The sequence below is a fragment of the Streptomyces sp. H39-S7 genome, assembly GCF_027158205.1.
Taxonomy (GTDB): Bacteria; Actinomycetota; Actinomycetes; order Streptomycetales; family Streptomycetaceae; genus Actinacidiphila.
Genome location: NZ_JAPVLU010000050.1, coordinates 1 through 57,671 on the forward strand (window position 1 = coordinate 1; position 57,671 = coordinate 57,671).

General features: G+C 72.8%; 45 protein-coding genes and 1 pseudogene (1 of these 46 running past the window's edge). 21 read left to right on the top strand and 25 right to left on the bottom strand.

What is annotated here, in order from left to right:
• Window positions 1–112: 112 nt before the first annotated feature.
• The 3 genes from O3X23_RS34985 to O3X23_RS34995 form a co-directional block, all read right to left on the bottom strand.
• Window positions 113–388, bottom strand: a complete 276-nt coding sequence (locus O3X23_RS34985) for a hypothetical protein (RefSeq protein WP_269276603.1) — start codon at window positions 386–388, stop codon at window positions 113–115.
• Between the two features lie 207 nt (window positions 389–595).
• Complete coding sequence (locus tag O3X23_RS34990) at window positions 596–1,417, bottom strand: putative protein N(5)-glutamine methyltransferase (protein WP_443048071.1); 822 nt, start codon at window positions 1,415–1,417, stop codon at window positions 596–598.
• A gap of 237 nt (window positions 1,418–1,654) precedes the next feature.
• Window positions 1,655–1,849 carry a hypothetical protein gene (locus tag O3X23_RS34995; protein WP_269276691.1) on the bottom strand — a complete coding sequence of 65 codons (195 nt, stop codon included), beginning with the start codon at window positions 1,847–1,849 and terminating at the stop codon, window positions 1,655–1,657.
• Window positions 1,850–1,896: 47 nt separating this feature from the next.
• On the opposite strand from O3X23_RS34995, the gene O3X23_RS35000 reads away from it, so the two are divergent.
• The 3 genes from O3X23_RS35000 (at window position 1,897) to O3X23_RS35010 (ending at window position 8,047) form a co-directional block, all read left to right on the top strand.
• Window positions 1,897–2,214, top strand: coding sequence for a hypothetical protein (locus tag O3X23_RS35000; protein ID WP_269276606.1), 318 nt, complete (start codon window positions 1,897–1,899; stop codon window positions 2,212–2,214).
• Between the two features lie 73 nt (window positions 2,215–2,287).
• Window positions 2,288–7,153, top strand: a complete 4,866-nt coding sequence (locus tag O3X23_RS35005) for a HEAT repeat domain-containing protein (protein WP_269276607.1) — start codon at window positions 2,288–2,290, stop codon at window positions 7,151–7,153.
• A gap of 111 nt (window positions 7,154–7,264) precedes the next feature.
• The gene (locus O3X23_RS35010) at window positions 7,265–8,047 is read left to right on the top strand and encodes a glucosamine-6-phosphate deaminase (RefSeq protein ID WP_269276609.1); all 783 of its coding nucleotides are present in this window, start codon (window positions 7,265–7,267) and stop codon (window positions 8,045–8,047) included.
• An 84-nt stretch (window positions 8,048–8,131) separates the two neighbouring features.
• On the opposite strand, the gene O3X23_RS35015 is transcribed toward O3X23_RS35010, so the two are convergent.
• Together O3X23_RS35015 and O3X23_RS35020 are read right to left on the bottom strand one after the other, a co-directional pair.
• Window positions 8,132–8,542, bottom strand: coding sequence for a VOC family protein (locus tag O3X23_RS35015; protein WP_269276612.1), 411 nt, complete (start codon window positions 8,540–8,542; stop codon window positions 8,132–8,134).
• Between the two features lie 97 nt (window positions 8,543–8,639).
• Entirely contained in the window at window positions 8,640–9,032 is a 393-nt protein-coding gene (locus tag O3X23_RS35020; protein WP_269276614.1) for a helix-turn-helix domain-containing protein, read from the bottom strand.
• A gap of 138 nt (window positions 9,033–9,170) precedes the next feature.
• On the opposite strand from O3X23_RS35020, the gene O3X23_RS35025 reads away from it, so the two are divergent.
• A complete protein-coding gene (locus O3X23_RS35025; protein WP_269276615.1) occupies window positions 9,171–9,767 on the top strand; it encodes a DNA-3-methyladenine glycosylase I in 597 nt (198 codons plus the stop codon).
• On the opposite strand, the gene O3X23_RS35030 is transcribed toward O3X23_RS35025, so the two are convergent.
• Window positions 9,764–9,907: a hypothetical protein gene (locus tag O3X23_RS35030; protein ID WP_269276616.1), complete on the bottom strand. Its 144-nt coding sequence runs from the start codon at window positions 9,905–9,907 to the stop codon at window positions 9,764–9,766. The two genes, O3X23_RS35025 and O3X23_RS35030, sit on opposite strands and share 4 nt — an antisense overlap.
• A gap of 212 nt (window positions 9,908–10,119) precedes the next feature.
• Between O3X23_RS35030 and O3X23_RS35035 the strand changes: the two genes are divergently transcribed.
• The gene (locus O3X23_RS35035; protein ID WP_269276617.1) at window positions 10,120–10,509 is read left to right on the top strand and encodes an STAS domain-containing protein; all 390 of its coding nucleotides are present in this window, start codon (window positions 10,120–10,122) and stop codon (window positions 10,507–10,509) included.
• On the opposite strand, the gene O3X23_RS35040 is transcribed toward O3X23_RS35035, so the two are convergent.
• Window positions 10,484–11,713, bottom strand: a complete 1,230-nt coding sequence (locus O3X23_RS35040) for a phospholipase D-like domain-containing protein (RefSeq protein WP_269276619.1) — start codon at window positions 11,711–11,713, stop codon at window positions 10,484–10,486. The genes O3X23_RS35035 and O3X23_RS35040 overlap by 26 nt on opposite strands.
• A gap of 231 nt (window positions 11,714–11,944) precedes the next feature.
• Here O3X23_RS35040 and O3X23_RS35045 point away from each other — a divergent pair, with 231 nt between their 5' ends.
• Window positions 11,945–12,604: a hypothetical protein gene (locus O3X23_RS35045; RefSeq protein ID WP_269276620.1), complete on the top strand. Its 660-nt coding sequence runs from the start codon at window positions 11,945–11,947 to the stop codon at window positions 12,602–12,604.
• Between the two features lie 27 nt (window positions 12,605–12,631).
• Here the strand turns inward: O3X23_RS35045 and O3X23_RS35050 are convergent, their stop codons facing one another.
• The 4 genes from O3X23_RS35050 to O3X23_RS35065 form a co-directional block, all read right to left on the bottom strand.
• The gene (locus O3X23_RS35050) at window positions 12,632–13,465 is read right to left on the bottom strand and encodes an NmrA family NAD(P)-binding protein (RefSeq protein WP_269276622.1); all 834 of its coding nucleotides are present in this window, start codon (window positions 13,463–13,465) and stop codon (window positions 12,632–12,634) included.
• An 86-nt stretch (window positions 13,466–13,551) separates the two neighbouring features.
• Window positions 13,552–14,085, bottom strand: coding sequence for a GNAT family N-acetyltransferase (locus tag O3X23_RS35055; RefSeq protein ID WP_269276623.1), 534 nt, complete (start codon window positions 14,083–14,085; stop codon window positions 13,552–13,554).
• A gap of 124 nt (window positions 14,086–14,209) precedes the next feature.
• The gene (locus O3X23_RS35060; protein ID WP_269276625.1) at window positions 14,210–15,196 is read right to left on the bottom strand and encodes an aldo/keto reductase; all 987 of its coding nucleotides are present in this window, start codon (window positions 15,194–15,196) and stop codon (window positions 14,210–14,212) included.
• Between the two features lie 115 nt (window positions 15,197–15,311).
• Window positions 15,312–15,539 (bottom strand): maltose acetyltransferase domain-containing protein, encoded by a 228-nt coding sequence (locus tag O3X23_RS35065; RefSeq protein ID WP_269276627.1) that lies wholly within the window; start codon window positions 15,537–15,539, stop codon window positions 15,312–15,314.
• A gap of 216 nt (window positions 15,540–15,755) precedes the next feature.
• Here O3X23_RS35065 and O3X23_RS35070 point away from each other — a divergent pair, with 216 nt between their 5' ends.
• Window positions 15,756–17,732, top strand: a complete 1,977-nt coding sequence (locus O3X23_RS35070) for a protein kinase domain-containing protein (protein ID WP_269276629.1) — start codon at window positions 15,756–15,758, stop codon at window positions 17,730–17,732.
• Window positions 17,733–17,767: 35 nt separating this feature from the next.
• Here O3X23_RS35070 and O3X23_RS35075 read toward each other — a convergent pair whose 3' ends face one another.
• Window positions 17,768–18,190, bottom strand: a complete 423-nt coding sequence (locus O3X23_RS35075) for an anti-sigma factor antagonist (protein ID WP_269276632.1) — start codon at window positions 18,188–18,190, stop codon at window positions 17,768–17,770.
• 274 nt (window positions 18,191–18,464) lie between these two features.
• Entirely contained in the window at window positions 18,465–21,038 is a 2,574-nt protein-coding gene (gene valS / locus O3X23_RS35080) for a valine--tRNA ligase (protein WP_269276634.1), read from the bottom strand.
• A 207-nt stretch (window positions 21,039–21,245) separates the two neighbouring features.
• Here valS and O3X23_RS35085 point away from each other — a divergent pair, with 207 nt between their 5' ends.
• The 7 genes from O3X23_RS35085 (at window position 21,246) to O3X23_RS35115 (ending at window position 31,819) form a co-directional block, all read left to right on the top strand.
• A complete protein-coding gene (locus O3X23_RS35085) occupies window positions 21,246–21,920 on the top strand; it encodes a chaplin (protein ID WP_269276636.1) in 675 nt (224 codons plus the stop codon).
• Window positions 21,921–22,053: 133 nt separating this feature from the next.
• Window positions 22,054–26,082, top strand: coding sequence for a Pls/PosA family non-ribosomal peptide synthetase (locus O3X23_RS35090; protein ID WP_443048069.1), 4,029 nt, complete (start codon window positions 22,054–22,056; stop codon window positions 26,080–26,082).
• 124 nt (window positions 26,083–26,206) lie between these two features.
• Window positions 26,207–27,121 carry a CAP domain-containing protein gene (locus O3X23_RS35095; protein WP_269276638.1) on the top strand — a complete coding sequence of 305 codons (915 nt, stop codon included), beginning with the start codon at window positions 26,207–26,209 and terminating at the stop codon, window positions 27,119–27,121.
• A 59-nt stretch (window positions 27,122–27,180) separates the two neighbouring features.
• The gene (locus tag O3X23_RS35100) at window positions 27,181–28,653 is read left to right on the top strand and encodes a sigma-70 family RNA polymerase sigma factor (RefSeq protein ID WP_269276640.1); all 1,473 of its coding nucleotides are present in this window, start codon (window positions 27,181–27,183) and stop codon (window positions 28,651–28,653) included.
• Between the two features lie 351 nt (window positions 28,654–29,004).
• A complete protein-coding gene (locus O3X23_RS35105; RefSeq protein ID WP_269276642.1) occupies window positions 29,005–29,736 on the top strand; it encodes an ATP-binding cassette domain-containing protein in 732 nt (243 codons plus the stop codon).
• Entirely contained in the window at window positions 29,733–31,412 is a 1,680-nt protein-coding gene (locus O3X23_RS35110) for a hypothetical protein (RefSeq protein WP_269276644.1), read from the top strand. The genes O3X23_RS35105 and O3X23_RS35110 overlap by 4 nt, the downstream gene beginning before the upstream one ends.
• Window positions 31,409–31,819 carry a hypothetical protein gene (locus tag O3X23_RS35115; protein ID WP_269276646.1) on the top strand — a complete coding sequence of 137 codons (411 nt, stop codon included), beginning with the start codon at window positions 31,409–31,411 and terminating at the stop codon, window positions 31,817–31,819. Before O3X23_RS35110 ends, O3X23_RS35115 begins: the two co-directional genes overlap by 4 nt.
• A 10-nt stretch (window positions 31,820–31,829) precedes the next feature.
• Here O3X23_RS35115 and O3X23_RS35120 read toward each other — a convergent pair whose 3' ends face one another.
• The 5 genes from O3X23_RS35120 to O3X23_RS35140 form a co-directional block, all read right to left on the bottom strand.
• Window positions 31,830–32,837, bottom strand: coding sequence for a sugar phosphate isomerase/epimerase family protein (locus O3X23_RS35120; protein WP_269276647.1), 1,008 nt, complete (start codon window positions 32,835–32,837; stop codon window positions 31,830–31,832).
• Window positions 32,838–32,957: 120 nt separating this feature from the next.
• The gene (locus O3X23_RS35125) at window positions 32,958–34,139 is read right to left on the bottom strand and encodes a Gfo/Idh/MocA family protein (RefSeq protein ID WP_269276650.1); all 1,182 of its coding nucleotides are present in this window, start codon (window positions 34,137–34,139) and stop codon (window positions 32,958–32,960) included.
• A 57-nt stretch (window positions 34,140–34,196) separates the two neighbouring features.
• A complete protein-coding gene (locus O3X23_RS35130; RefSeq protein ID WP_269276652.1) occupies window positions 34,197–35,249 on the bottom strand; it encodes a substrate-binding domain-containing protein in 1,053 nt (350 codons plus the stop codon).
• 13 nt (window positions 35,250–35,262) lie between these two features.
• Window positions 35,263–36,372: an ABC transporter permease gene (locus tag O3X23_RS35135; RefSeq protein ID WP_269276654.1), complete on the bottom strand. Its 1,110-nt coding sequence runs from the start codon at window positions 36,370–36,372 to the stop codon at window positions 35,263–35,265.
• Entirely contained in the window at window positions 36,369–37,859 is a 1,491-nt protein-coding gene (locus O3X23_RS35140) for a sugar ABC transporter ATP-binding protein (protein ID WP_269276684.1), read from the bottom strand. The genes O3X23_RS35135 and O3X23_RS35140 overlap by 4 nt, the downstream gene beginning before the upstream one ends.
• Before the next feature lie 345 nt (window positions 37,860–38,204).
• Here O3X23_RS35140 and O3X23_RS35145 point away from each other — a divergent pair, with 345 nt between their 5' ends.
• The 6 genes and pseudogenes from O3X23_RS35145 (at window position 38,205) to O3X23_RS35170 (ending at window position 46,721) form a co-directional block, all read left to right on the top strand.
• Window positions 38,205–39,455 carry an ROK family transcriptional regulator gene (locus O3X23_RS35145; protein WP_269276657.1) on the top strand — a complete coding sequence of 417 codons (1,251 nt, stop codon included), beginning with the start codon at window positions 38,205–38,207 and terminating at the stop codon, window positions 39,453–39,455.
• Between the two features lie 234 nt (window positions 39,456–39,689).
• Window positions 39,690–42,914 (top strand): carbohydrate-binding protein, encoded by a 3,225-nt coding sequence (locus O3X23_RS35150; protein WP_443048072.1) that lies wholly within the window; start codon window positions 39,690–39,692, stop codon window positions 42,912–42,914.
• 51 nt (window positions 42,915–42,965) lie between these two features.
• Window positions 42,966–44,567 (top strand): ThuA domain-containing protein, encoded by a 1,602-nt coding sequence (locus tag O3X23_RS35155; protein ID WP_269276658.1) that lies wholly within the window; start codon window positions 42,966–42,968, stop codon window positions 44,565–44,567.
• Between the two features lie 113 nt (window positions 44,568–44,680).
• Window positions 44,681–44,815, top strand: a pseudogene (locus O3X23_RS35160) (GNAT family N-acetyltransferase); the annotation flags it as partial.
• A gap of 143 nt (window positions 44,816–44,958) precedes the next feature.
• Entirely contained in the window at window positions 44,959–46,056 is a 1,098-nt protein-coding gene (locus O3X23_RS35165; protein WP_443048070.1) for a glycoside hydrolase domain-containing protein, read from the top strand.
• Window positions 46,057–46,256: 200 nt separating this feature from the next.
• The gene (locus tag O3X23_RS35170; protein ID WP_269276660.1) at window positions 46,257–46,721 is read left to right on the top strand and encodes a hypothetical protein; all 465 of its coding nucleotides are present in this window, start codon (window positions 46,257–46,259) and stop codon (window positions 46,719–46,721) included.
• Window positions 46,722–46,741: 20 nt separating this feature from the next.
• On the opposite strand, the gene O3X23_RS35175 is transcribed toward O3X23_RS35170, so the two are convergent.
• Entirely contained in the window at window positions 46,742–48,040 is a 1,299-nt protein-coding gene (locus O3X23_RS35175) for an amidohydrolase (RefSeq protein WP_269276663.1), read from the bottom strand.
• Between the two features lie 188 nt (window positions 48,041–48,228).
• On the opposite strand from O3X23_RS35175, the gene O3X23_RS35180 reads away from it, so the two are divergent.
• The gene (locus O3X23_RS35180) at window positions 48,229–48,402 is read left to right on the top strand and encodes a thiazolylpeptide-type bacteriocin (protein WP_250979328.1); all 174 of its coding nucleotides are present in this window, start codon (window positions 48,229–48,231) and stop codon (window positions 48,400–48,402) included.
• Between the two features lie 68 nt (window positions 48,403–48,470).
• On the opposite strand, the gene O3X23_RS35185 is transcribed toward O3X23_RS35180, so the two are convergent.
• From O3X23_RS35185 to O3X23_RS35210, 6 genes are all read right to left on the bottom strand, one after another.
• On the bottom strand, window positions 48,471–50,426 hold the full coding sequence (locus O3X23_RS35185; RefSeq protein ID WP_269276666.1) for a TOMM precursor leader peptide-binding protein: 1,956 nt from the start codon (window positions 50,424–50,426) through the stop codon (window positions 48,471–48,473).
• Window positions 50,423–51,178: an ABC transporter permease gene (locus O3X23_RS35190; protein WP_269276669.1), complete on the bottom strand. Its 756-nt coding sequence runs from the start codon at window positions 51,176–51,178 to the stop codon at window positions 50,423–50,425. The genes O3X23_RS35185 and O3X23_RS35190 overlap by 4 nt, the downstream gene beginning before the upstream one ends.
• A complete protein-coding gene (locus tag O3X23_RS35195) occupies window positions 51,175–52,098 on the bottom strand; it encodes an ABC transporter ATP-binding protein (RefSeq protein WP_269276690.1) in 924 nt (307 codons plus the stop codon). Before O3X23_RS35195 ends, O3X23_RS35190 begins: the two co-directional genes overlap by 4 nt.
• Before the next feature lie 1,337 nt (window positions 52,099–53,435).
• Window positions 53,436–54,521: a lantibiotic dehydratase C-terminal domain-containing protein gene (locus O3X23_RS35200; protein WP_269276671.1), complete on the bottom strand. Its 1,086-nt coding sequence runs from the start codon at window positions 54,519–54,521 to the stop codon at window positions 53,436–53,438.
• Window positions 54,518–57,334, bottom strand: a complete 2,817-nt coding sequence (locus O3X23_RS35205) for a lantibiotic dehydratase (protein ID WP_269276673.1) — start codon at window positions 57,332–57,334, stop codon at window positions 54,518–54,520. Before O3X23_RS35205 ends, O3X23_RS35200 begins: the two co-directional genes overlap by 4 nt.
• Window positions 57,331–57,671 carry the 3' end of a nitroreductase family protein gene (locus O3X23_RS35210; protein ID WP_269276675.1) on the bottom strand. It continues 1,306 nt past the right edge of the window, so 341 of the gene's 1,647 nt are visible here — the last part of the coding sequence; its start codon lies off the right edge, out of view — the gene reads right to left on this strand; its stop codon occupies window positions 57,331–57,333. The genes O3X23_RS35205 and O3X23_RS35210 overlap by 4 nt, the downstream gene beginning before the upstream one ends.

A 57,671-nucleotide genomic window follows, 5' to 3' on the forward strand; every position in this document is an offset into this window, starting at 1 on the left:
CCCGCGCCGGCCCTCGCGGTGACGCGTCCTCCTGCTGTCGCCGACAGCGTTACCCGGTCGCCGGCCGGCAGAAACCGGAGGGCCGGGAGACGGCGACCGAATCGCGGGTGGCTCAGCCGACCAGCTCGTGGCCGGCCTTCATCGCGTCCTTGCCCGCCTTCACCGCGTCCTTGCCCGCCTTGACGGTGTCCTTGACCGCGCCCACCTTCTTGTCCAGCTTGTTTCCGACGACGCCCTGCGCCGCGGTCTTGGCCTTCTGGCCGGTGGTCGCGGCGGCCTGCGCCGTGCCACTCAGGGTTCCTCCGAAGTCGGCCTGGGCACAGGGGGCGGCGGCGGCAAGAAGCGCGGAACTTGCGGCGGCGGCGAAGAGAAATCGACGAACGTTCATGATCCATACAACGCGCGGGAAGGCCGGAGGGCACGCAAAACACCCACAACCCACCCTCCGGGGCGCAGAAAAGCGCGGGGACGGGGCGACCGGTTCCCCCGCGGCGGCCGGTGGCGACGCGCGGTCACCCCGCCCACCGCGCGGTCACCCGGCCCGCCCGCGTGGTGTCCCCCCGCCCGCCCGCGCGCTGTCACCCGGGCCCCCGGATCACCCCGACGGCCTGGTTCCGATGACGACGGTCGCGTACAGCTCCTCCGAGTCGGCCACCCGGGGGACCAGTCCGTCGCGGGCCACGATGGCGACGGCCTCCGGTACCTGCCGCTCGCTGGTCTCGAACAGCAGGTGGCCGCCCGGGGCCAGCCATCGGCCCGCTTCCGCCGTCACCCGCCGCAGGACGTCCAGCCCGTCCGTACCCCCGTCGAGTGCGACCCGGGCCTCGTGGACGCGGGCCTCCGTGGGAAGCAGGTCGATCTCCTCGGTCGGTACGTACGGCACGTTCGCGAGCAGCACCCCGACGCGGCCCCGCAGGGTGCCGGGCAGCGGCTCGTAGAGGTCCCCCTCGTACACCCGGCCGCCGACGAAGTCGACATTGCGCCGGGCGCAGCGCACGGCGGCGGGGTCGATGTCGGCGGCGTACAGCTCCACGGGGCGGTGCCCGGCACCAGGGCCCCGGTTCCGGTCGGCCACCAGCGCGGCGCCGAGGGCGCCCGAGCCGCAGCACAGGTCGACGACCACGGAGCCGGGTCGGAGAAGGGCCGCCGCCTGATCGACGAGGAACTCGGTACGGCGGCGGGGCACGAAGACCCCGGGGTCGACATCGAAGCGGCGGCCGTGGAACTCCGCCCAGCCGAGGACGTGTTCGAGGGGCAGGCCGACGACGCGGCGTTCCACCATGGCGACGAGTTCGGTGGGGGTCCGTGCGGTGGAGATGAGCAACTCCGCCTCGTCCTCGGCGAATACACAGCCGGCGGCGCGAAGTCTGGTGACGATGGCGGAGAGCGGAAGTACTGCGGGTGAAGCCTGCACGATGAGCCTTTCGGAACGCCTCTGGGCGCTCCCGCGGTCACCTATGCCTGATGGTGAGCCGCACGGCCGCGAAGGGGGAGCACCCGACCTGTTACAGCGGTGATGGGTCCCACCTCCTCAGTTGATCATTGGTAACGACGGCAACACTGTACCCGACCCGGGCCGGGCGTCCGGCGTATCCCGGCGGACGCGTGGGCCCCGTTCCGGACACGAGCGGAGCGGGGCCCTGGGAGCCGTCGTTCAGGCCGCCATGGCGACCTCCAGCCGGGTGGGCTTTCCGCCGGGCAGTTTGGCGGCGAACACCCGGGTGAGCAGGGTGCCGAGGAGCGCGGCGCCGAGCGCGCTGCCGAGCGTCTGGAAGAAGCGGATGCCGGTGAGACGGCCGACGTGCGGGTGTCGCGACGGCGCCGTCACGGCGTCGTGCGGGGGCGTCACCTGAACCGGTCTGGTGGGAAACCCCCGGCAGCGGGTAGTCGACGCTCATGAGCAATTTCGTCGTTTCCCTGCCAGGCACCCTGAAAGCGCCGCTCACCCCCGAGACCAGGGGGAAGATCCTCGCCGCTCTCCAGGGCACCGATCCCCATGAAGTCGCGGAGGGCGAGGCCGCGGACCTCGACGCGCTGAGTTTGGACCCGGACACCTCCACGTTCACCCTGCGTCTGGAAGTGGAGGCCGAGAACAGCGGCCAAGCACGTGAAGAGGCCCGTGCCCTCGCCGAGGGCGCGTTGCGCGGAGCCGGTCTGGACGAGCAGACCGCGCCGCTGGGCAACCCCGTCATCACCGCGATCGACGTGGACTGATTCCCGTCCCCGGGAAGGACCGCCACTGAAAACCCGCTGGTGGAGCCGGATTGGCCGCGGCTAGCATCCGCTGATGACGACTCCGGCAGACCAGGATTTCCGTGAGGCGCTGCACCGGGCCGACATCGGTCGGTTGGCGGACTGGTTGGACGCGCGGGCCTGTTCGGTCGACGTCTTCGGACGCCTCGTCCAGCACGCGGACCCTCGCATCCGGTACCTGGGGCTGACGCTGCTGACGGAGCGGATCACGTCGGACCGCGCACCCGGCGACGCCGAGTCGGCCGGGTTCGCCGCGCTGCTGCCGAGATCCCTGGCCGGACCGCCTGAGGCGGTGCTCGCGCTGGCAGGGCTCTACGAGCGGCTGGGGCAGCACCTCGACGGGCGCCCGTGGCCGGCCTGGCGTGCGGCGCGGCTCCCGGTACGGGTGCGGATCGCCTGGCTGCGGGCCGAACTGCTCAACGACGCGGCCGTGCTCCGTACGGAACCGCCGGGAGAGCTGCTCTACCAGGCCATGCGGGGAGTGTCCGTTGCCGGCGCGCACCGGCCGGGACAGCTCGTGGACGAGCTGGTGCGCGCCGGCGACCCGGTACTGGCGGCCGCGGCACTGCGCCTGGCCCGGCAGGGCCTGCACGCCGGGCTGCTGGCCCCGGCACTGGTCCGCGACCACGTGGTGCGGTTGCTCGACGCTCCTGGCGCGGAGGTCACCGCCGACGCGCTCAGGGAGCTCGCCGAACCGTGGGCGGTGCTGGATCCGTTGCCTGCCGGGCGCCTGTCCCCGTTCCTCGGCTCCGCCGCGGCGAACGCGGGTGGTGAGGCGGCGCAGGCCGCCCTCACGGCCGCGGCCCGGCACGGGCACCGCCACCTGCTGCTGCGCGTCGTGGACGATCCCGACCTGCCGCCGGCTCTGCGGCGGCGCGCGATGGAACTCCTCGGCGGGCAGGCCGACCGTGGTGACGTCTCCCGGTTGACGGCGAGCGCCGCGGCGGACCCGCTGCTGCTCGCCGCACCGGCGGTGACGTGCCTGCGCGATCTGCACCGGCGCGGGCACTTCCCCACGGAGGCGGACGTCCCGGCCATCATCGGGCTGGCGCTGGCCGATCACTCGGTTCCGCCCGGTGAGGTCGCGACGATCCTCTTCACCTGCCGTCGGGCCGTGCTCCGCGTGCTGCTGGATCAGGAGACCGCCGCCGGCCCCGATCCCGACCGGTCGCGAAGGTTGGACCTGCTCGTCGCTCTCGCCGGGCAAGGAGCCGAGAGCGGGGAGGAACGGGCCGGGAAGGAGCGGGCCGGGGAGAAGCAGGACGGGGAGAAGCAGGACGGGGAGAATCAGGTTCGGGAGGGCCGGAGCGACGAGGGCCGTACCGACGAGCCGCGCATCGGGGAGGCCATCACGCGCCTGCTCGCGTCCGCTCCCGCCGAGCCCGGAGCGGTGCTCGACGCGATCCGCAGGCTGCGGTACACCGGCGCGGAAGACGCGGTGCTCGCGCTCCTGCCGACGGCGCCCGCGGCGGCGCTCGACACGCTGGAGGCCATCGGCGGCCCCCGCACCGTGACGGCGCTGCGGGAAGGGCTCGGTCTCACCGAGGGGCAGCACGCGGGAACCATCGCACCCCACCTGCGCGTCGTCCGCGACCGCGCCCTCGAACTGCTGTGGCTGCTGACCACCGATCCTGAGCAGCGGCGTACCCTGCTCGACCGGCTCGACGCCGCCGATCTCCCCCGCCGTATCGCGGCCGACCTCGGCGGCCCGGACGAACGGGAGTTGGCCCTCCTGAGCTCCCATCTGGATCCGGACGAGCCGGTCGCTTCGCTGTGCAGGCTGGCCGCCCACGGCGGTCCCGGCACACTGCCGGCCCTCGCCGATCTCCTCCTGCGCGTCGTGGCCGGGCTCGCGGCCGAGGAGGCGAGCGGCGCGGCCCGACCCGTGCAGGCCGGGCCCTGCGTCAACGAGCCCGAGGTGCCCCACGAAGTCCTGAACGCCCTGTCCGCTCTGGGCAGCCGCCTCCACGCACGCGGCAGGATCCGGCCGGCCTGTCTGCTGGACGCCGCGACGGCGCGGGAAGCGGGTCACGCGCTCGTCGCGAGCCTTGTGCTCGACCTGCTGGACCGCCCGGGAGTGACGGACGGCGAGCGGACGATCCTGCTCGAACTGCTGCTCCGCGCGCCGTACCCGCACACCCGCCGACGGGTGCACCGACTCCTGCGGAATCGCGACCCGCAGGTGCGCAAACACGTGATCGCGCTGCTCGCCCGCGACACCGCGGGCGACGACGCCCAGGCGCTGTCGGCGTCCCTGATCGCACTGATCACCACCCGGAACGTGCAGGACGTCCAGACCGTACGGCAGGCGCTGCGGGCCCTGGGCCATGCGCGGGCCCGTTGGGCCGCCGCGGCGATCACCGGGTGTCTCGACCATCCGAGCATGAACATCAAGAAGACCGCTGCCGGGGTCCTGGCCCGCGCGGGCACACCGGCCGCAGTGCCCAAGCTGCTGTTCTGGCTCGGTCACCACGACAATCCGGGGCTGCGCGAAGCGCTGATCGCGGCGCTGCGCGCCATCCTCGGCCACGCGTACGCGGCGACCGTTCTCGCCGCGGCCGAGCGGACCACCGGGCACGCTTCCGGCGAGGAAGCCCGCGCCCGCGAACTGCTGCTCTCCGGCCTCGACGGCGAGCTGTCCGCCCGCTCCGTTCTCGCGCTCGACCACCAGGCCTCCCCGGTGGTACCGGTCCTGCTCTCCCTGGTGGCGGCCGGCCGGATCCGCCTCGCGGCCGGAGCGGTCGAGGAACTGGCATCGGCCATGGCCCGGCACGAAGTCGCCGTGAGCCCCGGCGGCCGCCCGGCACAGGACGCCCAGCACGACGCCGACGTCCGGTCGTTGACGACCCGGGGTTGGGACCCCGCGGTCGCCGTACGGATCGCCGAGCGCCCGGAGCCGCCGGGTGACGAGCAGTTGGCGGCACTGCGTCCGCTCCTCGCGGACTGGCTCCGGCTGGCCGCCGCGGACCCCGCCACCCGGGGTGCTGTCCTGCGGCTCACCGGGTGTCTGTGCCCGGCGCCGTGGACGGCCGAGGAACTGACGGTCCTGTCCCGCCACACCGAGGTCGTGCTCGGGGAACTCGCCGACCAGCCCTCCGGCCCGGCGCCCGCCGACCGCGACGTCTTGCTCGCCGTCCTCGAAGCAGCCGCACCGAAGCTGTCCCCCGTCGGGGTGGCGGCGCTCGCCGAAGCCGTGCGCGCACTGCCGCCCGCCCCTGCGGGCGACCGCTCCACTCTGACGCTGCTGCGGCGGTGCGACGCGGTGCTGGTACGCGCCGATCTCGACCAGGCGCTCGCCGCGGCCCGGCTCGGCGCCGACCCCTGGCAGGCCGAGTCCGCGATCCTGCGGGAAGCGTTCACCGCGCAGGGCGACGCGCACTCCCCCGCTCGTGCCGACGGCAGCGCGGCCGGAACAGGGACCGCCCCTGAGGCCGCGGCCTGGCAGGACGCGTTGGACGCCGCCGTGCGTGGTGCGAGCACCACGGCGCTGGAGGCGCTGCGCCGCGGGACCGACGACGTTCCGGGCTCCCGGCAGCGACTGGCCGCGCTGATCGACGCGTACCCCTCCGCCGGCCCCGAGGCGCGCGGTGTGCTCCTGGACTGGATGACGGAGCTCCAACCGCTCGACGCACCGGCCTGGACCCTCGCCGAGACCGCCCGCGAACCCGTCCCCGCCCCCGCACCTCGCGCCGTACGCGTCGACGACCTGGACCAGCCGCGTTCGACCGCCCTGCGGGAGCGCCTGGTGAGCCTGCTGGAATCCGCCGATCGCGACCGCGGGGACGCCGCCGCGCTCGCGCTCCTGTCGTGGCCCGAGCCCGCGACCCGGCTGCTCGTGCTCCAGGCGTTCCTCCGTGGCCGTGTCACCGTGCGGGTCGGCGCGGAGGCGGCCCGCCTGCTGACCCGCGTCGGCCCGACCGGGTTGCGGGGCCCGGAGATCCTGCCCGACCGGGCCGCACTCGTGGCCGGACAGCTCGACGAACGGGAGCTGGTTCCGCTCATCCCGCTGATCCTGGAGTGGTGGGAGCACGGCCCTCCCACCTGTCGGCCGATCGCCCGGAACCTGCTCCGCCGGGCTCCAGGCGACGCGCTCGCGGACCACCTGACCGACCGCCTGGCCGGCGGTGGCTGGGGACTGCTCGACCTGCTCACCGGCCGGCCGCTGCTGCGCACCCCCGCGCTGGAGCGGATCTGCCAACGGCTGCGCGCCGAGGGGCGCGACGATCTGGCCGACGGGCTCCTTCTCGTGGACGGCCCGCTGCGCGGCCCGGACGCCGGGGAGCAGGACGCCGCCGCCCTGGCGGCGCTCCGCGCCCGTCCCCAGGAAGCGCCGGGAGGAGCCGCACCCGGTCCGTCCCGCGACGAGCTGATGGCCCTGGCCCGGACCGGCGCTCCCGAGCAGATCCGCCGGGCGCTCACCCGGCTGGCCCGGTCCCACAGCGGGCATTCCGGACGGACAGAGCTGACGGATCTCACCGAGCTGACGGAACTGATCGTCGAACTGCTGCGCCACCCCAGGCCGGCGGTCCGCCTGCACGCCCACCGGACCTCACGGTCCCTCTTCGACCGGCGGACGTACCTGCTGCACACCTCGGTCCTGCTGGACGACCCGGAACCGAACGTCGTCCGCACGGCGGTGCTGGCCCTGAGCCACGCGCGCTGGGAGCCCGCGATCCCCGCCATCGCCGGGCTGCTGGAGCACTCCCACCCCGTCGTCCGGAAGACCGCCGCCGCGGGACTGGCCGGCATGGGCGCGCCGGCGGTCCCCGCTCTCCGGTACGCGGCCGGCCACGCCCGTCCGGACAGACGGGCCCGCTACACCGACGTCCTGGAACAGATCCAGCAACGGATCCAGGAACGGACCGAGGCGGCGGGCGGACCAGGGGTGTCCTGGTCGTGAACCTTTGCCGTACCGCGGGATCCGAGTGCTGGACCGCCGACCCGTCCGGCGCCCACCTCCGGTAAATTGGTCTACACCACGATGTGTATGCCTCAGAACGGTGGAATCAGCATGGAAGTAGTGATCGTTCCGGACGCCGAAGCGGGCGGCGAACTCATCGCCTCCGCCATCGCCGGCCTGCTCGCCCGCAAGCCCGACGCCCTGCTCGGCGTAGCCACCGGATCGACGCCGCTGCCGATCTACCAAGCGCTGGCCGCCCGGGTCCGCGCTTCCACGCTCGATGCCTCACGCGCACGCATCTGCCAGCTCGACGAGTACGTGGGCCTGCCCAAGGGGCACCCCGAGTCCTACCGCTCGGTGGTACTGCGCGAGGTAGTCGAGCCGCTCGGTCTGACCGAAGCCTCCTTCATCGGCCCCGACGGAACCGCCGAGGACGTCGCCGCCGCCAGCGCCGACTACGACCGCGCGCTGGCCGCCGCGGGCGGCGTCGACCTGCAACTGCTCGGCATCGGCACGGACGGGCACATCGGGTTCAACGAGCCCTGCTCCTCGCTCGCCTCCCGCACCCGCATCAAGACGCTCACCGAGCAGACCCGCGTTGACAACGCCCGGTTCTTCGACTCGCTGGACCAGGTGCCCCACCACGTCATCACCCAGGGCATCGGCACCATCCTGGAAGCGCGCCACCTGGTGCTGCTGGCGACCGGCGAGGCCAAGGCCGAGGCCGTGGCGCTCTCCGTGGAGGGCCCGCTGTCCGCGATGGTGCCGGCCTCGGCGCTGCAGCTGCACCCGCATGCCACCGTCGTCATCGACGAGGCGGCCGCGTCCGGCCTCAAGCTCGCGGACTACTTCCGCGCCACGTACGCGGCGAAGCCCGCCTGGCAGTTCCTCTGAGTCGTTCCCTGTGGCCGCTGCCGGCGGCGGGTACACCCGCCGCCGGCAGGGCCGCGTGTGCCGTCGCGGCCCACGCAGCAATGCTCAGGACTTCGGCTGGGTGAAGCGGATGCTGTTCCCGAAGGGGTCGCGCAGGCCGCAGTCGATGCCGTACGGCCGCTCGGTGGGCTCCTCGGTGAACTCCACGCCCCGGCCCAGCAGCGTCTCGTACGTCTTGCGGCAGTCGTCCGTGCTGAAGATGAGGTGGCCGCCCATCGCGCCCTTGGTCACCAGCTCGCGAACCTGCTGTGCCGTCTCCTCCGACATCGCCGGAGCGCCCGGCCTCTCCAGCAGGATCTGCCGATCGGGGTGACCGGGGACGTTGACGGTCAGCCAGCGCATGAAGCCCATGTCGATGTCGGCGTTGACCTCCAGGCCGAGCTTGCCGACGTAGAAGTCGAGGGCCTGGTCCTGGTCGAGGACGTAGATCTGTGAGTGCGTGATCGCTGTGAACATGTGCTTCACGCTACCGAGTGGACCGGCTGAAAACTTATCCGAAACTGCTCGGTCTCGTCGGGCCGTCGGGGCGCCGGCATGCTCGGGGCGCCGGCGGTCAGGCGCTCGGCCGCGTCCACGCCTTCGTGAAGCATGTCGGCACGTCCGCGGACACCGCTTCCTTCCGGTACGTCCTCGGTGAGCGGCCGACGATGTCGCGGAACGTACGACTGAAGGTCCCCGGGCTGCCGAAGCCGACCTGGAAGCAGATGTCCGTCACGCTGAGGCCGGTCTCCCGCAGCAGGAACATCGCCCGCTCGACCCGGCGGCGCTGCAGATAGCGGTGCGGGGTCTCGCCGAACGTGGCCCGGAAGGTGCGGGCGAAGTGGGCCTGCGACACATGGGCGACGCGGGCCAGGGCCGGGACGTCCAGCGGCTGCGCGTAGGCACGGTCCATCGCGTCCCGGGCCCGCAGCATGCGGCGGTTGGTCTCTTCTGCGGCGCTGCTCACGGCGCCATCACACCACGGTCCGCCCACAGTGTCGTGCGCGGTCGACTGTCGGTGCCGCGCAGTAACATCCGGACCACCGGCGGCCGGCCGGCATGCCCCGCCCCCCAGCACCTCCCCAGCACCCCCGAGGACAAGCCCGTGAGCGCAGCGACCGCCGTTACCGTCACCCGTTGTGCCTGGGCCGAGGGCGGCTCCGAGCTCATGACCGCCTACCACGACTCCGAGTGGGGCGTTCCGTCCCACAACGACGCCTACCTGTTCGAGCTGCTGCTCCTGGAAGGCGCGCAGGCAGGGCTGTCCTGGTCCACGGTGCTGAACAAGCGCGAGAACTACCGCAAGGCCCTCGACGGCTTCGACTACCGGAAGATCGTCCGGTACGAGCAGGCGAAGCTGGACGACCTGATGACCGACGCGGGGATCGTCCGCAACCGTCTCAAGGTCGCCTCCACGGTGAAGAACGCCCGTGCCTTCATCGCGACGCGCGAGGAGTTCGGCTCCTTCGACACCTACCTCTGGCAGTGGGTCGACGGAACGCCCGTGGTCAACCGTCCCCGACCGACGGATCCGCTGCCCGCGCGCACCGATCTCTCCGACCGGCTGAGCAAGGATCTGAAGCGGCGCGGCTTCACCTTCGTCGGCACCACCATCACCTACGCCTACCTGCAGGCCGTCGGCGTCGTGAACGACCACGCCACCACGTGCACGGCCCGGGCGCGGCCCCAGCGCCGGTCCTAGCCCTCGCCGTCCGCGTCGAGCGGGCAGGCCGTCGGCCGGCCGTCGTCGTCACCGTGGTAGAGACCCTGCTCGTCCGGGTCGGCGCCCGACCCGCTCAGGATGCCGATGTTGTCGCCGCAGTGGCACACGATGGTGATCATCGCTTCTCCTCGGAAGTGCTGGGAAACGCTTCAGGAGGACCCGGAAGGCCCCTGCCCACTCCAGCCCAGTTCTCGGCATCGGTCCTGTTTTGCTGGTCCGGTCGGGTTGGCCCGATACATGCGGGCACAAGTGTGCGAAGTGCCTGACCGGAGGCGGACCGCCCTGACAGAATGACCGCACGGGGCAGTCGATCTTCGAGTGGGAGCGCTCCATGACGCGCTTGCAGGCGCGACGAATTCATCGCCATGACGGCATCGCCGTCCTGGCGATCGTCGGTGAATTGGACCTGGACAGCGAAAAGGTGCTGGCCGATGCCGTCGCATCGGCCCTGGACACCGATCGGTCACAGCTGATCCTGGACTGCGGCGAACTCAGCTTCTGCGATTCACGGGGGCTGGGGCTACTGCTCTCCCTGCGGCAGACCCTGGACGACCGCGGCGGCTCCCTGGTCCTGGCCGCAGCGAGCCATCAGCTGCTGCGCACCCTGGAGCTCACCGGTGCCGACCAGGTCTTCGCCCTGGCCGGCAGCGTCGAGGAGGCGGCCGGCCTCCTACCGCCTCCCGGCACCACCGGCGTCACAGGAAGCGCCGGATCGGGATGACCGCCACTTCCTGAAGCCGCTGCATGGAGGAACGCCGGTTCCACGAGCCGGATTCGATCAGCTCGCTGACCGCCCGGTCCTCCTCGAAGTGCCCGTCGAGGGTCGCGGTGAAGGTCTCGTCGAGAACGGCCAGCATGACCTCTTCGTCATGGTCCAGCGAGCGGCGGTTGAAGTTCGTGGACCCGATGAGCGAGGCGACATGGTCGACGGTGATCACCTTGGCGTGCATCATCGTCGGCTGGTACTGCCAGATCTTCACTCCGGCCGCGATCAGTTCCTCGTAGAAGTTCTGGCCCGCCAGCTGGCACACCCGCTTGTCGGTGTGGGGCCCCGGCAGCAGGATCTCCACGTCGACCCCGCGCCGGGCCGCTTCGCACAGCAACTGGATGAAGAAGTCGTCGGGGGCGAAGTAGGCGGTGGCCAGGCGCAGGCGTTCCTGGGCCGACTCGATGACCACCCGGATCAGGGTCTGCATGTCCTGCCAGCCGAAACTGGCGGAGCCGCGCACCACCTGGACGATGGCGTCGCCCTGCGGGGCGTGCTCGACGAAGCGGTCGCGGTCGTCGAAGAGGTCGGCATGGCACTCGGCCCAGTTCTGGGCGAACGCCGCCGCGATCCCGTCCACCGCCGGGCCGCGCACCTGCACGTGGGTGTCGCGCCACTCCTTCTCGTTCGCGGCGTTGCCGCACCACTCCTCGGCGATGCCCACACCGCCGGTGTACCCGATCGTCTCGTCGACGACCAGGACCTTGCGGTGGCAGCGGTGGTTCTGCTTCAGCGGCGAGAGCCACAGCGGCTTGCGGAACCACGCGACCTGCACCCCCGCCTGCTCCATCTCGTCCAGCAACTCCTGCTCGATGAGCCGGCTGCCGAACCCGTCCAGCAGCAGCCGGACCCGCACGCCCTCGCGGGCCCGGCCGGCGAGCGCCGACGCGAACTCCCGGGCGATCGCCCCGCGCCAGTAGACGAAGGTCATCATGTCGACCGTGTAGCGCGCCGACCGGATGCTTTCCAGCATCGCCGCGAAGATCTCGTCACCGTTGCGCAGTGGCACCAGGGCGTTGTTCTCCGTCGCCGCGATACCGATCAGGCGCTCCAGCCGACGCCGTATCCGCTGCTTCCGGTCCGCGTACGACAGCCCGCCGGGTGCGGGTGGGGCCCCGGCCCCGGGCAGCGTCTGCTCGTGGTCCTCGACGGTCGTCATGCGAATTCTCCTGCGTAGAAGGCTGCTGAGGTGATTGCTGCCCCGTCGTACGGCACCGATGCCCGGGTTTCGGAGCGAAGTACGCCGTTTGGACTGGGCCAACGTACACACCTGCCGGTGCGGCCGCCGAAGGTGGCTGTGCCATGGCGCGTCCACGGCCCCGGAAACGGGAGCGGCGGGAGCGGGCGGCGCGGCGTTGGAGCGTTCGGGCCCGCGGGATACGGTCCTGCCATGTCTCTCGCATCAGAAGCCTCCCCGTCACCCTCCTCCGTCGCCGCGGACGATCTGGACCGAGCCGTCCAGCTCTCCGTCGCCGTCCTGCGCCGGGCGCCGGCAACGGCCTGGGACGGCAAGGCCGGTTCGCTGGAGTGGGACTGCTGGGAGACCGTCGAGCACCTGAGCGACGACCTGTTCGCCTACGCCGCCCAGCTGGGGCCGAGGCAACCGCCCCTGGAGGGCGAGGTTCCGTTCGTCTGGGAGAGCCGGCGCCCCGGTGGCCCCAAGAACGCCGTCCACGCGGACCGGGCGGCGGGGTCCGCCGGGCTGCTGCAGGTGCTGGAGGCGTGCGGCGCCCTGCTGATCGCGATGGTGCGCACGACGCCGTCGCACACCCGCGCCTACCACGGCTACGGGGTGTCGGACCCGGAGGGTTTCGCCGCGATGGGAATCGTCGAGACGCTGGTGCACACCCACGATCTGGCCGAGGGCCTCGGCCTCGACTGGACCGCCCCGCCCGCCGACATCTGCGCGCGGGTGCTCGCCCGGCTGTTCCCGGAGGCTCCGGGGTCCACCGACCCATGGCCCACGCTGCTGTGGGCCACGGGCCGCGCGGAGCTGCCCGGCCACCCCCGCGTCACGACCTGGCGCTGGTACGGCGAGCCCCGCCCGTAGGCGTTCCGGCCATCCCCGCGGGGCGGCCTACCGGAAGTCGTCCGCGTGGTCGTGCGCCCAGGAACGGAAGCTCCGCGCCGGCCGCCCGAGCAGGTGCTCCACGGTGTCGGTCACCCGCTCGGGCGTGTCCACGAACGACCGCCACGCCGCCAGCCTGGCCGCCACGAACGCCGGATTGCCCCAGGCCGCCGTCAGCTGCTCACGAGCCGTCTCCGGAGGCAGGTCCTCCCAGCGCACCTCGCGCCCGACCGCCTCGCCGATGATCCTGACCTGCTCGGCGTGGGTGATCGATTCCGGACCCGTCAGCACGTACTTGGCACCGTCGTGCCCGTCCGAGGTGAGCACGTGGGCGGCCACGTCGGCGATGTCGCGCTCGTGGATCAGGGACCGCGACGCCTGCCCGTACGGCCAGCGCACGACGCCCTGCCGGATCTGGTCGGCCCACCCGAGGGTGTTCGTGGCGAAGTCGATGGCCCGCAGGAACGTCCAGTCCCGCCCGGTCGCCCTGATCTGCCGTTCGATCTCCTGGTGGAACGAGGTGGCAGGCTCGCCGTCCGCGAGGTCGGCGATGTCGGTCGACAAATACACAATGTGCCGGGCATGCTCAGCGGCCACCTCGACCACCCGGGGATCCACCGCGATCCCGGGCCACATCAGATAGACGCGCTCCACATCGCGCAGCGCGGGCCGCAGCGTCTCCGGCGCCGTGAGATCTCCGCGCACGCCTTCCACGCCCTCGGGCAGCGAGGCCCGGTCCGGATCGCGCACCAGAGCGCGGACGTCGCGCCCTGCCCCTGCCAGTGACGAAACGAGGTGTCTGCCGATGGTGCCGGTCGCGCCGGTGACAAGAATCCTGGTCATGAAGAGGCCAACCCCGGCCGCGGCCGGACTATGCCGTCCGGCCGCTCACCCGCCGCTTGCCGGGCGCGGTCGGGCACGCCGTCGTGTCAGGCGTGGAACTCGGTGAGGTCGATGCTGTGCACGCGGAGCGGCCTGCCGGACCGAGGGTCCACGGTGTCGCGGTCCAGGACCATGCCGAGCTTGCGCATGACGTTCTCGGAGGCATCGTTGCCCACCTGGTGGATGCTGATGACGCGGTCCAGGCCGCGATCCTGCAGCGCGAACTCCAAGGTGGCGTGGGCAGCCTCGGACGCGTAGCCCTGGCCCCAGAACTGCCGGCCGAACCGCCAGCCGATCTCCACGGCGGGCAGCACCTCCGGCAGGAACTCGGGCACGGACAGCCCCGTGAAACCGGCCAGCTCACCGGAGGCGAGCAGCTCGACGGCGAAGATCCCGAAGCCCTCGTCGTCCCACTCCTCCTCCCAGCGCTCGATGGACTCGGCGGTGCGCTCAAGATCGCGGACCGAGCCGTCATCGATCCAGCGCATCACCTGCGGGTCGGCGTTGATCTCCGCCATGGGCGCGAGGTCGTCGTCGTGCCAGCGACGAAGGAGGAGGCGAGGGGTGCGGATCTCGGTCATACCCGCATCCTGCCGAAAGAGGAGCCCCAACGGTAATCGGCACGGCCCCGCCCACCTGGTCCATGGCCTCACTCCCCCGCCGCGCGCCGGAACGGACACGGCCCCTCGCGCCGTGGACGGCGTGTCAGTTCGCCGCGTCCAGCCGCCCGCGCTGGTCCGCCGTCAGCTCCAGATCGACCGCGGCCAGGCTCTCGTCCAGCTGCGCCACGGAGGAGGCGCCGACCAGGGGGATCACCGGCACCTCGGATCCGATCAGCCAGGACAGCACGACCTGGTTGAGGGTCGCGCCGGTCTCCTTCGCCACCTCGCGCAGCACGGCGAGCCGGACGGGCGTGCCCGGGTGGTCGAACTCGGGTCCCAGCGGCTTGTCCTCACGCCCGTAGGCACCGCCCAGCAGCGGCGAGTAGGCGACGAGCGCGAGCTCGGGGTGGGCGCGCAGGTAGCTGAGGTGGTCGCCGCTGAGCACGCCCTCCTGGCCGTCCGGGGAGCGCAGGCTCGGGAAGTCGGTGCGCCGCCGCAGATAGCTGTGGTGGAACTGCAGGACCTCGTATCCCGGCAGACCGGCCGCCGCGGACGCGTTGCGGGCCTCCTCCACCCGCCACGCCCAGTGGTTGCTCGCGCCGAGCAGGCCGACCGCGCCCTCGGTGACCAGTTCGGCGAAGCTCTCGACAATCTCCTGCGCCGGCGAACTCGTGATCTGGGTGTGCGCGTACAGCAGGTCCAGCTTCTCCACACCGAGCCGTTCCCGGCTGCGCTCCGAGGACTCCCTGATCGACTTGGCCGACAGCCCCTCGATGTCGAGGGCCAGGGTGTTGCTGGGCGCGAGCGGCCGTCCCCCGAGCTTGGTGGCGATGGTCAGCTCGTCACCGGCACCGCGGCTGCGGCGCCAGCGGCCGAGCAGTTCCTCGCTCTCGCCGCCCTGGGTGCCGTTGACCCAGTAGGCGTAGTTGTTGGACGTGTCGATGAACGTGCCGCCGGCCTCGACGAACCGGTCCAGGATCGCGAACGACGTCGCCTCGTCGGTGATCGTGCCGAACAGCATGGCCCCGAGACTCAGCACGCTCACCTCGCGGCGGGTCGCCGGGTCCTTGCCAATCGTGCGGTACCGCATGTGCGTTCCCCTCGTTGAACCCGTCCGTGCCGGGCTTTGCGCAGGAGTCTGCATGCTGGAGAGCGCTCTAAGTCAACCCGTCCGACCAGGGGCGGCGGTTGCGGCGAGCGGCTGCCTACGGCTCCAGCGAGCGGATGACCCGGGCCGGACTGCCCACCGCCAGCACACCGGCCGGCAGGTCCTTGGTGACCACCGCCAGCCGGCGCCGCTCGGCCGGCGTGGATCCCGCGCCCGCGTTGTAGGCCGCGCACAGCTCGGCACGCCGCTCGGAGTCCGCGCCCAGGTCGGCGTCGTCCGGGAGGTACCAGTCGCCGGCCAGCATGCGGTCCTTGTTCTCGCCCACCAAGGCCCCCCCTCTCGTCGGAATCAATCACCTTAACCAACGACGCGGGCGCGACGGCGGGCCCCACGCCCCGCCGGATCCGGGGGCCGGGCCGACTTGCGCGACACCGCCCACCGCGGGCCGGGCGGCTCTACTCTGATCGTGTGCCGGACGCGAAGCCCGGCGGGGGAGCTTGCGGCACCCGGCCGGTACGGGTTCCGGAGGGGGTGCGGCACGGTGGAGCAACTGGGTCCCGGAGATCCGCGTCAGGTGGCGCAGTACCGGATCAGCGCACGGCTCGGTGCGGGCGGCATGGGGCAGGTCTATCTGGCGCGCTCGCCGGGCGGCCGGTCCGTCGCGGTGAAGGTGGTCCGGGCCGATCTGGCGCAGGATCCGCAGTTCCGCGTCAGGTTCGCCCGGGAGGTCGAGGCCGCGAAACGGGTCAGCGGTGTCTTCACGGCGCCGGTCATCGACGCCGATCCGAACGCAGACCCCCCGTGGCTGGCCACGGGTTACGTCGCCGGGCCGTCCCTCACCAGCGCCGTGACGGAGTTCGGGCCGCTGCCCGAGAACAGCGTGCGCATGCTCGTCGCGGGGCTCGCCGAGGCCCTGGTCGCCATCCATCGCGCGGGGCTGGTCCACCGCGACCTCAAGCCGTCCAACGTGCTGCTCGCCCTGGACGGGCCCAAGGTCATCGACTTCGGGATCGCCAAAGCACTGGAGTCCGTCGGGCTGACGATGACCGGACTGACGATCGGCTCTCCGGGGTTCATGGCGCCCGAGCAGGTCACCGGTGGTGAGGTCACCTTCGCCACCGACATCTTCGCGCTGGGCGCGGTGCTGGTCTTCGCCGCGACCGGCCGGTCCCCCTTCGGCACCGGCCCCACGCCGGCGCTGCTGTACCGGGTGGTCAACGACGAGGTCGGCGTGGACGACCTGCCGGCCGGCCTGCGCCGGCTGGCGCAGAGCTGTCTGGCCAAGGACCCCGCGCAACGGCCCACCGCGGCGCGGATCCTGGACGGGCTGGACTCCCCCGACCTGGCACCCACCTCGACGTTCGACTCGGGCGGCCCCTGGCTGCCCGCGCCGCTGACCCGGGCGATCATGCGGCAGTCGGGACTGCTCGAGGAGGAGCCGACCGTACTGGACCCGGCACCGGCAGCCCCCGCCACCCCGGCGCCCCCGGCTACGGCCGGCTACGGATATCCCGGGCCTTCCGCGGGTGCGGCCGTACCCGCGGGGTTCGGCCCGCCGCCGTTCGTCCCGGCCGACGGCGGTACGGCGTACAGCGGACCCGGCGGTCACAGCGCGTACGCCACGATCCCGCGGGCACCTCAGCACCCCGGATCCCCCCGGTCACCGACGCGCCGCCGCGGGCGGATCCTCGCGGTGGCCGTCGCGGTGCTGCTGCTCGGGGGCGGCGGCGCGTTCGTGCTGAACCAGCTGGGGGGCAAGGACGATCCGAACGGAGCCCACGCGGGCTCGGGCTCGGGCTCGACCTCGCCGAGCACGGTGTCGCCCTCGCCGTCCGGCACGGCCGCCACGCTGGCCTGCGGCGGCATCAAGGACCCCTTCACCGCGACCGGGACCGCCGCGGGCTGGGTGCCGCACCGCAACGCGGACGAACCGATGGTGATCTCCGGGGGAAAGCTCGCCGTCACCGCCTCCGACGGCGCCGATCTGCGCGCCGACATCCCCTCGGTCGGAGCCAGGGCGCCCCTCTACTACCGCCCGGTGACCGGGAACTTCACGGCGGAGACCCTGGTGAGCGCGACGCCGCGCTACACCTACCAGGGAGCCGGGCTCTTCCTCGGCGCGGCCGGCTACGGATACATCCGGCTGGAGCGCGGCTACGGCGACACCGGTGGCATCACCTTCGAGTACTACCGGGACGACGGCAAGTACATCGCCGTGGACTACGCCTTCACCACCGCGGAGGCCAAGGGCAGGAAGCTCATCAGGACGGACGCCACCACCGTCCAGCTCCGGCTTCGGCGCGTCGGCGAGACCGTGACCGCGTCCTGGCGGGAGAGCGATGCGGCCGACTGGCAGCAGTTGGGGCAGGCCCCGACCCCGGGCTCCTCGGGGACCAAGGGGAAGCCGGAACTCAGGATCGGCCTCTCCGTGGTCAACCGCGCACAGTCACCGCAGGGAGATCCGCAGAAGCGGCCCTTCACGGCGTCCTTCGACTACGCCGACATCAGCTGCGACTGAGCCCGTCCGGGTCCGGCCCGCTGCACCGCGCACCCTCATTGCCGCCGTCCGCGAGGTGCGCGGGCGCAGGCCGCCTCCACCGACGCGACGGGGCGCAGGTTCCTCGTGAGGTCGGCGAGCCGCAGGACCCGCAGGTGCCAGGGGTGGGTGCAGACCAGTCCCATCCAGCCGTCGTGCTCCAACAGCCGGCGGCGGGTGCGGACGAGCAGGGTCAGTGCGGCGCAGTCGAAGAACTGGATGGGGCGCAGGTCCACGACCACCAGGGCGCCCGGCGACTCAGTGACGGCGGACACCCGCGCGCTGATCTCCTCGATCGTCGACACGTCGATTTCCCCGCGCAGCTCGACCACGGTGAACTCGCCCCGCACGTAACTGTGGACGAGCCGGCGCCGTTGCGGAACGACGTCCCGGCAAAGGGCGGCCGGACCGGTAGCGGTGGCCGGAGTGTCCTCATCCATGCGCGGTCCCCCGTCCAACAGCCCCGAACAGTCGGAAGCTCTCAGCCATACGGACTGCCACCGGGGTCCCGGGCGACATCCCGTAACTCTAGGGACAGCGCAGGATGCAGAAACGTGCAGGCGGCTTGCGGTTCAGCCGTCCGGGTGAAGGACATCGAGCATGCTGCCGGTCGTCATACTCCTGTACAGACCGGCTTGCCGGCCGGCGCCACCGCGGCTGCCCCCGGGGGCTGCCCCGGTTCTGGGGTCCGGGGCAGCCTTCGGGGCCTCGCCGTCACAGACTGACGCGCACCGCCAGGGGCCCGGCGTCCTCCCGCCGCTCCACGGCGCCGATCCGCCCGGCCGCCCGCACATCGGCGTCGACGAGGGTGTAGCGGTCGAGGACCTCGCGCGGCCCGGAGACGACGGCCGTGGCCACCTCGGCCCGCATGGACACCTTGGCCTCCGACTTGGCCTTGCGGACCGCCGAGATGACCTCCGCCGCCGTGGCCAGCAGCGCGCCGTCCCCGTCGGCGGCCCGGGCACGGATCTCCTGCGCCACGGGCCAGCTCGCGCGGTGGACCGAGCCCTCGGCGTGCCAGGACCACACCTCCTCGGTGACGAACGGCAGCACGGGGGCGAACAGCCGCAGCAGCGTGTCGAGGGCGGTGTTCAGAGCCGCGCGGGCGGAGTGCGTTCCGGTGACGTCCTGCTCCGCGTTGGAGCTGCCCTCGGCGCCGTAGGCACGGTCCTTGACGAGTTCGACGTAGTCGTCGCAGAAGCGCCAGAAGAACTTCTCGGTCCGTTCCAGGGCGCGCGCGTAATCGAAGTCCTCGAACGCGGCGGTGACCTCCTCGACAGCCGCCGCGAGTTCGGCGAGCATCGCACGGTCCAGGGGTTCGGTGACCGGCGTCCCCGCCGGCACCGCGCCGAATCCGCGGACGAACTTGCTGGCGTTGAGGATCTTCACCGCGAGCCGGCGCCCGATCTTCATCTGGCCGGCGTCGAAGGCCGTGTCGGTGCCGGGACGGCCGCCGGCGGCCCAGTAGCGAACGGCGTCGGAACCGTGCTGGACCAGGAGGTCGGCCGGGGTGACCACATTGCCCTTGGACTTCGACATCTTCTTGCGGTCCGGGTCGAGGATCCACCCGGAGATCGTGGCGTGTTTCCAGGGCAGGACGCCGTGCTCGGCGTGCGCGCGGACCACGGTGGAGAACAGCCAGGTGCGGATGATCTCGTGGGCCTGCGGGCGGAGGTCCATGGGGAAGACCCGCTCGAACAGGTCCGGGTCCTTCAGCCACCGGCCGGCGATCTGCGGGGTGAGCGACGAGGTGGCCCAGGTGTCCATGATGTCGGGGTCGCCGGCGAACCCGCCGGGCTCACCACGCTGTTGCTCGGTGTATCCCGCGGGCGCCTCGGCGCTGGGGTCCACCGGCAGGGCCGCCGGGTCCGGGACGATCGGCCGGTCGTACTCCGGGTTGCCCTCCTGGTCCAGCGGATACCAGACCGGGATCGGAACACCGAAGAACCGCTGCCGGCTGACGAGCCAGTCGCCGTTGAGTCCGCTGACCCAGTTCTCGTAGCGCACCCGCATGTGTTCGGGGTGCCACCGCAGTTCGGCGCCACGTTGCAGCAGTTCCTCGCGCAGCGGGACGTCCCGGCCGCCGTTGCGCAGGTACCACTGGCGGGTGGTGACGATCTCCAGGGGCTTGTCGCCCTTCTCGAAGAACTTCACCGTGTGGGTGACGGGCCGCGGGTCGCCCTCCATCTCACCGCTCGCCCGCAGCATCTCCACGACGCGCTCGCGGGCGGTGTACGCGGTGGCTCCGGCCAGCCGGCCGTAGGCGGCGCGCGCCTGTTCCGAGACGAGGCCGGCGGGCGGATCCGCGGTGAAGCGGCCGTCCCAGCCGATCACCGGGCGGGTGTCGAGCCGCAGTTCACGCCACCAGGTCACGTCCGTGGTGTCGCCGAAGGTGCACACCATGGCGATCCCGGAGCCCTTGGCGGGGTCGGCCAGCCGGTGCGCCAGCACGGGCACGGCGACATCGAAGAGCGGGGTGCGGACCGTCGTGCCGAACAGCTCCTGGTAGCGGGCGTCGTCGGGGTGCGCGACGAGCGCGACGCAGGCGGGCAGCAGCTCGGGACGGGTGGTGTCGATCAGGACGCGCCGGCCGTCGGCACCGTGGAAGGCCAGCCGGTGGTAGGCGGCCGGCTGTTCGCGGTCCTCCAGCTCGGCCTGGGCGACGGCGGTACGGAAGGTGACGTCCCACAGCGTCGGCGCCTCGGCCAGGTACGCCTCACCGCGCGCGAGGCCGTTGAGGAACGCCGCCTGCGAGGTCGCGCGGGCCTCGGCGTTGATCGTCTGGTACGTCCGTGTCCAGTCCACCGACAGACCGAGCCGGCGCCACAGGTCCTCGAACGCCTTCTCGTCCTCGACGGTCAGCCGCTCGCACAGCTCGATGAAGTTGCGGCGTGAGACCGGGACCTGCTGCTTCCCGGGCTTCTCCGGCGGAACGAGGTCCGGGTCGTAGGGGAGCGCCGGGTCGCACCGGACACCGAAGTAGTTCTGTACGCGCCGCTCGGTCGGCAGGCCGTTGTCGTCCCACCCCATGGGGTAGAAGACCTCCTTGCCGCACATGCGTTGATAGCGCGCGATCGCGTCGGTGTGCGTGTATGAGAAGACATGGCCGACGTGCAGCGAACCGCTGACGGTGGGCGGCGGGGTGTCGATGGAGAACACCTGCTCGCGCGTCTTGGAGCGGTCGAATACGTATACGCCCGACGTCTCCCACCGGTGGGACCACTTCTCTTCCAGCCCGTCGAGCACGGGCCTCTCGGGAACGCCGCTCGGGCGGTGGGTGAACGTCATTTCGACATGCTAGAGGACGTGCCGCCGGCCCCCTCGGGGCGGGCGGCCCGCAGCGCGCGACGGCGGAACACCAGGCCACCCGGGCCGGGCCGTACGCGATCACTCGAAGGGAGGGAAATTCATATGAGCCATAACCCGAATGCGGCCGGTGCGTTGTGACGGATGCGGACGTTCGGTCCGCGGGGAATTCCGGAAGGCAGGAAACCTATGCAACAGGTCGCCAGAAAGGGACTGCTCACCGCCATCGTCGCCGGCGGAGCACTGGCCGGTGCCGGCTACGCGCAGGCCGACGCGGGCGCGGACGGTGACGCGGCGGGATCTCCCGGGGTGCTGTCGGGCAACTCGGTGCAGCTTCCGGTGCACGTTCCGGTCAACCTGTGCGGGAACACGGTCAATGTGGTCGGCCTGCTCAACCCGGCGACCGGCAACGCGTGCGCCAACGTCTCGCGCGGCAGCGGTCCGGCCGCGGGTCCGGCCGCCGGCGGCCCCCGTTCCACGAACACGGACGGCTCGGCCGCTCACGGCAGGACGCAGGGCTCACCGGGAGTGCTGTCGGGCAACGGCCTGCGGCTGCCGGTCGATCTGCCGGTGAACCTCACCGGGAACTCGCTCAACGTCGTGGGCATCGGGAACCCGTCGATCGGCAACATCTCGTCCAACCGGCCCGACACGCCGCCCGCCGTCACCCTCCCCGCGCCCTGGCACAGGACCGCGCCGACCGTGCCGGTGGCGGCGAGCCATCAGGCCCCGCTCGTCCAGGCCGAGGCCGGAGAGACGCTCGCGCACACGGGCACGGACTCCCTCGGTTTCACCGTCCCCGCGGGAGCGGCCCTGCTGGTCGGCGGCGCCGTGCTGTACCGGAGGTCACGTCCCCGGACGTGACGGGCTCCCGGGCACGACCCGATGCGGCGCGGCGGATTCTCCCTGGACCGGGCCAACGGCCGCGCCGCATCGGCCGCATCACCGGGCCGGGCGTCGCGCACCAGTACTGAGCCGCACTGCGAGAGCAAGGTCCGTGAGAACACCAGAACAGCGTGCCGAAGCCTCGGCACGGACCGACACCAGCGGCGGCAACGGCGCCCCGGGACTCGCGGCCGGTGCGGTGTGGCCGGTGGTGGAAGCGACTCCCGCCAGGACCCTGCTCGAGGTGCTGGAGGCGTCAGCGAGGAAGCATCCCGACGCCCCCGCCCTCGACACCGCCTCCGGACCGCTCGACTACCGCGCGCTGACCGCCCGCGTCACGGAACTGGCCGACCGGCTGGCGGCCGCGGGCATCGGCACGGGCGACCGGGTCGGGGTGCGGGTGCCGTCGGGCACGGCGGAGTTGTATCTGGCGGTCCTGGCGGTGCTGCGCACCGGAGCGGCCTACGTACCGGTGGACGCCGACGATCCGGACGAGCGCGCGGAGCTGATCTGGGCCGACGCCGGAGTGTGCGCCGTGATCGGCGCCGGCTGCGTGATCGTGCCGCGCCCCGGGCGGCTGCCCGGTGGCCGTCCGGGTCGGCCGGGACCCGACGACGACGCCTGGATCATCTTCACGTCCGGCACCACCGGCCGCCCCAAGGGAGTGGCCGTCAGCCACCGTTCGGCTGCCGCCTTCGTCGACGCCGAGGCCCGCATCTTCCTGCCGGCGGCGCCACTGGGCCCCGGCGACCGGGTCCTGGCGGGGCTGTCCGTCGCGTTCGACGCCTCGTGCGAGGAGATGTGGCTGGCCTGGCGGCACGGGGCGTGCCTCGTGCCCGCCCCCCGGTCGCTGGTGCGCGCCGGTGCCGATCTGGGGCCCTGGCTGGTCGACCGGGGCATCACCGTGATCTCCACGGTGCCGACGCTGGTGGCACTGTGGCCGGTGGAGTCCCTGGCCCGGGTGCGGCTGCTGATCCTCGGCGGTGAGGCGTGCCCGCCCGGACTCGTCGACCGGCTGGCCGCGCCGGGCCGCGAGCTGTGGAACACCTACGGGCCGACGGAGACCACCGTGGTGGCCTGTGCCGCTCTTCTGAAGCCGGGAGCGCCGGTCAGGATCGGCACGCCGCTGGACGGCTGGGAGGTCGCCGTCGTCAACGGCGAGGGCAAGCCGGTCGCCTGGCACGAGACGGGGGAACTGCTGATCGGCGGCGTCGGCGCCGCCCGGTACCTCGACCCCGTCCAGGATGCCGAAAGGTTCCGCCCGCACCCGTGGCTGCGCGGCCCGCGGGTCTACCGCAGCGGTGACCTGGTGGTGGCGGAGCCCGAGGGCCTGGTCTTCGTCGGGCGCGCCGACGAGCAGGTCAAACTGGCCGGCCGCCGGGTCGAACTCGGTGAGATCGACGCGGCGTTGCGGGCGCTGCCCGGGGTGCGCACGGCCGCGGCCGCCGTGCGGAACACGGCCGCGGGCGGCCAGGCGCTGGTCGGCTACCTCGTCACGGACCCGCGGTCCTTCGATCCCGCAGCGGCGCGCGCCCTGCTGCTGCAACGGCTGCCCGCGACACTCGTCCCCGTGCTGGCCGTGGTGGACGAACTGCCGACCCGCACCTCGGGAAAGATCGACCGCGACGCCCTGCCCTGGCCGCTGCCGGCGACCGCGGGTGCGGCGGCGGACCCGGCGGTCGACGTCGCCGCACTCGGGGAGACGGCGGCCTGGCTCGCCGGCACGTGGCGGGAGGCGCTCGGGCTGCCGGTCACCGGGGACAGCGACTTCTTCGCGCTCGGCGGCACCAGCCTGGCCGCCGCCCGACTCGTCTCCGTACTGCGGGAGCGATACCCCGGCGTCTCGGTGGCGGAGGTCTACGGCCGCCCCCGGCTGCTCGACCTCGCCGCCCACCTCGACGATCTCGGCGGCGGTCCGCGCGAGGAACGGACGGTGCGGCCCACCCCGCGCCGCGCCGGAGCCGTCCAACTGCTGGTGCTTGCGGTGCTGTACACCCTCGGCGGACTGCGCTGGATGCTCGGCCTCGCCACGGTCGACAACCTGATCGGGCCGGTGCCGTGGGCGCCGCACACCTCGTGGTGGCTGATCCTGGGCGGCTGGCTGGCGCTGTCGAGCGCCGTCGGCCGGGTGGTCGTCGGCTCGGCGGCGGCCCGGCTGCTGACCGCCGGGATGCGCCCGGGATCGTATCCGCGCGGCGGCCGCGTCCACCTGCGGTTGTGGGCGGCGGAGCGGACGGTGGCCATGTTCAACATCGCCTCGCTGCTCGGCACCCCCTGGGCCCGGCACTACGCCCGCGCGCTGGGCTGCCGGGTGGGACGGGACGTCGATCTGCACACCGCGCCGCCGGTGACGGGCATGGCCCGGTTCGGCGACGGATGCGCCGTCGAACCGGAGGCCGACGTGGCCGGGTGGTGGCTGGACGGCGACATCCTGCACCTCGGCGCCGTCGAGATCGGCGCCGGCGCCCGCGTCGGTACCCGCAGCACCCTCATGCCGGGCGCCCGCGTCGGTGCCGGGGCCGACATCGCGCCCGGCAGCTGCGTGCTCGGCGACGTTCCGGCACACCGGCGGTGGCACGGCTCCCCCGCCCGCCCCGTCACCGGCGCTCCGCCGGCCGGTGACGGCTGGCCCCTGCCCGAGCACCGCCGTGCGCGCCGCTGGGATCTCGCCTACGCGCTCGCCCTGCCGGTCTTCGGGCTGCTGCCGCTGATCGCCGCGGCCCCGGCGCTGTGGATGACGTACGCGGCGGTCCGCGACGAGGCCACGCTCACCGGCGTCCTGGTGCGGCTGCTGGAACTGACACCGCTGCTCGTGGTGGTGGGTGTCGTGACGTACGCGGGACTGCTCGTCGTCCTCGTCCGGCTGTTCGGCCTTCCCATCAAACCCGGCCACCACCCGGCGCACGGCGGCGTCGCCTTCTGCACCTGGATCGTGTCGGGCCTGATGGCCACGGCGCGCGGCTCGCTCTTCCCCTTCTACGCGAGCTTGTTCACCCCGGTCTGGCTGCGCCTGCTCGGCGCCCGCGTGGGGCGGGGCGTCGAGGCGTCCACCGTGCTGGCGCTGCCCGGCCTGCTGCGCGCCGACGACGGCGCGTTCCTGGCGGACGACGCGCTCATCGCCCCGTACGAGATCCGCGGCGGCCGGCTGCGGCTGGGCGCCGCACGGATCGGCCGCCGGGCCTTCGTCGGCAACTCCGGCATCGTCGGCCCCGGGCGGGAACTGCCGGACCACGCCCTGATCGGCGTGCTGTCCGACGCCCCCGAGCACGCGGAGCCCGGCTCGTCCTGGACCGGACGGCCGGGTTTCCCGCTGCCCCGCGTCGCCGACCACGTGGACCCCGGCCGCACCTACGACCCACCGCGCCGGCTGGTGCTGGCCCGCTCGGCCGTGGAACTGTGCCGGATCGTTCCGGTGCTGTGCGCCGCGCTGCTGGGCGCCGGATCCCTCGTCGCGCTGCAGGCCGTCCTCACCGCGTACGGGCTGCCGGCCGGAGCCGCCGTCGGCGGTCTGGTGACACTCGGCGCGGGCATCGTCGCGCTGCTCGTCACGACGGCCGCGAAGTGGATTCTGGTGGGCCGCTTCCGCACGGGAGAGCACCCGTTGTGGTCGTCCTTCGTCTGGCGCAACGAGTTGTACGACAACTTCGTGGAAGAGCTGGCCATGCCGTGGCTCGGCACGACGCTGACCGGCACCCCGTTCCTGAACATCTGGCTGCGCAGTCTGGGGGCGCGCGTCGGCCGCGGTGTGTGGTGCGAGAGCCACTGGCTGCCCGAGGCGGATCTGGTGCGCCTGGACGACGGGGTCAGTGTCAACCGCGGCTGCGTCCTGCAGACGCATCTGTTCCACGACCGGCTGATGCGTCTCGATACGGTCCACGTCGGGGAGGGCGCCACGCTCGGCCCGCACTCCATCGCCCTGCCCGGCTCGGTGCTCGGCGCCGGATCCTGCGTCGGCGCCGCCTCCCTCGTCATGCGCGGCGAGAGCGTACCGGCGGGGTCCCGGTGGGTGGGAAACCCGGTGGCGCCGTGGCCGCGTCCGGGGACGGTGCCCGGGGCGGGCTTCCGGGGTCCGGGCCGGCCCCGCGATCCGGAGGGCTCGGTTGCGGCTTCCGACGAGGGGGCCGCGTACGTGATCCGCTGACGCGCGGCCCGCGCCACCGCCTGACGGAACTCGATCGCGGATTTGTGTTATCAACGTCCGGCCGCCGGATCTCCTGTGTGTTGCACCCGCACCCAGCAGACCCCGCACCGGAAAGTGAACCCGCGTGAACCGTGAGACCCAGCCCCCGACGTCCACCCCGGAACCGGGCACGATTAGCGCCTCGTACCAGCAGCGCCCGGACGGCCGGGGCTCCCACTCCGCCGCGCGGGGCCGCAGCGCCGGGCGGCACAGCGGGCGCGGCGGTCAGCACCGGGGGCGGCGCTCGCGGTGGGCGGCGACCGTCGGCGGTGCCGCGGCGCTCATAGCCGTGGCGGGCGGCGGGTACACCGTGGTCCAGTCGGCGACGGACCGGACCGACGAGACCCGTTCGGCCGCCGGACCCGCCCCGGTCACGGACTCCCCCGACGCCCCCGGCAGCCCGAGCGGCGCCTCCGCGACCCCGCGGTCCACGGACCCCGCCACGCCCTCCCCCAGGGTCTCCGTCACCGCGACCCCCTCCGCACAGCGCCCGGGCAGCCGGCCGGCCACCACCGCGCCGCACACCGCCGGAGGGCCCACCGGCACAGCCGGCACGGGCAAGGGCGCCGGTACCCGCAAAGCCCCCTCCTCCCTCTCCGGCGGCGGGTCGAAGACCGCCCAGTTCGCCCAGCAGGTCCTGGACCTGGTCAACACGGAACGCGCCCGCCAGGGCTGCAAGCCCGTCACCGTCAACGCGAAGATCCAGGCCGCGGCCCAGGCGCACTCCGACGACATGGCCGCCCGCGACTACTACGAGCACGACACCCCCGAGGGCGTCGGCCCGGGCGCACGGATGACGTCCGCCGGCTACCACTGGAGCACCTGGGGCGAAAACATCTACAAGAGCCCCAAAGACGCCCAGAGCGCGATGGACGGCTGGATGAAGAGCCCCGGTCACCGTGACAACATCCTCAACTGCGCCTTCAAGGAGATCGGCGTCGGCATCAACCTCAGTTCGAACGGTCCCTGGTGGACCCAGGACTTCGGCGCGGCCTCCTGAGGTCGCGGACGGTGCGGGGCGACAGGACGGCACGAGACGGGGACAGGAGCGGTCGGACGGTGGAACGGGAACGCGGCACCGCGCTGGTGACGGCCGCCAGGGCCGGGGACGAGCAGGCGCGTGAGGAGCTGGTCGCGGCCTACCTGCCGCTGGTCTACAACATCGTGGGCCGGGCGCTGGACGGGCATGCCGACGTCGATGACGTCGTGCAGGAGACGATGCTGCGCGTTCTCGGCGCCCTGCCCGATCTCCGCGATCCGGCGTCCTTCCGCTCCTGGCTCGTCGCCATAGCGATGAACCAGGTCCGCCGGCTGCGCTCGGCGAGCGGCCCGCCCCGGGCCACCGGGCTCGACCAGGCGCGCGAGATCGCCGACCCGACGGCCGACTTCACCGACCTGACGATATGGCGGCTCGGCCTGTCCGGGCAGCGCCGGGAGGTGGCCGAGGCCACCCGCTGGCTCGACGCCGACGACCGCGAGCTGCTGTCGCTGTGGTGGCTGGAGGCGGCCGACGTCATCACCCGCGAGGAGCTGGCCGCCGGGCTCGGCGTCCCGGCGCGGCACGCGGCCGTCCGCGTCCAGCGGATGAAGGAGCAGCTGGAGACCGGCCGGCTGGTGGTGCGGGCGCTCGCCGCCGAACCGCGCTGCCCCGAGCTGGAGGCCCTCCTCGCGCCATGGGACCGGGTGCCGTCCGCCCTGTGGCGCAAGCGCGTCGCCCGGCACGCCCGCGACTGCCCGGACTGCTCCGGGCGCGCGGCCGACCTGGTACCGGCCGAGGGGCTCCTCGCCCGCCTCAGCCTGGTGCCGGTCCTCCTCGCCCCCGGCCCCGGGTCTCCGACGGGCGCGACGCTCGCGCCACACGGTTCGGGCGGTGCGGCAGGTGGAACGGGCGGCACCGGCGGCGGCTCGGGGCGCTCGCACGGAAAACCCCCGCGCTCACCACGTCCCCGCACCCCGGCCGTGGTCGCCGGTGTCCTCCTGGTGACGGCCCTTGCGGTGCTGACCGTGCTGCGGTGGCAGCCCGGTCAGACACCGGCGGCGGCCCCCACCCGGACAGCCACGACCCCCGCGACGACCGCGCCCGCACCCCCGACGCCCACGGTGACCTCCGCTCCGGCCACCACCCCTGCGCCGCCGCCCACCCGTCCCCGCCCCACCCTCGAACAGCAGGTCACCGAGCTGGTCAACGCGCAGCGCGCGCTGCACGGCTGCCGCCCGGTGCGCGCGGACGCGAAGCTGCACGCCGCGGCGCAGGGCCACGCCGACGACATGGCCGCGCGCGGCTTCTACGAGCACGACACCCCGGAGGGCGTGGGACCGGACGCGCGGATCACCGCGGCGGGATACACCTGGAGCGCGTGGGGCGAGAACATCGACCGCGGGCCGTCGAGTGCGTCCCGCGCGGTCGCCGACTGGATGAGCGACGCCGCCCACCGGGACAACATCCTCAACTGCCGGTTCACCCATATCGGCGTGGGCACCAACCTCGGCTCCGGCGGCCCCTGGTGGACCCAGGACTTCGCCGCCCACTGAGCACCACCCGCGGTTGTCCGGGCATCGGGTGGAGGATCGTGGGGTCAGCGGGCACGGGCATGGAGAGCGGTTCCCTGTCGGTCGGACGTCGGAGGCCCCTTCATGATCGCGGCAACGCCCCGCCGGACGACACCGGGTTCTCACCCCTCTTCACGCGCCCCTTCCCTCGTGCTACCGCCCGCCCACGTCGTCATCGCGGCGCGGTCGGCACAGCGGGCCACGTCGTGGTCGATGCCGTTCGCGGTGCTGGTCGTCGGGGGTGGCGTGGACAATGGCGGGAGCCGACCTCTTCATGCGCGGAGCGCAGGGCCGGGATCCGGGGTTTTTCGGGGGCTTGGAGGAGTACGGCCGATGGGCGCACCACTACTGCAACTCTCCGGCGTGAGCCGTGCCTACGGAAAGCGCACGGTGCTGCATCCGGTGGACCTGGCGCTGGACGGCGGCCAGTGCGTCGCGCTGCTCGGCCACAACGGGTCGGGGAAGTCCACGCTGCTGCGGATCGCGGCCGGGCGGGACAAGCCCACCAAGGGCAAGGTCACCTTCGACGGCCGGCCGATGACGGAGAACGACGCCCGGGTGCGGGCCAGGGTCGCGGTGGTCGGCGACACCGTGGCGTGTTACCCGGATCTCACCGTGCGGCAGCACCTGCAGCTCGTCGCGGTCGCGCACGGGGTGGAGGGCGCGGACGCGTGGATCGATCATGTGCTCGCCGAGCGGTTGCTGAGTGAGCACGCCAGGTCACTGCCCTCAGGTCTCTCCTCCGGGCAGCTGCAGTCGCTGCTGCTGGCCTCCGCCCTGGTGCGGCCGCGGGATCTGCTGCTGCTGGACGAGCCCGAGCAGCGGCTCGACCCCGACGCGCGGCGCCGGCTGGCGGACCTGATCGCCGCCGAGGTGGCGGACGGGGTGGGCGTGCTGCTGGTCACCCACCACTCCGAGCTGGCGCGCGCGGTCGCGGACCGGGTGCTGGTGCTGCGCGAGGGCAAGCTGATCGCCGACGGCACGCCCGACGAGGTGCTCTCCGACGACGCGGCCGACACCACGTGGCAGACCGGCGTCGCGAGCGCGACCGGCGCCGCCCGGTGAGTACGACGACGCGGCCCACCGACCTCGACAACGGGCGGGACGCCTCCTGGGACGAGGAGGACGACTGGACCGACGAGGCCCTGCTGCTGTTGCGCAACCTGCGCTCCCCGCACCGCCGCAAGCGGGCGGGCCAGGTCGGCTTCGCCGTCTACTGCTTGCTGCTGATCCTGGTCATCTGGGGTGTGCTGCCCGGTTTCAGCCTGTTCATCAAGAGCTCCATGGGCGCGGACTACACCGTGCACGGCGCGGCGATCCTCGCCGCCGTCCCGTCCGGTGTCTGCGCGTTGGCCCTCGGTTCGCTGCTGGTCGCCGCGCGCGACGCGCTGTGGCGGGGGCCGGTGGTGCCGCCGCGGGACAGCGCGGACTGGCTGCTGACGCAGCCGGTGCGGATCGCCCGCATCCTGCTGCCCTGGTTCTGGCTGTCGTGCGGGGTGTCGCTGGCGGTGGGCCTGCTGGCCTCCGTGATCGGCATGGTGACGTTGGGACTGACGGTCAAGACCGGGCTCGCGGCGGCTTTCGCCTGGTGCGCGGTCGGCGGGGTCTGCGTACCGCTGCTCGCCACCGCGCTCGCGGTGGCCGTCGAGGCCCATGAGTCCTTCGCCCGGTGGGTGCGGACCGCGACCCCGTACGCGGGCCTCCTCGTCCTGGCCCTCGCCGCGCAGAGCGCGCTGGCGGCGGCGGGTCATCGGGTGACCTGGCTGGAGCGGGTCGAGTTGTGGTCGGGGCCGTGGGGCTGGAGCGGGATCTCCGTGCTGTCGCCGACCCCGGCCGCCGTGCCGGGCGGCCCGGTCGCGGCGCTGCTGTCGCTCGCGGTCACGGCGGCCGCGATCGAGCTGGCGCGGCGGGCGGCCGGATCGTTGCCGCTGGCCACCGTTCGACAGCGGTCGCGCACCACGACCGGTGTGCTGGCCGCGTTGCAGACCGTGGAGCTGCGCACCGCCCGCCAGGTCGCCGCGGGTGCCTCCGGAACACCGCGCCCCGCGCGACTGCGGTTGCCGGCCCCGCGCCACGCGGCCCTGGCCGTGCCGTGGCGCGACGCGCTCGCCCTGATCCACGCCCCCGGCCGGCTCGGGCGGGCCGTGCTGCTGTCCGTGCTCGCCGTCCTGAGCGCGGTCGTGGCGGTCGGCACGCACCATGCCGGCGGTGTCGCGGCGACGGCCGCCGCGCTGGTCTTCGGCTACTGGGCCGTCGCTCAGCTCCTGGAGCCGGCCCGGCTGGAGACCGACGACACCCGGCGCGGGTCGTGGTCCCCGTATCCGTACGGCGGGCTCATGCTGCGGCACACCATCGTGCCGGTGCTCCTGGGGCTGGTGTTCTCCCTGGTCGCGGGGGTCTGCGTGGTGCTGCTGGGCGGCGGGGCGCGCGTCGCGCTGGCGCCGGCCGCGGTTCCGGCGTTCGTCGCGGCGGGCCTGGTGAACGCCTGCCGGGGCGTGTCGAAGCAGCATCTGCTGCTCTCCCCCGCGCAGAGTCCGACCGGCAGCGTCGGCCCGGTGCTCTTCCTGGCCTGGTACCTGTCAGGACCGCTGGTGGCGATCGCCGCGCTGATCGTCCCCTTCGTTCTCGCCCTGCACACGCCGACGGCCGCGCACCTGCTGTCCACGGTCGCTGTGAGTGCGGTCGTGACCGCGGGTCTGTCGCGGTGGGCGTTCGCGCGGGCCGGGAAACTCCTCGCGTGAACGCACCTGCCCGCGGCGCGTGGCTGCGCGCCGGGATCAGCCGCGACGGCGGGCCGCTGCGCGAGACCGAGCACGTGGTGTGGGTGCAGGCCGGCGCGTACTACGCCGACAGCCGCGGTTTCGCCGGCCGCACCTCGTACGACGGTGAGCAGGTCCGCTTCCACCACGACGTGGGCGAGCCGGGCGACGACACCGGCACGCTCGCATCCGACGGCGCGAACCTGACCGAGACCGGCACCAACCCCGATGGCAGCACCTTCCGGGAGGTCTGGGGACGTCTCCCGGACGACGGCGGCCCGTGCGGCGCCTGGCGGGCCGGGCCCGTACAGGTCGTACGGGCCGGCGCGCACGTCGTGCACGTGGACGACGCGGGCGGAACGTACCTCCTGCTGCCCGGCACCCGTTGAGGCCCTGCGGTCACTTCGCGGAGAACGCCGCGTCGAACGAGGCGGCGGGGGGCTCGATCGCCGCCAGGCGGCGCACGAAGGCCAGGGCTTCGGGCGCGCCGAGCAGCCGGTCCATGCCCGCGTCCTCCCATTCGACGCTGAGCGGCCCGGTGTAGCCGATGGCGTTCAGCGCGCGGAAGCTGTCCTCCCAGGGGACGTCGCCGTGGCCGGTGGAGATGAAGTCCCAGCCGCGCCGGAGGTCGGACCACGGGAGGTGTGAGGAGAGCCTGCCGCGGCGTCCGTCGCCGGTGCGGACCTTGGCGTCCTTGCAGTCGACGTGGTAGATCCGGTCGGCGAAGTCGAGGATGAAGTTCACCGGGTCGAGGTCCTGCCAGACGAAATGTGAGGGGTCCCAGTTGAGACCGAACGCGGGCCGGTGGCCGATGGCCTCCAGGGCGCGGACCGTCGTCCAGTAGTCGTAGGCGATCTCCGAGGGGTGCACCTCGTGGGCGAACCGCACGCCCTCCGTGTCGAAGACGTCGAGGATCGGGTTCCAGCGGTCGGCGAAGTCCTGGAAGCCCGCGTCGATCATGGCGGCGGGCGCGGGCGGGAACATGGCGACGGTGTGCCAGATCGACGAGCCGGTGAAGCCGACCACGGTGTCGACGCCCAGCAGCGCGGCCGCTCGGGCGGTGTCCTTCAGCTCCTGCGCCGCACGGCCGCGCACTCCCTCGGCGTCGCCGTCGGCCCAGATCCGGGCCGGGAGGATGTCCTGGTGGCGCTGGTCGATGGGATGGTCGCAGACCGCCTGGCCGACGAGGTGCGTGGAGATCGCCCAGACCTTGAGGTGGTGCTTCTCCAGGATCTCCAGCCGGCGCGGTACGTACCCGGGGTCGGCGAGCGCGCGGTCGACCTCGAAGTGGTCGCCCCAGCAGGCGATCTCCAGGCCGTCGTATCCCCAGCCGGAGGCGAGGGCGCAGACCTTCTCGAAGGGCAGGTCCGCCCACTGGCCGGTGAAGAGGGTGACGGGACGGGGCATGCGGTCCTCCGGCGGGAAGCGGGGTGGCGTGCGCGGGGCGGTGGGAAGCGGGGCGGCGGATCCTGTCGGCGGCAGGAACCACCACCCCGCGCTGTGGGGGCGGTCGGGCGGCGGCCCGGGTCAGCCGACCGGCGTCCACCGGCTGGCGTCGCGCGCGCTGGCCTCGACGGCGGCCAGCACCCGCTGCACCTGCAGTCCGTCGGCGAACGAGGGCGCGGGGTCGGAGCCGTCCCCGATCGCCTGCACGAAGTCGCGGATCTCGTGGGTGAAGGTGTGCTCGTAGCCCAGGAGGTGGCCGGGGGGCCACCAGGCGCCGGCGTAGGGGTGGTCGGGTTCGGTGACGAGGATGCGGGCGAACCCGGCGGTGCGCGCGTCCGCGGTGTGGTCGTGGAACCAGAGATCGTTCATCGACTCGAAGTCGAAGGCCAACGACCCCTCGGATCCGTTGAGTTCGATCCGCAGGGCGTTCTTGCGGCCCGCGGCGAACCGGGTGGCCTCGAACGAGGCGAGCGCGCCGCCCGCGGTGCGCGCGGTGAACAGGGCGGCGTCGTCCACCGTGACCGGGCCCGTGCCGACGGACACCGCTCCCGGGGCCAACCCGTCCGAGGTCGCGGCGAGCGGGCGTTCCTTGACGAAGGTCTCGGTCACCGCCGAGACGCCGGTGATGAGGGACCCGCCGACGAATTGCGCCAGGTCGATGATGTGCGCCCCGATGTCGCCGAGGGCGCCCGAGCCGGCCCGTTCCCTCTGCAGCCGCCACACCAGCGGAAACTGCGGATCGGTGATCCAGTCCTGGAGGTACTGGGCGCGGATGTGCCGGATCCGCCCCAGCCTGCCGTCGGCCACCAGCCGGCGGGCGAGCGCGATGGCCGGCACCCGCCGGTAGTTGAAGCCGACCATGGAGCGGATGCCGCGGGCGGCGGCGCGCTCGGCCGCCGCGGTCATCGCCTCGGCCTCGGCGACGGTGTTGGCGAGCGGTTTCTCGCACAGCACGTGCTTGCCGGCCTCCAGCGCGGCGACGGCCAGTTCGACGTGGCTGTCGCCGGGGGTGCAGATGTCCAGGACGTGGATGTCGTCACGGACCAGCAGCTCCTTCACATCCGTGACGGCCTCGGCCCAGCCGAGCCGCTCGGCGGCGCGCGCGACGTCGGGGCCCGAGCGGCCGGCGACGGCCACCATCGCGGGGCGCCGCGGAAGGTCGAAGAACGCGCCCACCGAGCGCCAGGCCTGGGAGTGGGCGCGCCCCATGAAGGAGTACCCGACCAGGCCGACGCCGAGGGCCGGTGGCTGTGCTGCGGGCATCGTCGTCGATCCCTTTCCGTCGGTCGGTGCGGAGCGGCTGGTGGGTCAGGAGGATGACTACGAGAATCCGACGGCCATGTACTGGTCGACGTTCTCCTTCGTCACCACCGCCGAGAACGTCGTCACGGACGCCGGCACCTCGTGCTCGACCAGGTCGGCCATGCCGTGGCCCTGGGCGATGAGCCGGGCGACGGTGATCGAGGACGACGCCATGCTCGGGCTGTAGAGCACCGTGGCCTTCACCGGGCTGTCGTCGGCCTTGATCGACTCCATGGCCTTGCGGGAGCCGGCGCCCCCGACCACGACGAACTCCTTGTCGCGCTGCGCCTGCTTGATCGCCGCGAGCACGCCGATCCCCTGGTCGTCGTCGTGGTTCCACATCGCGTCGATCTTCGGGGTGGCCTGCAGCAGTTGTGCGGTGACCCGCTGCCCGGTCGCGGCGGTGAAGTCGGCGGCCTGCCGGGCGGCCAGCCGCAGCCCGTTGGCGGCCAGCGCGTCCTTGAACCCCTTGCTGCGCTGCTGGGTGAGTTCGAGGTTGTCGATCCCGGCGACCTCGACGATGACGGGGTCGGCCTTGCCCGCCGCCTTCATCCGGCGGGCGATGAAGTGGCCGGCGTTCACGCCCATGCCGTAGTTGTCGCCGCCGATCCAGGTCCGGTAGGCGAGCCCGCTGGCGAAGATGCGGTCCAGGTTGATCACCGGGATCCCGGACGCCATCGCCTTCTTGGCGATCTCGGTGAGGGCCTTGCCGTCGAAGGGCAGGATGACGAGCGCGTCGACCTTGGCGTCGATCAGCGACTGCACCTGCTGAATCTGCGCGGCGACGTCGTTGGTGCCCTCGGTCGCCTTGAGCGTGACGTCGGAGTACTGCTTGGCCTGTGCCTTGGCGTTGATGGTGATCGCGGCGGTCCAGCCGTGGTCGGCGGCCGGGGCCGAGAACCCGATGGTCACCGCCTTGCCCGTGGCCGTTCCCGACGAGGACGCGCCGGCCTTGACCTGCGGGGCGCTCTTGTCGTTGTCGCTGCTGTTGGTGCATCCGGTGAGGAGGGCGCCCGCGCCGATTGCCGCCCCGCCGAACAGGACGTGTCTGCGGTCCAAGCTCGTGCTCATATCGGTCTCCGAATCAGGTGGTGACGGACCGGCCACGGCCCCAGCGCTGGATGAGCAGGACGGCGATGATGATCGCGCCCTGGGCGATCTCCTGGATGGGGGTGGTGAGGTTGTTGAGGATGAACAGGTCGGTGATGGTCGTGAAGACCAGGACGCCGAGGATCGAACCGAGGACGGACCCGAAGCCCCCGGTCAGCAGCGTCCCGCCGACGACCACCGCGGCGATGGCGTTGAGTTCGTAGAGCATGCCGTGGGTGCTCGCACCGGTGTTGGCCTGCGCGGTGAGCATCACGGCGGCGATGCCGCAGCAGAAGCCGGAGACGACGTAGAGCAGGCACGTGTGCAGCCGCACGTTGATGCCCGCCAGCCGGGCGGCCTCCGGGTTGCCGCCGACGGCGTACGTGCGGCGCCCGAACGTGGTCCGGTTGAGCACCAGCCAGCCCACCACGACGACCGCGGCGAAGATGTAGACCAGCAGCGGTATGCCCAGCCAGCGGGTCTCGGCGATGGACAGGAACGTGTCCGCGGTGACGATCTGCGACTTGCGGTCGGAGAGCTGCTCCGCCAGACCGCGGGTGGCGACCATCGTCGCCAGGGTCACGATGAAGGCGACCAGCCGCCCGTAGGCGATCAGCAGACCGTTCAGCAACCCGCAGAGCGTGCCGACCAGTACGGAGGTGAAGATCATGACGGCCGGCCCCTGGGCCTGGCTGCCGGTGGTGGTCGACCACACCGAGGCCAGCGCGATCAGCGCGCCGACCGACAGGTCGATGCCGCCGCCGATGATGACGAACGTCATCCCGACGGTGACCACCCCGATCACGGCCGCGAGGCTGAGGATCAGCACCATGTTGCTGGTGGTCGCGAAACTGCTGCCTTTGGTGAGGGCCCCGATGCCGCACAGGATGCCCAGGGCGATCACCAGCGCGAGGTGCCGCAGCGCCCCGGCGCCCCGGCCGCCGCCGAACCCGCCGATCCCTCCCAGGGACGCGAACGGCCCGGTGTGTACACCCTTCCTGGCGGCGTGCGCGGCGAGTTCCTCGACCCGGCGGTGTTCGTCCGCCTCGGGGGCGTCGGCGGGGACGGAGAGGTCCGGGGCGGGAGCCTGCGGTCTGTCGCTCATAGCGCGCTTCCTTCCATCACCAGGTCGAGGACCCCGTGTTCGTCGATGTCCACCGCGTCGCAGGCGTGGATGACCCGGCCCTCGCGCAGCACGAGGATCCGGTCGGCCAGGCCGAGTACCTCCGGCACCTCGCTGGAGACCAGCACGATGGCGAGACCCGCGTCGGCCAGCGCCCTCATCTGCGCGTACAGCTCGCTGCGGGCGCCGACATCGACGCCTCGCGTCGGTTCGTCCAGAAGCAGCACGTCACAGCGGCGCAGCAGCCAGCGGGCCAGCACCGCCTTCTGCTGGTTGCCGCCGGACAGAGTGCGTACCGGCCGGTCCGGGTCGTCGGGGCGCAGCTGTACGGCGGCGATCTGCCGGGCCGCGTCGGCCGCTTCCCGGCGCCGGTCGAACCAGCCCCAGCGGGTGTAGCGGCCGAGTGAGGCGACGGTGATGTTGCGTCCGACGCTCTCCAGCATGAGCAGCGCCTGCGACTTGCGCTCCTCGGGGGCGAAGCCCATGCCGCGCCGGACGGCCGCCGTGGTGCTGCCGGGCCGCAGGGCCGCGCCGCCGAGCAGGACGCGGCCGGCCAGCGGCGTCCTGGCGCCGTAGATCCCCTCCAGGATCTCGGAGCGGCCGGAGCCGACCAGCCCCGCGATCCCGACGATCTCGCCGGCGCGGACGCTGAACGAGACGTCGTGGACGCGACCGGCCACCGAAAGCCCCTCGACGCGCAGGACTTCGGGGCTCTCCGCCCGGGTGCCGGGAGCGGGGCGGCGGGGGAAGGTGTGCTCCACGGCGCGGCCGGTCATCAGGGCGACCACGTCGGCGGTCGGGGTGGTGCGGGCGGGCAGTCCGACGGCCCGGGTGCGGCCGTCCTTGAGAACGGTGATGCGGTCGCCGATCTCGCGGATCTCCTCCAGGCGGTGCGAGATGTAGACGACGGCCACGCCGGTGGCGGCGAGTTCGCGGATGATGCGGAACAGGTTGGTGACCTCGTCGTGGGCGAGTGCGGCCGACGGTTCGTCCATCACGATGAGCCGGGCGTCGTGCGACAGCGCCCGGGCCATGCTGACGACCTGCTGCGCGGCCGCGGGCAGGTGGCCGAGCGGCTTTCCCGGCGGGATCTCGGCGTGTCCGAGGCGGTCGAGCAGGGCGCGGGCGGCGCGGTGCATCTCGCCGCGCCGGGTCACGCCGAAGGAGGCCGGTTCGTGGCCGAGGAAGATGTTCTCGGCCACGCCGAGGCCGGGTACGAGGTCGAGTTCCTGGTAGATGGTGGCGACGCCGAGGCGCATGGCGGCGGTGGGGTGCGAGAGCCGTACCGGTTCGCCCTGCCACAGCAGTTCACCCGCGTCCGGTTGATGGGCACCGGAGAGCACTTTGATCAGTGTGGACTTACCGGCCCCGTTCTGCCCCAGCAGGCAGTGCACTTCGCCGGCGCGGACCTCGAGGTCCACCCCGTCCAGGGCACGGACGCCCGGGAACTCCTTGACGATGCCCCGCATCGCGAGCAGGGGCGGATCTGCGGTGGCGGTCACGGAGACCTCCTCGGTGGCGCCGGAGAGCGGCGGTACGTATGCGGCTGTGGTGCTGAGCGGCGGTACGTGGGCGACTGTGCGGCGATGCAGGTGCGGCGGTACGTCTGAGGGCAGTACGTGTGCGGCTGTGGTGCTGAGCGGCAGTACGTGGGCGACTGTGCGGCGCCGATCCTGGCGCACCTCTGTGACCTGCGAATACCGGTCGATCAGGGTGACTTGAGGGGCAGTCGGAACCTTGACGCCCCGCTGCGGTGCGACTTAGTTTGTGGTCGCGACTAACGACTGTCAATGCTTCGCACAAAGGGGTGTGCCATGCGGCCCGTCAGCAGCGGAGCTGTCGACTTCCTCGATGTCCGGGAGACCAATCTCGCCGTCGTCCTGCGGTTCATCCGTCGCGAAGCCCCGTGTTCGCGGGCCGAGGTCGCCGCCGGCACCGGGCTGAACAAGGCCACCATCTCCAACATCGTGGCCGAGCTGATCACCCGCGGCATCGTCGTCGAGGTGGGGGCGAGCGAGGAGCGGCGGATCGGCCGGCCCGCGGTCATGCTGACGCTCGACGGCCGGCGCTTCACCGCGCTCGGTCTGGAGGTGAACGTCGACTACCTGTCGGCGGTCATGGTCGACCTGGCCGAACGCGACGTCCTGACCTGGCACGAGCCGGTACAGGCAGCGGAGTTGGGTGCCGAGGGCTGCGTCGTGCGGCTGGCCGACCTGGCCCGCCGGGCGATGGGCGAGATGGCGCGCCAGCACCGCGAGGTGCTCGGCATCACGATCGCCGTGCCCGGCCTGATCGGCATCTCCGACGGTGAGGTGGCCGAGGCGCCGAACCTCGGCTGGAACAGGTTCCGGCTCGTCGACCGCTTCCGGGAGCAGCTCGACGACAGCAGTGTCGCCCTGTCGCTGGACAACGACGCCAACCTCGGGGCGGTCGGTGAGTACCGGCGCGGGGCGCTGGCGCACACGCAGAACCTCGTCTACCTGACCGGCGAGGTCGGGGTGGGCGGCGGCGTGATCATCAACGGCGCCCTGATGCGCGGCTCCTCGGGGTACGGGGGCGAGGTCGGGCACATCACCCTGATGCAGGACGGGCCGCTGTGCGGATGCGGCCGCCGGGGCTGTTTCGAGGCGCTGGTCGGTATCGGCTCGATCATCCAGCAGGCGGCCCCTGACCTGGCCGGCGGTACGGCGCAGCCGCTGACGGACCTGGGCGCGAAGGTCGCCGAGGTCGCACGACGGGCCGAGGCGGGCGACCCGCGGGCGACGGCCGCGCTGGTCCGCGTCGGGGAGTGGCTGGGCCGGGGTTCGGCGATCCTGCTCAACCTGTTCAACCCCCAGGCCCTGATCCTCGGTGGCTACTTCGTGACGCTGGCGCCGTGGATCATGCCGCCCGCCCGCCGTACGCTCGCAGCGCACACCATCGCGCCGAATCTGGGCGGCTGCCAGGTCGCGCTGTCCACCCTCGGCTTCACCGCGGCGGCCAGGGGCGGAGCGTCGTCGATCATCGACGCCATCGACACCGCGCGGCTCCCGCTGCCCCGCGGCGGTCCCGCGGCGCACCGGTAACCGGTACGGGCCCTCTTGACGACCTCGTCCGGTCCCTTTACTTTCTCCCCGCAACCAACGAACACCTCCTGAGAGTCCAGGAGGACCGGTCACCGGACGCCTCGGCGGGGCGTCCTTCCACAAGGCGGCTTCGCGCTGCCCTGGAAGGGGAACGCCGTGCGTTCAGTCCTGCCCGCAAGGCCCACGAGACGCGCAAGGCCCGCAAGGCTCCCCCACAGGGTCCGGTTCCGGACCCTGTGCACCGCTCTCCTCGCCTCGGCGCTGCTCCTGCTGGGCGCCACCGGCGCCATCGTCCCGGCAGCCGCCCACGACGGCCCGCACCCGGACGCCGCGGCCGCCTTCCAGCAGGTGCAACTCGCGCGCGGCACCGCGCAGACCGGCGAGCCGATGAGCCTGGCGGTGCTCCCCGACCGCACCGTCCTGCACACCGACCGGCGCGGCACCATCTTCAAGACCGACGCCGCCGGCACCACCTCCGTCGCGGGCACGCTGCCCGTCTACACCCACGACGAGGAGGGCATCCAGGGCATCACCGCCGACCCGGCCGTCGCCGCCAACCGCTGGATCTACGTCTACTACTCCCCCGTCCTGAACACCCCCGCGGGCGACGCCCCGTCCGACGGGACCGCCGCCGACTTCGCGCCCTTCGCCGGGCACAACCAGCTCTCGCGCTTCACCCTGCGGGCCGACAACACCATCGACCCGGCCAGCGAGAAGCAGCTCCTGCAGATCGCCACCAACCGCGGCATGTGCTGCCACGTCGGCGGCGACCTGGACTTCGACGCCGCGGGCAACCTCTTCATGACCACCGGCGACGACTCCAACCCCTTCTCGTCCGACGGCTACAGCCCGCTGGACACCCGCGCGTCGCGCAACCCCGCCTACGACGCCCAGCGCACCGCCGCCAACAGCAACGACCTGCGCGGCAAGCTGCTGCGCATCCACCCCGAGGCCAACGGCACCTACACCGTCCCGGCCGGGAACCTGTTCGCGCCCGGCACGGCGAGGACCCGGCCCGAGATCTACGCGATGGGCTTCCGCAACCCGTTCCGGATGAGCGTCGACCGCCCCACCGGCACCGTCTACATCGGCGACTACGGGCCCGACGCCGGAGCGCTGAGCGCCACCCGGGGACCGGGCGGCCAGGTCGAGTTCGACCGCGTGACCTCACCCGGCTTCTACGGATGGCCGTACTGCACCGGCACCAACACCCCCAACGAGACGTACAACGCGTTCGACTTCGGCACCAGCACCCCGGGCGCGAAGTTCGACTGCGCGGGCGGCCCCGTCAACAGCTCGCCCAACAACACCGGCATCAGCAAGCTCCCGCCCGCCAGATCGTCCTGGATCAAGTACGACGACTGCAGCGTCACCCAGTTCGGCTGCGGCAGCGAGTCACCGATGGGCGGTCCGGTCTACCGCTACGACCCGAACCTGGTCTCCTCGGTGAAGTTCCCCCAGTCCTACGACGGGCACGCCTTCATCGGCGAGTTCGGCCGCCGCTGGATCAAGGACGTGCAGGTCGCGGCGGACGGCAGCGCGGGCACCATCACCGAGTTCCCCTGGACCGGCACCCAGGTCATGGACATGGCCTTCGGCCCGGACGGCGCCCTGTACGTCCTGGACTACGGCACCGGCTTCGGTGACGGTGACTCCTTCTCCGGTCTGTACCGCATCGAGGCCATCGGCGCCGGCGGGCGCGCCCCCGTCGCCCAGGCCGCCGCCACCCCGTCCTCGGGCCAGGCACCACTGGCGGTCGCCTTCTCCTCCGCCGGCACCACCGACCCCGACGGCGACGCGCTCACCTACGCCTGGGACTTCGACGGCAACGGCAGTACCGACTCCACCGCAGCCAACCCGTCGCACACCTACCCCGCCAACGGCCAGTACCCGGCGAAGCTCACCGTCACCGACACCCACGGGCTGACGGGCACCGCGAGCGTCACCGTCACCGTCGGCAACACCGCGCCGGTCCTGACGATCACCGCGCCCGCCAACGGCCAGATCTTCCACTTCGGCGATGCCATCCCCTTCCGGGTGACCGTCACCGACGCCGAGGAGAGCGTCGTCGACTGCTCCCGGGTCCAGATCCAGTACCTGCTCGGCCACGACAGCCACGCCCACGCCATCACCGACGCCACCGGCTGCTCGGGCACCATCCAGACCGTCGTTGACGGGGAACACGCCGGCTCCGCCAACCTGTTCGGCGTCTGGCGCGCCTCCTACACCGACCATGGTGCCAACGGACAGCCCGCGCTGACCGGCACCGCCACCAACGTCACGCCCACCGCGACGAAGCAGGCCGAGTACTACACCGGCTCGAGCGGCATCCAGCCCGCCACTCACGACGCGGCGGAGGGCGGCACGACCGTCGGCTACATCGAGAACGGTGACTGGATCTCGTTCACCCCCTACCACCTGACCGGCATCACCACCTTCACCGCCCGCGCCTCCTCGGCCGGCTCCGGCGGCACCCTGGAACTGCGGGCCGACTCCCCCACCGGCGCGCTGCTCGGCTCCGCGGCCGTCCCCGTCACCGGCGACTGGAACACCTTCACCAACGTCACCGGAACCGTCACCGCCCCCACCGGAACCCACACCCTGTACTGGGTCTTCAAGGGCGGCGCGGGCAACCTGTTCGACCTCGACCAGTTCACGTTCGGCGGCCCCGGCGGCGGGCCGGGCACCGTGCAGGGCGAGGCGTTCACCAGCTCCTCCGGCGTCCAGATCGCCCCGCACGCCACCGCGCACGGCGGCCAGACCCTCGGCTACATCGACAACAACGACTGGGCCGGATACGGCGGCACCGACCTCACGCACGCCACCGGGCTGACCGTACGGGTCGCCTCCGGCGGCATCGGCGGCACGCTGGAGGCGCGCGCCGGATCGGCCACCGGACCCCTGCTCGGCAGTGTCACGGTCCCCGTCACCGGCGGCTGGGAGAGCTACACCAACGTGACCCTGCCGCTGACCCCGTCCACGACCGGCGGCCTCTTCCTGGTCTTCCACGGCGGGACCGCCGGCTCACTCTTCGACGTCGACGACTTCAGCGTCACCACCGGCGCCCCTGTCACCACCGTCACCCAGGCGGAGAGCTGGACCGCCACCGGCGGGCTGCAGACCGCCGACCACGCGACCGCGCACGGCGGGAAGACCGCCGGCTACATCAACAGCGGCGACTGGGCGACGTACGCCGGTACCGACCTGTCCAAGGTCACCGGCTTCAGCGCCCGGGTCTCCTCCGCCGGGGCCGGCGGCACCCTGCAGATCCGGGCCGGATCGGCCACCGGAACGATCCTGGGCACCGTCGCCGTCACCGCCACCGGCGGCTGGGAGACCTTCGCCGATGTCTCCACCACGCTCACCGCCAACCCCGCCACGACGATCTGCCTCACCTTCACCGGCGGCGCCGACTACCTCTTCGACGTGGACGACTTCACCCTCACCCGCAGCGCCTGACGGCGCCCCACGCCCGCACCGCTCCCCTCTCATCCCGCGGAAAGGCACCCCATGTCCGGACCCATCCGGTTCCGCCGCAGGCGCGGAACGCGCCGCCGACCGCTGCTGCCGACCCTGGCCGCCGCGCTGCTCGGCCTGCTCGCCCCCCTGACCCTGACCTGCTCCGCCGACGCCGCACCGTCCTTCAAGGTGCTGGTCTTCTCCAAGACCGCCGGCTTCCGCCACGACTCCATACCGGCCGGGATCGCGGCCATCCAGAAACTCGGCCAGGACAACGGCTTCGGCGTCGACGCCACCGAGGACAGCGCCGCCTTCACCACCGCCAACCTCGCCCAGTACCAGGCGGTGGTCTGGCTCAGCACCACCGGCGACGTCCTCGACACCGCCCAGCAGTCCGCGTTCGAGCAGTACGTCCGCTCGGGCGGCGGTTACGCGGGCGTGCACGCCGCCGCCGACACCGAGTACGACTGGCCCTGGTACGGAAGCCTGGTCGGGGCGTACTTCGACTCGCACCCCGCCATCCAGCAGGCCGCCGTCACCGTGGAGGACCGCACCGACCCGGCCACCGCCCACCTGCCGGCCCGCTGGACCCGCACCGACGAGTGGTACAACTACCGCGCCAACCCCCGGGCGCGGGTGCACGTCCTGACCACACTGGACGAGAGCAGCTACTCCGGCGGCACCATGGGCGGCGACCACCCCAACACCTGGTGCCATCCCTACGACGGCGGACGGGCCTGGTACACCGGCATGGGCCACACCCAGGAGAACTGGGCCGATCCCGCCTTCACCACGCTGATCCTGGGCGGCATCCGCACCGTCGCGGGCGCCGTCACGTCCGCCTGCAACAACCCGATCGGCACCCCCGGGGGGACCACCGTGCAGGGCGAGGCGTGGAGCAGCCAGAGCGGTGTCATGGTCGCCGCGCACGCGGCGGCGCACGGCGGAGCGACCGCCGGGTACATCGACAACGGCGACTGGAGCGGTTACGCCGCACTCGACGCGCGCACCGCTTCGACGGTGACGGTGCGGGTCGCCTCCGCGGGAGCGGGAGGCACCATCGGATTCCACTCCGGCTCGGCCACGGGACCGCTCCTCGGCTCCGTCGCCGTGCCGGTGACCGGCGGGTGGGAGACGTTCACCAACGTGTCGGCGACGCTGGCCGCGGGCACCGCTCCGGGTCTGTATCTGACGTACTCGGGAGGGCAGGGCGCACTCTTCGACGTCGACGACCTCACACTCACCCCCGGCTCGGCACCCCCCGCCACGGCCACCGTCCAGGCCGAGAACTGGACCGCCCAGAACGGAGTGCAGGCCGCCGACCACGCGGGAGCCCACGGCGGTCGCACCGCCGGCTGGATCGAGGCAGGGGACTGGATCGGCTTCGCGGGTGAGGACACGTCCCGGCTCACCCGGATCTCCCTGCGGACCGCCTCGGCGGGCTCCGGCGGCACCACCGCCGTCCACTCCGGATCGCCCACCGGTCCGCTGCTGGGCACCGTCACCGTCCCGGTCACCGGCAGCTGGGACAGCTTCACCGATGTCGCCACCGCCGTCACCCCGCGGGCGGGCACCGGCCTGTACCTCGTCTTCAACGGCGGCGGCGGGTTCCTGTTCGACGTCGACGACCTCACCCTGACCCGGACCGGCTGACCGGTCCGGGGCGCCGAACGGGGGTGCGCACGTCCCGGCAGAGTCACCTTGCCCATCCGCATCACCCCGCTGACCGATCCCGACACCACCGCGGCCGGCTACCGGCTCGCACGGGCGACGGGCAGCACTACGGCACCGGAGTCCTGCCCGAGCACCGCGGGCACGGCCACCGCCACATGCGCACCATCAATGACGGCCTCGGGTACGTACCGACGCACCGGTCCCTGGAGTACCAGCTCGACCTGTGACGCCCGCGCCCGGTCCCGCCGCCCTCGCGGGTGGTGGGACCGGGCGCGGGATTCTGGCGCCGGGACGGAGAAAGTGATAGTTACTCGGACGATCACCGAACCTCCGTTCGGATCCGCCGTCCCGCCCACCTGTTGAGGACTCCGTGTCGAACCGTCGTCAGCCCAAGCAGCGCCGCTACGTGGCGCTGTCGGTCGCCAGCCTGGTCCTCCTCGCCGGTGGCGGCGCCATCGCCGCCGAGGCCATGTCCTCGCGGGGGAACGACGACACCCAGCAGTCCCGGAACGTCGACGATCAGACCGACCCGGACGGCGCCACCGGCACCGGCGCCGTGCCCGGAACCGCCAAGCCGTCCGCGCCGGGCGCGGCCAAGCCGGGCGCCGGCGCCTCCGCTCCGGCGGCCGGTACGCCGTCGGCCAGGACCACGGGCGGCCCGTCCGCGACGACGGCCGCGACCGGCACCGCCGGTGCGCAGTCCGGTGCGAGGCAGCCGACGGCGCAGTCGAACACCACGGTGCGGCTGCCGGCGGCGCGGGTCTTCACCGGCCGGGCCTTCGACACGTGCACCGCCCCGAACCCGACCACCATGGCCGCCTGGCGCAAGAGCTCGCCGTACGGCGCCGCCGCCGTCTACATCGGCGGCAAGAACCGCGGCTGCGCGCAGCCGCAGCTCACGAGGTCGTGGGTCCGGACGGTGCACGCGGCCGGCTGGCAGCTGATCCCGCTGTACGTCGGAGCGCAGCCGCCGTGTCAGACGAGCAGGAACCCGGAGCGGATCAGCGCCGCCAACGCCGCCTCGCTGGGCGCCGCGAACGGCGCGGACGCCGTCGCGAAGGCGTCCGCGCTGGGGATGGCGCCCGGCAGTGCGATCTACCTGGACATGGAGGCGTACGACATCGCCGACGCGTCCTGCGTACAGTCCGTGCTGACCTATGTGCAGGCGTGGAACCGGGCGGCGCACGCGAAGGGGTACCTGGCCGGCTTCTACGGCTTCAGCCAGTCCAGTGCCGCCGCGATCGCCACCGCCGCCGGCCGGCACGCGGCGGATCTGCCGGACGCCCTCTGGTACGCCCGCTACGACGGCAACGCCGACACGACCACCGGCTTCCCGTTCGCCTCCGGCCTGTGGACCGGCCACCGCCGCGGCCACCAGTACGCGGTGAACAAGAAGGAGACCTTCGGCGGAGCCACCGTCACCGTCGACCACAACGCCTGGGACGCCCCCGTCGCCGTCGTCGGCTGACAGCCCCCGCGCGGCCGGGGGAGATCGGGCCCGCCGATTCCGGGTACCGTGGAGAGCGGCAGCCGCGTCTGCCTGTTCCGAGCCCGGACCGCGCTGGTGGGTCCTGAGGGCGAGGACAAGGGTCATCGACTCACGCCATCACCTCAGTCCGGTCTTCCCGGCCTTCTGCGGGACCGCGTGGAAAACCGCTGGAGGACTGTATGACGACGAACCGTGCCCGCAAGGACGTGATCCGCGAGCGGATGGTCGCGACGGGTGAGACGTACAACGTCGCCGCCCGCAACTACCTGGCGATGCGCCACACCTCACAGACGGCCGAGGCGTGCCGGGTCCAGCGCTGGCAGCCTCCCGTCCGCCTCGACCTGCCGTGCCCGTGCGGCAGCACGTGCGAGCCCGGCGAGAAGTGTGACCGCTGTCACGCCCAGCACAAGCACGTCGCGCGCAATCCCGGCAGCCTCGTCGACGTCGAGGTCTGGGAGGACCGGTACGAGTGCATGGGCTGCTCGGCCTCGTACGTCCTTCCGGTGCTGCTGCCGGAGACCCCCTGGGGTGTCGTCGAGATGGTGCCGCAGGGCGGCGTCGCAGAACCGGTGGCCAAGGCCCGGCTCTACCCCGGTGTGCTGCACCCGAGGATGGCCTCCGAGGTCAACCACGACCCGTCCTGACGACCCCGCCGGCCGCCCCGTCACGGCGGGTCCAGCTGCGCGAGGGCCGCTGATGTCAGGGCCGTGATGCCGGCCGGAACCGTCAGCCGCGGGTCGGGGCGGAACTCCGGAGCATGGTTCGGCGGCAGCACGGCCAGCTTGGCGGCGGCCGAGCCGCCCGGGGCGTCGGCCCATTGGCGGGGTCCGACGGAGCCGAGCATCCAGTAGGCGGTCCTGATGCCCTCGATGCCGTGCAGGGACTGTCCCGGGGGACCGTAGAGCGGGAAGTCCTCGGTCGCGAGCGACGGCGGCCAGACCGCCACCCGCTCCGGCCCGAAGGCGCGCTCGTGCGCGCGCAGCACCGCGGCGGCCGTCCCGTGGTCCGCCTGGGTGGGATGGGACCGGGACACGGTGCTGATCCCGGGCTCCGCCGGGCAGTCCGACGCCGCGCACTCGGCGCGCACCACCCGCCGCACCGCGCTGGTCGCCCGGTCGAGGGACTCCTGGGTGAAGGCGCGGACGGAGATGTCCAGGGTGGCGCGGTCGGGGACGACGTTGCCGCGCGTACCCGCGTGCAGGGATCCGACGGTGATCACCACCTGGTCCGCCGGGCTGGTCTCGCGGGCGACCACGGTCTGCAGCCGCAGCACGATGGCCGCCGCGGTCACGACGGGGTCGACCGTCAGGTGCGGCGCCCCCGCGTGTCCGCCCCGTCCGTGGACGGTCACCTGGAGCATCGTGCTGCCCGCCAGCACGGGCCCGGCCGCGTGCGCGACCATCCCGGCGGGCAGCGGGACAGTGTGCTGGGCGAGCACGACGTCGGGAGGCGTGAACCGGGTGTAGAGGCCGTCGTCGAGCATGGCCCGCGCTCCGGTCAGTGTCTCCTCCGCCGGCTGGCCGACGATCATGACCGTGCCGGACCAGTGCCCGGCCGAGCGGGACAGCAGCGCGGCCGCGCCCGCCGCGCAGGCGAGGTGCATGTCGTGGCCGCAGGCGTGCATGACGGGGACCGGCTGCCCGTCGCCGCCGGAGGCGACGACCTCGCTGGCGTACGACAGGCCGGTGCGCTCCCTGACGGGCAGGGCGTCCAGTTCGGTGCGCAGCAGCACCACCGGCCCCGGGCCGTTGCGCAGCACACCCACCACGCCGTGGCCGCCGACGCCGGTGGTCACCCGGTAGCCCGACGCGCCGAGCCGCTCCGCGAGCCGCGCGGCCGTGCGCTCCTCGGCGCCGGACAGCTCGGGATGCCGGTGGACGTCGAGATAGAGCTCGACGGCCGGCCGCAGGACGTCCGGCAGTCCTGCCAGCACAGGGGCCGCGTCGGGGGCGGTCGGGGTCATGGGCGGCACGCTCCGGCCTTGATAGGGGTTGTCGGGGGTGGCGGGGCCGACAGCGAGGTGACAGTGGCAGGCGCGGCGATCTGCCAGCGGGCCCCGCTAGAAAGGAAGCAGGCGCAGCGCATGGCGCCGTTTTCCCCGGATGGACCGCTGGGTCCGACCGGCCCATCCAGCGTTGACGAGGAGTCACCATGTCCAACAGCCCCCTGGAGTCGCTCGCCCTGGAGATCCTGGAGCTCGAGTCGGAGACCTTCGAGATCACCGACTACTCGGACGCCAGCGAGGTCATGCTCGGCTCGTCCACCAGTTGCAGCAGCACCAGCACCTGCAGCAGCACCACCAGCACCACAAGCTGCACCGCCTGACCGAGCCGAACTCCCGCCGTACGGCCGCGGCCGCGACCTGTCCCGGCCGCGGTCGCGGTCGCGGCCGCTCACGGGAACGGGTGCGGCACCCGGCGCAGTTCGCCGTCCGCCAGGTCCGTGTCGCGCAGTCCGGCGCGGCGGAACGCCGACCGCAGTCGGGGCATGGTGAGGGCGCGCTGCCGCGTCCAGCCGAAGTCGATGGGCAGCAGTCCCGGCACCAGCGTGCAGACCGTCCGCAGGCCCAGCCGTTCCTGCTCCGGTGTCGTCTGGTCGACCACGATCACGTCGAAGCCCGCACCGACGAGCGCGTCACGGCACAGCACGACGTCGTCGAGCAGGTCCCCCGCACCTGACCGCGTCCGCTCCCACCCGCTGTACAACTCCGCCAACGGCCGCACCGCCGCCGGCCGCAGATAGCTGTCGGCGTGTGCGGCCATCCGCTGCAGTCCGAACAGCGCGGCGTGGTCGGGGAGGCGCCGTACGAGGTCGAAGTCCTCGGCCATCGCGTCCAGTTCTGCCGGGCGTTGGCGTACCTGGCCCGGCAGGTGCGGGATGTAGGTGAGGATCTCCGACAGCGCCGACTCCACGGCCGTCTCCGGGTCGAACGCGGCGCCGGCCGCGAAGGCGAGCGTCCCCGGGCCGCCGTCCCGGCGCACCGCGAGCCCGGTCGCCACCGGTACCGGCAGATCCACCCGGTTGTCGAAGACATGCACGTCGTAGCCCTGCAACGCCGCTCGGTCGACCATCGCCCGCGTCACGCCGCGGGTGCAGGAGTCCAGGTCGATCTCGGTGAGTGCGGCGTTGCCGTACCAGCCGAGCAGAAACGCGTCGCGTTCGATGAGTTCCAGCAATCCGAACAGGATCGCCTCCTCCAGGCAGCCGCCGATGGCGCAGCCGTTGGAGCACTCGAAGACGAAGTTGTCGGCGGCGAGTCCCGCGCTGTAGTGCGACAGCCGGGCCGGAACCAGGATCGGCCGTTCGTCGCGCAGCGAGTACCCGGTGACCCACGGGATGGGCCGCTGCGGCGCGAAGGGGCTCAGCATCGGGTCGTCGCGATAGGTCCGCGGGTCGTAGAGCCCGCAGTCGCGCGGGTCCAGCGCGCGGTCGCCGAGGTCCTCGTACGACGCGGTGCGCAGCGGTCCGAGCCGGCGGCGGTGGGTGCCGGCATAGCGCTCGAGCCCTTCGAGGAACGCGAGGTCACGGCTGGACTCGAAGGAGTTGGACTGGCCGCTCCACGTCACGTCGGTCAGGCCCGCGTAGCCGCGCATGAAGACGCTGCCCGCGACCGGCGCGGTCGTGGGCGAGGTGATGTCGCTCCAGGTCGCGGCGCCGAGCACACCGCACACGGGGTTGGCCAGCGCCGCGGCCGGCAGCTGGTAGGAGCGCGGGGAGCGCAGCCGGTAGACGTCCGGGGCGGGCTTGGGGCGGGAGGACAGCGGGGCGAACGGCACCTCGCCGGAAGAACTCGGGTCCGGGACGGGGTCGGCACAGTGCGGGCACAGCGGCTCGGTCAGCAGCGGCACGGTGGCGACCTGGAGGGTGGCCAGGTCCAGCCGGGTGACCTGCGGGAGCCGGTGCTCCCCGGTGGGTGGAAGCCGGTCCTGCGCGACCGTGTGCGCGTGGACGGAGCGGACGGCGTCGGCGACGTACCCGGGCAGTGCGGGCCACTCCCCCGCCGCCCGGGTCGCTGTCCCGGTCTCCCAGGCGTCGCGTTCCGAGCGGGTGCGCAGCCGCTGCCAGCGCATGGCCAGGCACTGGCCGCAGGCGTGTTCCGCGGGCTCGGTGCCGCCCCAGGGGCCGATCAGCACGGCGTCCCAGGTGAGGTGGACGGTGGCGGCCGGGCGCCGGTCCGCGTGCGGATCGCGGCCGGGGCGCAGCACGTCCGCGGCGCCGAGCGGGACGACGAGCACCGACGCCGTGCCGGCGGGCCCGTCGGCGAGGGCTTGTCGGAGGTTCCGGCAGGCGGCGTCCATCAGGGCGGCGCCGGGCGGGGCCGGTGGCGTGGGCGCGAGGTCGGTGGTCATCCCCGGTTGCTCCAGCGGAAGGTCTTGGCGGCGATCAGCCCGAACAGTGCGGCGAAGACGACCAGGCCCCCGCAGGCCACGGCGAGGTCCGTCGAACTGCCGCGGTTGGACAGCACACCGATGATGCCGTCGTTGAAGTACCGCAGCGGCAGCACCCGCGAGAAGGTGCGCAGCCAGCCCGGCATCAGGTCGCTGGGGTAGAAGGAGCCCGACAGGAACGCCATCGGCACCATGATGCAGTTGGCGATCGCCGCCACCGCCTCGGGGGTGTCGGCGATACTGCCGATGACCAGCCCCAGGGCCATGAACGCGGTGATGCCGAGGACCAGCACGGGGACGGCCAGCGGCCACGTGCTCGCCAGGCGCAGTCCGAACAGCGGCAGCAGGGCGACGGCGACGAACAACGCCGCCTGGACCAGGCCCACCGCGACCGCGACCGCGTAGCGGGAGCCGAGCACCGACGGCAGGGACGTGGGGGTGCGCCAGATCAGCCGCAGGATGTCGTCCCGGCGCCAGTGCATGAGGGTGAAGGCGACGCCGAACATGGCGGCGTTGCCCACGCCCCAGGAGAGCACACCGGGCGCGATGTAGTTGATGTACGGCGGTCCGCCGTCCTCGACCGTCTGTCCCTTGAAGATCAGCCCGAACACGACGAGGAAGAGCAGCGGGAAGGCGAACGTGAAGAAGACCGTCGTACGATCCCGGACGTAAGCCCGGTAGTTGGCCCTGGTCAGTGCGGTGTACGCGCTCACAGTCGGTGCTCCGATCCGGTCAGTTCGAGGTAGGCGTCCTCCAGGGTCGCCGTGCGGGTCTGCACGGCGTCGAGTCCGGCGATCTCCCCCACCGCGATGAGGACCCGGCCCGCGGAGCGGGTCTCGATGACGACCTGGCCGCCCTCCAGCACGGCACGGTCGGCGCCGTCGATGGTCCGGGCCCGCTCGACGGTGATGCGGTCGGCGGGTACCAGCACCCGTGTCGGTGCCTTCAGGTCGCGGATCAGGTTGGCGGGGCTGTCCAGGGCGATGATCCGTCCTCCCGCCATGATCGCCACCCGGTCGCAGAGCGCCTCGGCCTCGTCCAGGTGGTGGGTGGTGTGGACGATTGTGCGCCCCTCGCTCTTCAGGGTCCGCAGCACGCCCCACAGGGCGCGTCGGGCCTCCGGGTCAAGGGCGGCGGTGGGCTCGTCGAGCAGGATCAGCTCGGGGTCATGGATCAGCGCGGTCGCGATCGCCAACCGCTGCCGCTGCCCGCCGGACAGGTCGTCGACGCGCACCCCCGGCTGGTCCGTCAGGCCGACCAGGCGCAGCGCCCGGTCGGCGGCGTCCGGCAGCAGGCCGTAGAGCATGCCGACGGTCCGCAGGTGTTCCATGGCGGTCAGCCGGGTGAAGAAGGCCGAGGCCTGGGTCTGCACGCCCATCCGCCGCAGCAGTGCGGTGTTGCGGGGCCAGGGCGCGGAGCCCAGGACGGTGACGGAACCCGAGTCGGCCCGGCGCAGTCCTTCGACCATCTCGATGAGCGTGGTCTTCCCGGCGCCGTTGGGTCCGAGGATGCCGAAGAACTCCCCTCGGCGCACCGTGAGCGAGACGCCGTCGACGGCATGGACCGGGCCGTAGCGCTTGTGTACGTCCTTGATCGCCACGGCCGCGCCGGGGGCGGCGTTCACTGGGGTCATCTCACGTTCCCTTGTATGCGGGTGTGACGGGGTGGGCGTCAGGGGCGGTGCGGGAGCGGACGGCTGGGGACGGTCGACGGCCTCGCCGCTGCCGGGCCGCTCCCGTTCGGCCGTCCGGTGTTCGGCCCTGGCACGTGCTGCCAGGCCCAGCCGCCACAGGACGACCGCGGCGGCCGGCAGCAGGACCGGGGTGAGTGCGGCGAGGGTGCCGTAGCGGTCGGCCAGGACCCAGGAGCAGCCGCCGACCAGGGCGATCGCCGCCCCCATCGTCAGAGCTCCGGTCGCCAGTCCGTAGCCGGCGTAGACGGCCCTCGCCCGCGTCGGGTAGGCGGGGGCGGGCTCATCGCGCCGGAGGAGCGCGGCTGCCGATTCGCGCAGGAAGGTGCGGCTGTCGGTGGCGAGCCGGCTCGCGCCCAGCCCGTAGCCGAGCAGTTTGTACCCGTCCAGCGGCGACAGCGGCAGCAGGTTGGCGGCCGCGATCGCGCAGCCGAGCAGGAACATCCCGCCGAGTGCGTAGTGGGCCGGGTCCTCCGGCGGCAGCAGCAGCCACACCGGCCAGAAGGGCAGCAGGAACACCACGTTCATCGCGGGCCCCGCGGCCGCGGTCGCCATCTGGTGCCGGCGCCGGGCGAAGAACGGCACGTCGTCCACCAGGCAGTACAGGTACGTCACCGGCAGCCGCCAGCGCAGCCCGATCTCGGAGACGGTGCCGCCGAAGGCCCGGCCGACCAGTCCGTGCGCCAGCTCGTGCATTGCCAGGCTCACCCACAGGACCACGCCCACCGCCAGCAGCAGCACCGGTCGGCGGTACAGCTCCGTCATGTCGTGCCGCAGCGTGCCGGCCTCGGTGCCGAGCTGGATCAGCATCGCGGCGCACAGGACCAGCAGCGAACCCAGGAACGGCCGGGTCCGTGCGAAGCCGGTGCGCCGGTGCAGCGACTCGATCAGCGCGCCCGCGTCGGCGACCAGCCGCGTCCGTCCGCTGAACAGCGTCGACCTGGGCGCCGGGGGGTCGTCGGCGGCCCGCGGCGCGGCCGGTTCCGGCGGCTGGTCGTCGGCGAGCAACCGCCGGGCGTGGAGCAGCCCGAGGAGCTGCTGCCAGTGCGCGTCGCCGAGGCGGGCGCCGAAGCGCCGGGCGTACTCCTCACCGATGGCGTCGAGCGTCCGCACCCCGTCGAGCCGGGTCAGCACGAAGTGCTCCTTGGCGCGCAGTTCGAACCGCCGCCCGCTGACCGGGTCCTTGACGGGGTGGAGTTCACCGCGCCCGCGCAGCACGGGTGGGCCGATCAGCAGGTCGGGGCGGCTGCGCGGGCGCAGGTCCCGCAGCACGGTCGCGGTCACCGCGCACCCTCCGGCGGCGCGCCCGACTCGCGCAGCGCGCGGGCCAGGACGTACGACAGGAAGGCTTCGTCGCGGATGGTCACCGACATCCGGTTGTTCGTCATGTGCATGTACGGGGACATCAGGATCGGCAGCGCGCGCACGGGATCGGTCACCCGGAAGTCCTCGCCGCCGCTCCAGGACTGGAACTCCAGCTCGCCGCGCACCGCCAGTTCCCCGACCCGACCCGCGAGTTCACGGCAGTGCGCCGCCCAGCCGCGCAGGAAGCCGGGCAGCTCGTGGTCGGTTCCCCGGGCGATGGCCGAACGGATCTCACCGAAGCGCCGGCCGAGTTCCGGGCCCATGTCGGTGTAGGCGCGGTCGTATCCCTTGCGGGCGGTGAAGTTGGTGTCCGAGAACGCTCCGTCCCAGAACGCGTGGTAATGCTCGAGGAAGCGGGCGATCTCCTCCTCCTCGCCGAGGAAGACCGCGGACATCACCATCATCAGCTGGGCGGAGACACCCAGCAGGACGGTCCGCAGATGCAGGTTCATCGACCGCAGCGACTCCACGACCAGGTCGCTGGAGTGCTCGAAGTGCCATTCGGCGAGGGCGACCCCGGCCGAGCCGCCGTACTTGCCGTACTCGGGCTCGTACGCCTCGAAACTCGCGGAGTTGTTGTCCCGCAACAGCATCCGGCCGTCGGAGCCCATCAGCCGCTCGCGCTGGTCCTCGGTGTACTCCAGCTCGAACAGGGTGTTGTACAGGTCGGCCAGGAAGCCCGCCTTCACCTCGTACAGGGCCGGACGCCTGCGCAGGAACGCCTCGACCGCGGTGTAGGCGCGCTCGCGCACCTGCCCGGTGGCGGCCGCGCTCGACGGCTGCAGCCGCAGTCGCACGTGTGGTCCCTGCAGCCAGTAGTTGATGAAGAAGTGCCCCGACAGCAGGCCCTCGGCGGTCAACTCCTCCACCAGCGGCTTGACGCACTCCAGCAGCAGCGGGCGCGGGCTGGCCGCGTAGAAGATGTGCAGCGCCTGCCACGGCCCGGGCGCGGTCGGCGGCGGGGTGGTGGCGGCGGCGCTCTCCAGCGCGGGTGAGGTCATGTCCGCTCACCGTGTCCTTCCCGGTCGGTGATGGGGTGGGGCGGGCGGCCGGGGAAGATCTCCACGGCCAGCTCCGCGACGTGCCGGCCGCGTGCCGACCTGACGTGCAGCTGGTCCTCGGCGGGCAGCATCTCCTCCAGCAGCACCCGGGTCGTCCGGTCGCCCAGCAGGCCCTCGAACGCGACCAGTGACAGGGGGCTCTCGAAGTCGACGTAGTGCGGTTTGGAGCCGCCTCCCCAGCCGGCCGGCTGCCCCGTACCGTCACCCGCACGCACGGTGGCGAAGACCTGGCCCGGCACGCGGTGCGCGTGCCGCCAGCGCTGCCAGCCGAGGAACCAGTCCGCGTCGCCCTGTCCGGTCGGGCGCTGCGGCAGGGCGGCCGACGGGGCGCTCCAGCCCCGGCGGCTGAGCACCACCGAACCGTGCCGCACCCGGGGCCGCAGCGTCACCCCCTCGTAGGCCGCCGCGGCCGGCACGCCCGTCCAGACGTCCAGACCGGTCTTGGAGGTCGGGGAGAGCAGCAGCAGCGTGCGGGGGATCTCCGGCAGCACCATCGGCACCAGGTAGCCCAGGTAGAGCGGGATGATCTCCTTGCCGAGCCGCCGCGAGCGGACCACCAGCCGGTCGGCGGCCGCGTCGTGCTCCACGTACAGGTCGTCGAGGTCGATGCGGCTGTCCTGCGGGGCGGAGCTGGTCTCCCCGGGGCACAGGATCTGGTAGTCCGTCAGCCGGCCATGCAGATTGAGGTTGGTGGTCGCCGAGCCCGCGGTGATCTCGGCGAACAGCGCGCCGTCCGGCTGGACCCCGCGCAGCGTGCCGAGCAGCCGCTCCGACAGTCCCGGGTCGTCGGCGGGGGTGTCGAAGCAGTGGGTGAAGCGCGTGAAGGGGAAACACAGTCCGCCGAACGACCCGTTGAGGACGACCAGCGGGTCCTCGTCGCGGCGCACCAGTTGCAGGAAGTGGCTCTGCGGGTCGAAGCTCCTCGCGAGCGGCGCGAGTTCGGCCGCCACCGCTTCGACGAACGCGTCATCGAGGCGGAGCTCCTCCGCGTCCGGCGCGTGCTCCTCCCACAGCGCCCGCATCCGGCGGACGAACGTGGCCCGCGCCGCGTCCAGGGCGGTGATCTGCGGCAGTCCCAGCCAGTTCTCCTCCAGCGGATGGCCGTCGCGCGGGTCGTGGCCGCTCTGCTGGGAGCTGAAGCTCAGATACTGGTCGAAGATGTCCTCGTGGAAGTCGTGCACCAGCTTGAGCAGGTCGTCGCAGCGCCCGCCCCGGCCGTACCGGGCCAGGAAGAAGCCCTTGAACGTGAGCCGCTGGGCGAGGGAGACGTCGAACGCCGGCAGGATCCGCGTCAGGGAGCGCAGCGGGTCGGCGGCCAGTTCGGTCCAGGTCCGCAGATCGCCGCCGGTGACCTGGTGAGCCGCGCGGGCGTCCTCGTAGAGCAGCGTCTGCGGCAGCGTTTGGTGCGGGCTCCGTTCCGCGGCCGGGCCGTCCGGCCCCAGGGAGGCCAGCAGGTCCAGCAGGTCGCGCCGCAGCTCCGCCAGCAGTGCGCGGCGATCCGCCAGCGGGGCGTCCGCGTACCGCTGCACGCAGGACGCGGGCCCGTCCAGTCGCGCGGCGGCCGCGTCCGCCCAGGGGCGGCCGACCGCCCGCAGTGCGGACTGGAAGGCGCGCAGCGGATCCGGACTGTGCACTTCGGGATACAGCCCGGACAGTTGCACCATGCCGAGTTGCAGCAGCGCGGACAGATAGCGTCCGGCCTCCTCGGCGGTGGCCCCGCGCTCGGTTGTCAGCCAGTGCGCCAGCTCCCGGTAGCGGATGCCGGGCCGGTCCCGGAAGAGGGTGAGCATGGCTTCCAGGGCGCCGCTGCGGCGCAGGAAGAACAGCCGGTCGCGGGCCGCGTCGAAGCTGATCGCGGCGTCGTCGTCGCCCGGGGTCACCGACCGGCGCACGAAACGGACCCGCTCCTCGTCCAACTCCCAGCCTGAGGCGAGCGAGACCAGCAGATCGCCGCGCCGCTCCCCGTCGGCGGCGACGGCCTCGGCGAGCCGCCACAGGACGACGACGTTCAGCCGTGGATGGCTCGACCAGCGCTCGGCGATGTCCGTCACCCCGTCCGCCGCGTCGTGCGGTCCCGCCGCGTCCTGCAACTCCCCCAGCGCGACGCCGGTAAAGGTGCTGAACGGGCTGGTCTTGCACGCGGTGCGGTACAGGTAGGCCAGCAGCGACCGCTCGATCTTGCGGCCGCGTTTACCGGCGGTGGACGACGCGCCGCGGATGTAGGCGTCCAACTGCCCGTCCAGCGTGGGCGAGGCCAGCAGCAGCCCCAGCCGCAGCTGATCCTCCGCGGCGAGCTCGCGCAACGCGGCGCGACCGCGCGCCAGTTCCGCGGTCAGCAACTCCGGGCCCCGGGCGCGCAGCGCCTCCAGCGCCGCACGGTCCCGCAGCCACCCCGTGAGTTCGCGCGCGGTCGCGGCGTCGAGCCGGGCGGCCAGCGCGAGCGCCGCCGGCCCGTCCTTCGGCAACCGGTTGTTGAACACCCGGCGGCGCAGATCGAGCACCTGGCGGCGCATCCGGTCGTCGGTGTTGTCGGTGACGAACGCGGCGAGCGGGCCGCTCAGCAGCGCGCCCACCTGCCGCAGCCGGTCCTCCTCGGCCAATACCTCGTCCGCCCACCGCCGGGCGGCAGGGCTGCGCAGGCTCTGTACCGCTTCGACGGGCAGACCGGCGAGGCGGAGCATGAAGTGGCGGGAGAGATGGCCCGGTCCGGGGGCGGCGGGCGGTATCGCGGTACGTTCCAGTGAAGTGCTCATCGGGTCCCCTGCCGGCTGCGGTGGTCCGGGGCAGGCGCCGGCACCAGGTCGTACCGGAAGTCCGCGGGCTGCTCCCGCTCGTTGCCGATCATCATCAGCAGCAGCGGCAGTTCGCCGGTGGCGTCCAGCCCGAGCTCCTCCGCGAAGGAGACGCTGTCGAAGCCGAGCGCGACCCCGCAGGCCGCGCCGGCGGCGGCCGTCGCCGTGTACACCGCCTGGGCGGCGGCGCCGATGGCCGCGCTGACCAGCCGGTAGCCGCGGTCGCCGACGGCGTCCAGGACGGCGTGGGTCCTGACGGCCGGCACGATGACGGCCGCCGCGTGCTCCAGGTTGTAGT

Coding starts and splice junctions, on each gene's coding strand:
- O3X23_RS34985 (WP_269276603.1), bottom strand. CDS start 388: ATGAACGTTCGTCGATTTCTCTTCGCCGCCGCCGCAAGTTCCGCGCTT.
- O3X23_RS35000 (WP_269276606.1), top strand. CDS start 1,897: ATGAGCAATTTCGTCGTTTCCCTGCCAGGCACCCTGAAAGCGCCGCTC.
- O3X23_RS35005 (WP_269276607.1), top strand. CDS start 2,288: ATGACGACTCCGGCAGACCAGGATTTCCGTGAGGCGCTGCACCGGGCC.
- O3X23_RS35010 (WP_269276609.1), top strand. CDS start 7,265: ATGGAAGTAGTGATCGTTCCGGACGCCGAAGCGGGCGGCGAACTCATC.
- O3X23_RS35015 (WP_269276612.1), bottom strand. CDS start 8,542: ATGTTCACAGCGATCACGCACTCACAGATCTACGTCCTCGACCAGGAC.
- O3X23_RS35030 (WP_269276616.1), bottom strand. CDS start 9,907: ATGATCACCATCGTGTGCCACTGCGGCGACAACATCGGCATCCTGAGC.
- O3X23_RS35035 (WP_269276617.1), top strand. CDS start 10,120: ATGACGCGCTTGCAGGCGCGACGAATTCATCGCCATGACGGCATCGCC.
- O3X23_RS35040 (WP_269276619.1), bottom strand. CDS start 11,713: ATGACGACCGTCGAGGACCACGAGCAGACGCTGCCCGGGGCCGGGGCC.
- O3X23_RS35045 (WP_269276620.1), top strand. CDS start 11,945: ATGTCTCTCGCATCAGAAGCCTCCCCGTCACCCTCCTCCGTCGCCGCG.
- O3X23_RS35050 (WP_269276622.1), bottom strand. CDS start 13,465: ATGACCAGGATTCTTGTCACCGGCGCGACCGGCACCATCGGCAGACAC.
- O3X23_RS35055 (WP_269276623.1), bottom strand. CDS start 14,085: ATGACCGAGATCCGCACCCCTCGCCTCCTCCTTCGTCGCTGGCACGAC.
- O3X23_RS35060 (WP_269276625.1), bottom strand. CDS start 15,196: ATGCGGTACCGCACGATTGGCAAGGACCCGGCGACCCGCCGCGAGGTG.
- O3X23_RS35075 (WP_269276632.1), bottom strand. CDS start 18,190: ATGGATGAGGACACTCCGGCCACCGCTACCGGTCCGGCCGCCCTTTGC.
- valS (WP_269276634.1), bottom strand. CDS start 21,038: ATGACGTTCACCCACCGCCCGAGCGGCGTTCCCGAGAGGCCCGTGCTC.
- O3X23_RS35085 (WP_269276636.1), top strand. CDS start 21,246: ATGCAACAGGTCGCCAGAAAGGGACTGCTCACCGCCATCGTCGCCGGC.
- O3X23_RS35105 (WP_269276642.1), top strand. CDS start 29,005: ATGGGCGCACCACTACTGCAACTCTCCGGCGTGAGCCGTGCCTACGGA.
- O3X23_RS35120 (WP_269276647.1), bottom strand. CDS start 32,837: ATGCCCCGTCCCGTCACCCTCTTCACCGGCCAGTGGGCGGACCTGCCC.
- O3X23_RS35125 (WP_269276650.1), bottom strand. CDS start 34,139: ATGCCCGCAGCACAGCCACCGGCCCTCGGCGTCGGCCTGGTCGGGTAC.
- O3X23_RS35130 (WP_269276652.1), bottom strand. CDS start 35,249: ATGAGCACGAGCTTGGACCGCAGACACGTCCTGTTCGGCGGGGCGGCA.
- O3X23_RS35135 (WP_269276654.1), bottom strand. CDS start 36,372: ATGAGCGACAGACCGCAGGCTCCCGCCCCGGACCTCTCCGTCCCCGCC.
- O3X23_RS35140 (WP_269276684.1), bottom strand. CDS start 37,859: ATGCGGGGCATCGTCAAGGAGTTCCCGGGCGTCCGTGCCCTGGACGGG.
- O3X23_RS35145 (WP_269276657.1), top strand. CDS start 38,205: ATGCGGCCCGTCAGCAGCGGAGCTGTCGACTTCCTCGATGTCCGGGAG.
- O3X23_RS35155 (WP_269276658.1), top strand. CDS start 42,966: ATGTCCGGACCCATCCGGTTCCGCCGCAGGCGCGGAACGCGCCGCCGA.
- O3X23_RS35170 (WP_269276660.1), top strand. CDS start 46,257: ATGACGACGAACCGTGCCCGCAAGGACGTGATCCGCGAGCGGATGGTC.
- O3X23_RS35175 (WP_269276663.1), bottom strand. CDS start 48,040: ATGACCCCGACCGCCCCCGACGCGGCCCCTGTGCTGGCAGGACTGCCG.
- O3X23_RS35180 (WP_250979328.1), top strand. CDS start 48,229: ATGTCCAACAGCCCCCTGGAGTCGCTCGCCCTGGAGATCCTGGAGCTC.
- O3X23_RS35185 (WP_269276666.1), bottom strand. CDS start 50,426: ATGACCACCGACCTCGCGCCCACGCCACCGGCCCCGCCCGGCGCCGCC.
- O3X23_RS35195 (WP_269276690.1), bottom strand. CDS start 52,098: ATGACCCCAGTGAACGCCGCCCCCGGCGCGGCCGTGGCGATCAAGGAC.
- O3X23_RS35200 (WP_269276671.1), bottom strand. CDS start 54,521: ATGACCTCACCCGCGCTGGAGAGCGCCGCCGCCACCACCCCGCCGCCG.
- O3X23_RS35205 (WP_269276673.1), bottom strand. CDS start 57,334: ATGAGCACTTCACTGGAACGTACCGCGATACCGCCCGCCGCCCCCGGA.